At 75.1% G+C, this 56,231-nt stretch carries 54 protein-coding genes and 1 pseudogene (1 of these 55 running past the window's edge); 42 read left to right on the top strand and 13 right to left on the bottom strand.

The annotated features are described in order from the left end of the window. Positions 1-68, top strand: partial view of an SDR family oxidoreductase gene (locus ACI79I_RS10685; protein ID WP_456992309.1) — the end only. Its footprint begins 736 nt before the window's first position; the window shows 68 of its 804 coding nt (coding positions 737-804); its start codon lies beyond the left edge, outside the window; the stop codon is at positions 66-68. Here the strand turns inward: ACI79I_RS10685 and ACI79I_RS10680 are convergent. Further along, a complete protein-coding gene (locus ACI79I_RS10680; protein ID WP_456992308.1) occupies positions 65-646 on the bottom strand; it encodes a class I SAM-dependent methyltransferase in 582 nt (193 codons plus the stop codon). The genes ACI79I_RS10685 and ACI79I_RS10680 overlap by 4 nt on opposite strands. Positions 647-771: 125 nt before the next feature. On the opposite strand from ACI79I_RS10680, the gene ACI79I_RS10675 reads away from it, so the two are divergent. Then, the gene (locus ACI79I_RS10675) at positions 772-1,728 is read left to right on the top strand and encodes an NADPH:quinone oxidoreductase family protein (RefSeq protein WP_456992307.1); all 957 of its coding nucleotides are present in this window, start codon (positions 772-774) and stop codon (positions 1,726-1,728) included. Between the two features lie 7 nt (positions 1,729-1,735). Here the strand turns inward: ACI79I_RS10675 and ACI79I_RS10670 are convergent, their stop codons facing one another. Then, positions 1,736-1,942: a DUF5703 family protein gene (locus ACI79I_RS10670; RefSeq protein ID WP_456946280.1), complete on the bottom strand. Its 207-nt coding sequence runs from the start codon at positions 1,940-1,942 to the stop codon at positions 1,736-1,738. Positions 1,943-2,079: 137 nt separating this feature from the next. Here ACI79I_RS10670 and ACI79I_RS10665 point away from each other — a divergent pair, with 137 nt between their 5' ends. Further along, positions 2,080-2,346, top strand: coding sequence for a hypothetical protein (locus ACI79I_RS10665; RefSeq protein WP_456992306.1), 267 nt, complete (start codon positions 2,080-2,082; stop codon positions 2,344-2,346). A 432-nt stretch (positions 2,347-2,778) separates the two neighbouring features. Beyond that, on the top strand, positions 2,779-3,561 hold the full coding sequence (locus tag ACI79I_RS10660; protein WP_456992305.1) for a DUF2470 domain-containing protein: 783 nt from the start codon (positions 2,779-2,781) through the stop codon (positions 3,559-3,561). A gap of 70 nt (positions 3,562-3,631) precedes the next feature. Here the strand turns inward: ACI79I_RS10660 and ACI79I_RS10655 are convergent, their stop codons facing one another. Together ACI79I_RS10655 and ACI79I_RS10650 are read right to left on the bottom strand one after the other, a co-directional pair. Further along, positions 3,632-5,590: an AAA family ATPase gene (locus ACI79I_RS10655; protein WP_456992304.1), complete on the bottom strand. Its 1,959-nt coding sequence runs from the start codon at positions 5,588-5,590 to the stop codon at positions 3,632-3,634. Next, on the bottom strand, positions 5,587-6,558 hold the full coding sequence (locus ACI79I_RS10650; protein ID WP_456992303.1) for an aldo/keto reductase: 972 nt from the start codon (positions 6,556-6,558) through the stop codon (positions 5,587-5,589). Before ACI79I_RS10650 ends, ACI79I_RS10655 begins: the two co-directional genes overlap by 4 nt. Positions 6,559-6,722: 164 nt before the next feature. On the opposite strand from ACI79I_RS10650, the gene ACI79I_RS10645 reads away from it, so the two are divergent. The 5 genes from ACI79I_RS10645 to ACI79I_RS10625 all read left to right on the top strand — a co-directional run bounded on the left by ACI79I_RS10645 (position 6,723) and on the right by ACI79I_RS10625 (position 10,192). Next, the gene (locus tag ACI79I_RS10645) at positions 6,723-7,556 is read left to right on the top strand and encodes an undecaprenyl-diphosphate phosphatase (RefSeq protein ID WP_456946275.1); all 834 of its coding nucleotides are present in this window, start codon (positions 6,723-6,725) and stop codon (positions 7,554-7,556) included. Between the two features lie 79 nt (positions 7,557-7,635). Continuing rightward, entirely contained in the window at positions 7,636-8,337 is a 702-nt protein-coding gene (locus tag ACI79I_RS10640) for a histidine phosphatase family protein (RefSeq protein ID WP_456992302.1), read from the top strand. Between the two features lie 50 nt (positions 8,338-8,387). Then, complete coding sequence (locus ACI79I_RS10635) at positions 8,388-8,939, top strand: DUF3090 family protein (protein WP_456946273.1); 552 nt, start codon at positions 8,388-8,390, stop codon at positions 8,937-8,939. Between the two features lie 19 nt (positions 8,940-8,958). Beyond that, positions 8,959-9,714, top strand: a complete 756-nt coding sequence (locus ACI79I_RS10630; protein ID WP_456992301.1) for an SCO1664 family protein — start codon at positions 8,959-8,961, stop codon at positions 9,712-9,714. Positions 9,715-9,805: 91 nt separating this feature from the next. After that, on the top strand, positions 9,806-10,192 hold the full coding sequence (locus ACI79I_RS10625; RefSeq protein ID WP_456946271.1) for a VOC family protein: 387 nt from the start codon (positions 9,806-9,808) through the stop codon (positions 10,190-10,192). A gap of 4 nt (positions 10,193-10,196) precedes the next feature. On the opposite strand, the gene ACI79I_RS10620 is transcribed toward ACI79I_RS10625, so the two are convergent. Continuing rightward, positions 10,197-10,913: a maleylpyruvate isomerase family mycothiol-dependent enzyme gene (locus ACI79I_RS10620; protein ID WP_456992300.1), complete on the bottom strand. Its 717-nt coding sequence runs from the start codon at positions 10,911-10,913 to the stop codon at positions 10,197-10,199. Positions 10,914-10,998: 85 nt separating this feature from the next. Between ACI79I_RS10620 and mshC the strand changes: the two genes are divergently transcribed. Beyond that, positions 10,999-12,297 (top strand): cysteine--1-D-myo-inosityl 2-amino-2-deoxy-alpha-D-glucopyranoside ligase, encoded by a 1,299-nt coding sequence (mshC, locus tag ACI79I_RS10615; protein WP_456992299.1) that lies wholly within the window; start codon positions 10,999-11,001, stop codon positions 12,295-12,297. Further along, positions 12,297-13,340 carry an HD domain-containing protein gene (locus ACI79I_RS10610; protein ID WP_456992298.1) on the top strand — a complete coding sequence of 348 codons (1,044 nt, stop codon included), beginning with the start codon at positions 12,297-12,299 and terminating at the stop codon, positions 13,338-13,340. The genes mshC and ACI79I_RS10610 overlap by 1 nt, the downstream gene beginning before the upstream one ends. Before the next feature lie 222 nt (positions 13,341-13,562). Here the strand turns inward: ACI79I_RS10610 and ACI79I_RS10605 are convergent, their stop codons facing one another. Then, positions 13,563-14,423, bottom strand: a complete 861-nt coding sequence (locus ACI79I_RS10605; RefSeq protein WP_456992297.1) for a PAC2 family protein — start codon at positions 14,421-14,423, stop codon at positions 13,563-13,565. Between the two features lie 115 nt (positions 14,424-14,538). On the opposite strand from ACI79I_RS10605, the gene metH reads away from it, so the two are divergent. Continuing rightward, a complete protein-coding gene (gene metH, locus ACI79I_RS10600) occupies positions 14,539-18,378 on the top strand; it encodes a methionine synthase (RefSeq protein WP_456992296.1) in 3,840 nt (1,279 codons plus the stop codon). 95 nt (positions 18,379-18,473) lie between these two features. Continuing rightward, the gene (locus ACI79I_RS10595; RefSeq protein WP_456992295.1) at positions 18,474-19,223 is read left to right on the top strand and encodes an HAD family hydrolase; all 750 of its coding nucleotides are present in this window, start codon (positions 18,474-18,476) and stop codon (positions 19,221-19,223) included. On the opposite strand, the gene ACI79I_RS10590 is transcribed toward ACI79I_RS10595, so the two are convergent. After that, positions 19,220-20,437 carry an amidohydrolase family protein gene (locus ACI79I_RS10590; RefSeq protein ID WP_456992294.1) on the bottom strand — a complete coding sequence of 406 codons (1,218 nt, stop codon included), beginning with the start codon at positions 20,435-20,437 and terminating at the stop codon, positions 19,220-19,222. The genes ACI79I_RS10595 and ACI79I_RS10590 overlap by 4 nt on opposite strands. Before the next feature lie 75 nt (positions 20,438-20,512). After that, positions 20,513-21,451: a RecB family exonuclease gene (locus tag ACI79I_RS10585; RefSeq protein ID WP_456992293.1), complete on the bottom strand. Its 939-nt coding sequence runs from the start codon at positions 21,449-21,451 to the stop codon at positions 20,513-20,515. An 83-nt stretch (positions 21,452-21,534) separates the two neighbouring features. Between ACI79I_RS10585 and ACI79I_RS10580 the strand changes: the two genes are divergently transcribed. The 8 genes from ACI79I_RS10580 (at position 21,535) to pafA (ending at position 30,263) form a co-directional block, all read left to right on the top strand. Next, complete coding sequence (locus ACI79I_RS10580) at positions 21,535-22,425, top strand: tRNA (adenine-N1)-methyltransferase (protein WP_456992292.1); 891 nt, start codon at positions 21,535-21,537, stop codon at positions 22,423-22,425. 140 nt (positions 22,426-22,565) lie between these two features. Next, positions 22,566-24,338, top strand: coding sequence for a proteasome ATPase (arc, locus tag ACI79I_RS10575; protein ID WP_456946261.1), 1,773 nt, complete (start codon positions 22,566-22,568; stop codon positions 24,336-24,338). 172 nt (positions 24,339-24,510) lie between these two features. Next, on the top strand, positions 24,511-26,016 hold the full coding sequence (gene dop / locus ACI79I_RS10570; protein ID WP_456992291.1) for a depupylase/deamidase Dop: 1,506 nt from the start codon (positions 24,511-24,513) through the stop codon (positions 26,014-26,016). A gap of 105 nt (positions 26,017-26,121) precedes the next feature. Continuing rightward, the gene (locus ACI79I_RS10565; RefSeq protein ID WP_456907156.1) at positions 26,122-26,331 is read left to right on the top strand and encodes a ubiquitin-like protein Pup; all 210 of its coding nucleotides are present in this window, start codon (positions 26,122-26,124) and stop codon (positions 26,329-26,331) included. A gap of 223 nt (positions 26,332-26,554) precedes the next feature. Further along, entirely contained in the window at positions 26,555-26,968 is a 414-nt protein-coding gene (locus ACI79I_RS10560; RefSeq protein WP_456992290.1) for an endonuclease domain-containing protein, read from the top strand. A 118-nt stretch (positions 26,969-27,086) separates the two neighbouring features. Next, complete coding sequence (gene prcB, locus ACI79I_RS10555) at positions 27,087-27,929, top strand: proteasome subunit beta (protein ID WP_456992289.1); 843 nt, start codon at positions 27,087-27,089, stop codon at positions 27,927-27,929. Between the two features lie 5 nt (positions 27,930-27,934). After that, positions 27,935-28,813: a proteasome subunit alpha gene (prcA, locus tag ACI79I_RS10550; RefSeq protein ID WP_456992288.1), complete on the top strand. Its 879-nt coding sequence runs from the start codon at positions 27,935-27,937 to the stop codon at positions 28,811-28,813. Between the two features lie 91 nt (positions 28,814-28,904). Next, on the top strand, positions 28,905-30,263 hold the full coding sequence (gene pafA / locus ACI79I_RS10545; protein WP_456946254.1) for a Pup--protein ligase: 1,359 nt from the start codon (positions 28,905-28,907) through the stop codon (positions 30,261-30,263). 49 nt (positions 30,264-30,312) lie between these two features. On the opposite strand, the gene ACI79I_RS10540 is transcribed toward pafA, so the two are convergent. Beyond that, positions 30,313-31,416, bottom strand: a complete 1,104-nt coding sequence (locus ACI79I_RS10540; RefSeq protein WP_456992287.1) for a DUF3866 family protein — start codon at positions 31,414-31,416, stop codon at positions 30,313-30,315. A gap of 83 nt (positions 31,417-31,499) precedes the next feature. On the opposite strand from ACI79I_RS10540, the gene ACI79I_RS10535 reads away from it, so the two are divergent. The 10 genes and pseudogenes from ACI79I_RS10535 to ACI79I_RS10490 all read left to right on the top strand — a co-directional run bounded on the left by ACI79I_RS10535 (position 31,500) and on the right by ACI79I_RS10490 (position 40,577). Then, complete coding sequence (locus tag ACI79I_RS10535; protein WP_456992286.1) at positions 31,500-32,480, top strand: helix-turn-helix transcriptional regulator; 981 nt, start codon at positions 31,500-31,502, stop codon at positions 32,478-32,480. A gap of 10 nt (positions 32,481-32,490) precedes the next feature. Continuing rightward, positions 32,491-33,489 (top strand): helix-turn-helix transcriptional regulator, encoded by a 999-nt coding sequence (locus tag ACI79I_RS10530; RefSeq protein WP_456992284.1) that lies wholly within the window; start codon positions 32,491-32,493, stop codon positions 33,487-33,489. A 10-nt stretch (positions 33,490-33,499) separates the two neighbouring features. Further along, positions 33,500-33,697, top strand: a complete 198-nt coding sequence (locus ACI79I_RS10525) for a hypothetical protein (RefSeq protein ID WP_456992283.1) — start codon at positions 33,500-33,502, stop codon at positions 33,695-33,697. A 91-nt stretch (positions 33,698-33,788) separates the two neighbouring features. Next, the gene (gene tatA / locus ACI79I_RS10520) at positions 33,789-34,109 is read left to right on the top strand and encodes a Sec-independent protein translocase subunit TatA (protein WP_456992282.1); all 321 of its coding nucleotides are present in this window, start codon (positions 33,789-33,791) and stop codon (positions 34,107-34,109) included. Positions 34,110-34,197: 88 nt separating this feature from the next. Then, positions 34,198-35,100, top strand: coding sequence for a twin-arginine translocase subunit TatC (tatC, locus tag ACI79I_RS10515; RefSeq protein WP_456992281.1), 903 nt, complete (start codon positions 34,198-34,200; stop codon positions 35,098-35,100). A gap of 74 nt (positions 35,101-35,174) precedes the next feature. Next, positions 35,175-36,043 (top strand): annotated as a pseudogene (locus ACI79I_RS10510) (diacylglycerol kinase family protein). A 75-nt stretch (positions 36,044-36,118) separates the two neighbouring features. Further along, positions 36,119-38,965 (top strand): DEAD/DEAH box helicase, encoded by a 2,847-nt coding sequence (locus tag ACI79I_RS10505; protein ID WP_456992280.1) that lies wholly within the window; start codon positions 36,119-36,121, stop codon positions 38,963-38,965. A gap of 148 nt (positions 38,966-39,113) precedes the next feature. After that, on the top strand, positions 39,114-39,812 hold the full coding sequence (locus ACI79I_RS10500) for a DUF4333 domain-containing protein (protein ID WP_456992279.1): 699 nt from the start codon (positions 39,114-39,116) through the stop codon (positions 39,810-39,812). Between the two features lie 82 nt (positions 39,813-39,894). Then, complete coding sequence (locus tag ACI79I_RS10495; protein WP_456992278.1) at positions 39,895-40,191, top strand: ArsR/SmtB family transcription factor; 297 nt, start codon at positions 39,895-39,897, stop codon at positions 40,189-40,191. Continuing rightward, positions 40,188-40,577: a VOC family protein gene (locus ACI79I_RS10490; RefSeq protein WP_456992277.1), complete on the top strand. Its 390-nt coding sequence runs from the start codon at positions 40,188-40,190 to the stop codon at positions 40,575-40,577. Before ACI79I_RS10495 ends, ACI79I_RS10490 begins: the two co-directional genes overlap by 4 nt. Positions 40,578-40,594: 17 nt before the next feature. On the opposite strand, the gene ACI79I_RS10485 is transcribed toward ACI79I_RS10490, so the two are convergent. Further along, positions 40,595-41,512 (bottom strand): 5'-3' exonuclease, encoded by a 918-nt coding sequence (locus ACI79I_RS10485; RefSeq protein ID WP_456992406.1) that lies wholly within the window; start codon positions 41,510-41,512, stop codon positions 40,595-40,597. A 66-nt stretch (positions 41,513-41,578) separates the two neighbouring features. Here ACI79I_RS10485 and ACI79I_RS10480 point away from each other — a divergent pair, with 66 nt between their 5' ends. Genes ACI79I_RS10480 through ACI79I_RS10470 form a run of 3 tightly spaced genes read left to right on the top strand, consistent with a single transcriptional unit; the run spans position 41,579 to position 44,857 of the window. Further along, on the top strand, positions 41,579-42,724 hold the full coding sequence (locus tag ACI79I_RS10480) for a M24 family metallopeptidase (protein ID WP_456992276.1): 1,146 nt from the start codon (positions 41,579-41,581) through the stop codon (positions 42,722-42,724). Beyond that, on the top strand, positions 42,699-43,196 hold the full coding sequence (locus ACI79I_RS10475) for an Lrp/AsnC family transcriptional regulator (protein WP_456992275.1): 498 nt from the start codon (positions 42,699-42,701) through the stop codon (positions 43,194-43,196). Before ACI79I_RS10480 ends, ACI79I_RS10475 begins: the two co-directional genes overlap by 26 nt. Positions 43,197-43,246: 50 nt before the next feature. Next, positions 43,247-44,857, top strand: a complete 1,611-nt coding sequence (locus ACI79I_RS10470) for an Rv2578c family radical SAM protein (protein WP_456992274.1) — start codon at positions 43,247-43,249, stop codon at positions 44,855-44,857. A gap of 6 nt (positions 44,858-44,863) precedes the next feature. Here ACI79I_RS10470 and ACI79I_RS10465 read toward each other — a convergent pair whose 3' ends face one another. Beyond that, complete coding sequence (locus tag ACI79I_RS10465) at positions 44,864-45,709, bottom strand: hypothetical protein (RefSeq protein WP_456992273.1); 846 nt, start codon at positions 45,707-45,709, stop codon at positions 44,864-44,866. 247 nt (positions 45,710-45,956) lie between these two features. Here ACI79I_RS10465 and ACI79I_RS10460 point away from each other — a divergent pair, with 247 nt between their 5' ends. Genes ACI79I_RS10460 through ACI79I_RS10450 form a run of 3 tightly spaced genes read left to right on the top strand, consistent with a single transcriptional unit; the run spans position 45,957 to position 48,464 of the window. Further along, positions 45,957-47,144 (top strand): glutamate--cysteine ligase, encoded by a 1,188-nt coding sequence (locus ACI79I_RS10460; RefSeq protein ID WP_456992272.1) that lies wholly within the window; start codon positions 45,957-45,959, stop codon positions 47,142-47,144. Positions 47,145-47,176: 32 nt separating this feature from the next. Further along, entirely contained in the window at positions 47,177-47,542 is a 366-nt protein-coding gene (locus ACI79I_RS10455; RefSeq protein ID WP_456992271.1) for a VOC family protein, read from the top strand. Positions 47,543-47,591: 49 nt separating this feature from the next. Next, the gene (locus ACI79I_RS10450; protein ID WP_456992270.1) at positions 47,592-48,464 is read left to right on the top strand and encodes a lysophospholipid acyltransferase family protein; all 873 of its coding nucleotides are present in this window, start codon (positions 47,592-47,594) and stop codon (positions 48,462-48,464) included. A gap of 24 nt (positions 48,465-48,488) precedes the next feature. Here the strand turns inward: ACI79I_RS10450 and ACI79I_RS10445 are convergent, their stop codons facing one another. After that, complete coding sequence (locus tag ACI79I_RS10445) at positions 48,489-49,016, bottom strand: GNAT family N-acetyltransferase (protein ID WP_456992269.1); 528 nt, start codon at positions 49,014-49,016, stop codon at positions 48,489-48,491. Between the two features lie 146 nt (positions 49,017-49,162). Next, the gene (locus ACI79I_RS10440; RefSeq protein WP_456992268.1) at positions 49,163-50,563 is read right to left on the bottom strand and encodes a KamA family radical SAM protein; all 1,401 of its coding nucleotides are present in this window, start codon (positions 50,561-50,563) and stop codon (positions 49,163-49,165) included. Positions 50,564-50,695: 132 nt separating this feature from the next. On the opposite strand from ACI79I_RS10440, the gene kdd reads away from it, so the two are divergent. The 5 genes from kdd (at position 50,696) to kal (ending at position 56,012) form a co-directional block, all read left to right on the top strand. After that, on the top strand, positions 50,696-51,712 hold the full coding sequence (gene kdd / locus ACI79I_RS10435; RefSeq protein WP_456992267.1) for an L-erythro-3,5-diaminohexanoate dehydrogenase: 1,017 nt from the start codon (positions 50,696-50,698) through the stop codon (positions 51,710-51,712). Beyond that, positions 51,709-53,214: an amidohydrolase gene (locus ACI79I_RS10430; protein WP_456992266.1), complete on the top strand. Its 1,506-nt coding sequence runs from the start codon at positions 51,709-51,711 to the stop codon at positions 53,212-53,214. The genes kdd and ACI79I_RS10430 overlap by 4 nt, the downstream gene beginning before the upstream one ends. Further along, a complete protein-coding gene (gene kamD / locus ACI79I_RS10425) occupies positions 53,211-54,800 on the top strand; it encodes a lysine 5,6-aminomutase subunit alpha (protein ID WP_456992264.1) in 1,590 nt (529 codons plus the stop codon). Before ACI79I_RS10430 ends, kamD begins: the two co-directional genes overlap by 4 nt. Positions 54,801-54,891: 91 nt before the next feature. Then, positions 54,892-55,620, top strand: a complete 729-nt coding sequence (gene kamE / locus ACI79I_RS10420; protein ID WP_456992263.1) for a lysine 5,6-aminomutase subunit beta — start codon at positions 54,892-54,894, stop codon at positions 55,618-55,620. Further along, positions 55,617-56,012 (top strand): 3-aminobutyryl-CoA ammonia lyase, encoded by a 396-nt coding sequence (gene kal / locus ACI79I_RS10415; RefSeq protein ID WP_456992262.1) that lies wholly within the window; start codon positions 55,617-55,619, stop codon positions 56,010-56,012. Before kamE ends, kal begins: the two co-directional genes overlap by 4 nt. The last annotated feature ends 219 nt before the right edge of the window (positions 56,013-56,231 follow it).

Raw genomic sequence — 56,231 nt, 5'->3', positions numbered from 1 at the left:
GCGCGAAGACGGCGAGCGGGCAGACCGCCGTCGTCCCGGAGGCCCTGCGCCCGCCGTCGATGCGCTAGCGCGCGCCGTCGGCGGGCTGGAGCCGGCAGGCGAACAGGAAGGCCGGCGGCACGTTCCAGGGCGAGAGCCGCTGGCGCACCGAGGGGAAGCGGCGGCGCAGCTCGCCGAGCATGAGCGGCGAGTACTGGATGACCAGCACCGTGCCGCCCGGCGCCAGCACCGCCGGGAGCAGGTCGAGGACGCGCGTCCGCAGCGGCGGCGCCATCGAGGTGTAGGGCAGGGCCGAGACCACCACGTCGGCCCGCTTGCCGCCGAGGTGGACGTCGAGCTCCTCCGCCGAGTCGCACACGACCTGCAGCCGCGGGTCGTCGAAGCGCTCCTCGAGCAGCCGGGCCAGGTCGGGGTCGATCTCGAAGGAGACCAGCCGGGCGTCGGGGCCCAGCCGGGCGAGGATCTCCCCGGTCTGGACGCCGGTGCCCGCACCCAGCTCGACCACCAGGTCGGCGCCCGGCACGTCGCCGAGGTCGAGCATGTCCCGGACCGCGGCGCGGGACGTCGGCAGGACGGCGCCCACCTGCCGCGGGTGGGCCACGAAGGCCCTGAGGAACCGCAGCCGGTCGGTGAGGTGCTCGATCATGGGTCCTCCCGGTCGGCCCGGAGGCGGGCCACGGGGAGGACCCTGTCACGGCCCACGGCACCCGGCACGCCGAACCGGTCGAGGCCGGTGACCGCGGTCACGGTCGGTCTGGCAAGGTCGCCGGTATGCGTGCATGGCGGGTCCACGAACTCGGCGAACCCTCGGAGGTCCTGAGCCTCGACGAGGTCGACCGGCCCACCCCCGGGGAGGGCCAGACGCTGGTGCGGGTGCGGGCGGCCGCGCTGAACTTCCCGGACGTCCTGGTGGTCCAGGGCAGGTACCAGGAGCGGCCGCAGCTGCCCTTCACCCCCGGCGTCGAGCTGTGCGGGGAGGTCGTCGAGACCGGCCAGCGGGTGCTCGGCTCGCCCTCCGGCGGGTTCGGCGCGTTCCAGGAGTACGCGCTGATGGACGCCGGCAACGTCTGGCCGGTGCCCGAGGGGATGACCGACGAGAAGGCCGCCGCGCTCTACCTGACCTACCAGACCGGTCACGTCGGCCTGCACCGCCGGGCCGGCCTGCAGCCGGGGGAGTGGCTGCTGGTCCACGCCGGCGCCGGCGGGGTCGGCTCGGCCGCGATCCAGCTGGGCAAGGCCGCCGGTGCGCGGGTGATCGCGACGGCCGGCGGCGCCCGCAAGGTGGAGGTCTGCCGGGAGCTGGGTGCCGACCACGTCGTCGACTACACCGCCGAGGACTTCGTCCCGGTGGTCAAGGAGGTCACCGGGGGGCACGGCGCCGACGTCGTCTACGACCCGGTCGGCGGGGACGTGTTCGACCGGTCCCGCCGGTGCATCGCCTTCGAGGGCCGGCTGGTCGTCGTGGGCTTCACCAGCGGGCGCATCCCCGAGGCCCCGGCCAACCACGCGCTGGTCAAGAACTACAGCATCGTCGGCCTGCACTGGGGCCTGTACCGGACCAAGGAGCCGTCGCTGATCGCCAGCACCCACGACGCGCTGACCCGGCTGGTCGAGGCCGGCGCGATCGACCCGCTGGTCAGCGAGGTGCTGCCGCTCGACCAGGCCCCGCAGGCGCTGGCCAAGCTGGCCGACCGCAGCACCGTCGGCAAGGTCGTGCTCGTGCCGTGAGCACGCCTCAGATGTGCGGTTTGGGCAGGTAGGACAACCGCGCTCGTCGGCGCATGATGGCCTTCCGCGTGCCGTCGGCGTGCAGCTGGAGCCGGGCGAGTTCCCAGCCCCCCGTGTCCGCCTGCAGGCTCAGCATGGTCGCCGCCGCGGACCGGGACGTGCCCGGTGGGATCCGCAGCGGCGCGAACTCGTACTCCCCGGCGACCGCCTCCACCCGGCCGATTGTGCCCCGCCGGACGCCTCCTGGTCACGTGCTCGTCATCTCCGGGCCTCGGACCCGGACTGCCGGGCCCCGGGGCGGACGGCAGGATGGGCACCGACCGCAGGTCCCGACGTGACGGAGGACGAGCCGTGAGCGAACCCGGCACCGACGTGCCCGACGCCGACCGCGCGGAGCAGGAGGCGCTGCTGGACCCGCCCGCCGTGTCCGTCGCCGGGGACGCGACGCCGCCCGGTGAGGACGTCCCCGAGGCCGACGCCCTCGAGCAGCAGCTGGCGGCCCGGCCCGGCGAGGCCGGCAGCCCGCTGCGCCCGGTGGGGGACCGGGAGGCGAACGACGCCGACGTGCTCGAGCAGGAGTCCGACGTCCCGGTCGACGACGACGAGGCCCCGCTCTGAGCTGACGTCAGCTCGCCCGGCGGCCCGCCGGGGCCAGGGGCGGCGGCAGGGGCTCGGGCGGGGGCACCGGCTCCGGCGGCGGCACCGGGGTGGGCCCCGGCTCCGGCAGCGGGGGCGGCGCCGGCTCGGGCCCCGGTGGAGGCGGCCCCGGCAGCGGCGGCGGGATGGGCGCCGGGCCGGGCACGGGCGGGGTGGTCAGGCCCCGCTGAGCGCTCGCGGACACGGTCCCCATCGCAGCCGGGACCGGCTCGCGGGCGACAGGGCCGGAGGTCGCTGCGCGCTCGGGGACCGGTCGACGCGGCTGCCGGCGCCGGGCACGACGTCGCCGCGGGGCGCGCGGTCGGTGCCGGGTGGTGGGCCGTCACCTTCCCCTCGGCGTCCGGGATTGGTTAGGCTTCCCTTACTTGTGTCGGAGATCGCAGAGGGAGCGCCATGACGACGAGTCCCGGCCGGGATCCCGCCCCGCCCGCCGTGCTGATCGACGCGGCCGAGCGGGCCCGCACGGTCGCCTGCCGGTCCGCCGCCGCCCTCTGCGTCCGCGGCCTGTCGCCCGGGCGGCCGCTGGCGCACGCCACGACCGCCTTCGGCCAGGTGCTCGTCCTCGTGCCGGCCGACGGCGAGGTGGCCACCGCCCTGGAGGAGGAGACCGACCGCTCCACCGTGCTCATGGTCAGCGACCGGGCGCCGGTGCCCCTGCGGGACTCGCTGCGGGCCCAGCTGTGGCTCTCCGGCTGGCTGACGGCGGTGCGCCCGGCCGACCAGCGGACCGCGGCGCTGGCCTTCGCCGAGGTGCGCCCGGACGGGCACCTGCTCGACGTCGGGAGCGGGGCGCTGCTGCTGCGCCTGGACCTCGCCGAGGTGGTGCTGCGGGAGGGGGAGCACTGCACCGAGGTCAGCCCGCCGGAGTTCGCCGCCGCCCGCCCCGACCCGCTGGTCGACGTCGAGGAGGGGATGCTGCGGCACCTCGACCGTGACCACCCGGAGGTGATGGCGCTGCTGCGCAGCCGCATCCCCGCCGGGGAGCTCGGCCCGCGCGACGTCGTCCGGCCGCTGGGCGTCGACCGCCTGGGGTACCGGCTGCGCATCGAGCGCCCGACCAGCTCCCGCGACCTGCGCATCCGGTTCCCGCGGCCGCTGACCTGCCCGGGGCAGCTGCAGGCGGCCACCCGCCAGCTGCTCTGCGCCGCGCGCGCCGACCTGGCCGCCCGCGGCTGAGCGCCGGTGTCGGGAGCGACGCCCCCCGTCCTGCGCCTCCGGACGGCGGTGTCGCTCCCGACACCGCGACTCAGCCGGCGTTGTCGGCCAGCAGCTGCGCGAGCCGGGTGCGCCGCGGCCGGACGTCGACCTGGCTCACCGCGCGGGCCAGCGCCGCCCCGCTGGCGTGCACGATCGACAGGTGCCGCTGCGCGCGGGTGAGCGCGGTGTAGACCAGCGGTCGCGACAGCATCCCGCCGGCCTCGGGCGGGAGGACGACGACCACGCCGGGCCACTCCGAGCCCTGCGCGCGGTGCACCGTGATCGCCCAGCCGTGCCGCAGGTCGCTCATGGCCGACCCGCTGACCGTCACCGGCCCGGAGGCGAAGTCGACGTCGAGGGTGCCGTCGCCGGTGCCGGTGACCACGCCGACCTCGCCGTTGGCGAACCCGATCGGCTCCAGGTCCAGGTGGTTGGCGGTGGCCACCACGCGGTCGCCGACGTCGAAGCCCCACACCGTGCCGTCGCCCGGGTTCAGCTTCTCCTTGAGCGCCTTGTTCAGCTCGATGGTGCCCGCCGGGCCGCGGTGCACGGGGGTCACCACCTGCACGGTGGCCGGGTCGATGCCCAGGGCCCGCGGGATGGAGTCGGTGACCAGTTGGACCACCCGCTTGGCCGCCTCGGCGCTCCCGGTGGCCGGCACGACGACCACCTCGCGGTCGGGGGAGTCCACCGGCGGCAGCGCCCCGCCCCGGACGGCGTTGGCCAGCCGCGCGATCGCCCCGCCCTCGGCCTGCCGGTAGAGGGTGGTGAGCTCGGTGACCGGCACGACGCCGGAGTCGATGAGGTCGCCGAGCACGTGCCCGGGGCCGATCGAGGGCAGCTGCGCGGGGTCGCCGACCAGCAGCAGGTGGGTGCCGTCCTGGCAGGCCTCCAGCAGCGCCGCGGTCAGCTCGACGTCGAGCATCGAGGCCTCGTCGACCACGACCACGTCGGCGTCCAGCGGCCACTCCTCGTTGCGGGCGAACCCGCCGGAGGTGCCCTGCGCGCCGAGCAGGCGGTGCACGGTGACCGCCGGGTGGTCGGTGAGCTCCTCCAGCCGCTTGGCCGCCCGGCCGGTGGGCGCGGCGAGCGCCACCTCGGAGCCCTTCGAGCGCAGCAGGGTCACGATCGCCGCCACCGTGCGGCTCTTGCCGGTGCCCGGCCCGCCGGTCAGCAGCGAGACCCCGGCGCCGAGGACCTGGGCGACGGCCGCCTTCTGCGCCTCGTCCAGGCCCTTGGCCACCGACCGGACGGCGGCCGGGTCGGCGATCCGCTCGGCGGTGGCGGCCAGCCGGGCCACGTTCTCGGCGACCGCCTCCTCGGCCATGCCGTAGCGGGCCAGGGACAGCACCCGCAGCGCCGGGTCCGGCTCGGGCAGCTCGTCGTCCGGACCCAGGGCGTCCTCGTCGAACTCCGGCTCCGGCGGCTCGTGGTCGAGCACGTCGCCGGACTCCACCGCGGCCACGATCGCCGCCGCCGGGTCGGCGATCTGCTCGGCGCGCAGGGCGGCGACCACCAGGTCGACGGGCAGCACGGTGTGCCCGTCGCGGGTCGCCGTCCGCAGGGTCATCGCGACGATCGCCCGGCCGCGCCGGCTGTCCTGCCGGTCGGCTCCGGGGAGGACGGCGATGGCCAGCCGGTCGGCGTCGGTGAGGGTCACCCCGGGCAGGCCCAGCAGCGCCCACGGGTCGTCGCGCAGCCGCCGGGCCGCGTCGGTGCCGAGGGCGTCGGCGGCGGTGGCGGCCAGCCGCGCGTCGAGCCCGGCGCCGACCAGCAGCTCGACCACCTCGTACGTGGGCGCCGCGGCCAGGAAGCTGGAGAACAGCCGCTCGGCGCGCTGCCGGCCGACGCGGGGCAGCTTCAGCAGCCGGTCGGCGGTGACGTCGTCGGGCGAGGTGATCCCCGCCGCGGGCAGCTCGGCCGCCGTCCGCTTGCCCAGGCCCGGCCACAGGCCCGCGGTGCAGAAGGCGGTGAAGACGGGGTCGGTGGCGAGGGCCGGGCGGGTCATCGGCGCTCCGGGTAGCCGAAGTAGGGCGCCGAGACGTCCTCGAGCGCCGTGCGGATCGCCGCGGGCAGCCGGACGGCCTCGGCGTCCAGGGAGGCCTGCAGCTGCTGGGCGGTGCGCGCGCCCACGACGGGCGCGGTCACGCCGGGGCGGTCGCGCACCCACGCGAGGGCGACCGCGAGCGGGGAGGTGCCCAGCCCGTCGGCGGCGGTGATCACGGCCTCCACGATCCGGTCGGACGTCGGGGTGCGCAGCTCGTCGATGAAGCCCTGCCACTGCGGGGAGGCGGCGCGGGACTCCGACGGCGTGCTGTGCCGGTACTTGCCGGTGAGCAGCCCGCGCCCCAGCGGCGACCAGGCCAGGACGCCGAGGCCGAGCGCCTCCGCCGCCGGCACGACCTCGCGCTCCACGCCGCGCTGCAGCAGCGAGTACTCGACCTGGGTGCTGACGACCGGCACCCGGCCCGGCCAGGCGCGCTGCCAGGTGGCCGCCTGCGCGGTCTGCCAGCCGGTGAAGTTGCTGATCCCCACGTAGCGCACCCGCCCGGAGGTGACCGCGGTGTCGCAGGCGGCGAGGGTCTCCTCGAGCGGCGCGGTGTCGTCCCAGGCGTGCAGCTGCCACAGGTCGACGTGGTCGACGCCCAGCCGTTCCAGCGACGCGTCCAGCGCGGCCAGCAGGTGCCCGCGCGAGGCGCCGCGGCCCATCGGCCCGGGCGAGGTGCGGCCCACGGCCTTGGTGGCGATCAGCACGTCGGAGCGGGGGACGACGTCGGAGAGCAGCCGGCCCAGGGTGCGCTCGCTGTCCCCGTCGCAGTAGACGTCCGCGGTGTCGACCAGCGTGCCGCCGGCGTCGACGAAGGCCGTCAGCTGCATCGCGGCCTCGTCCTCGTCGGTGTCCCGCCCCCAGGTCATGGTGCCCAGCGCGAGGCGGGAGACGACCAGACCGCTGCGGCCCAGCGCGCGTTGTTCCACGGAGGGCCAACCTACCGGCGAGCCCCCGGCCGGGCCGGGGAGCGGCGGCCGCGGAGCGGCGCGCCGGGATCGGGCCCGGCCCGCCTAGGCTGGCCTCCCGTGCTCCGAGGAACCGATCCCGCCCGCCGCCGCACCGCCCGACCCGGACGGGGGCCGGCCGCGCGATGAGCTGGCTCGAGGCCGTCGTCCTGGGCCTGGTGCAGGGCCTGACCGAGTTCCTGCCGATCTCCTCCAGCGCGCACCTGCGCGTGGTGGGGGAGGCCTTCGGCTGGGGTGACCCCGGCGCGGCGTTCACCGCCATCACCCAGATCGGCACCGAGGCGGCGGTGCTGCTCTACTTCCGGCGCGACATCGGGCGGATCATCCGCACCTGGGTCCTGTCGCTGGGGGACCGCCGGCTGCGCTCGGACCCCGACGCGCGCATGGGCTGGCTGATCATCGTGGGCAGCGTGCCGATCGTCGTCCTCGGGCTGCTGCTGCAGGACCGCATCGAGACCACCTTCCGCAGCCTGTGGATCGTCGCCACCGCCCTGATCGCCTTCTCGCTGGTCCTGTACTGGGCCGACCGGGTGGGCTCGAAGAAGCGGGAGCTGGACCAGCTGACCGTGGGTCACGGCATCGCCTTCGGCTTCGCCCAGGCGATGGCACTGGTCCCCGGCGTCTCCCGCTCCGGCGGCACGATCACGATGGGGCTGTTCCTCGGCTACTCGCGCTCGGCCGCGGCCCGCTACTCGTTCCTGCTGGCCGTGCCGGCGGTGCTCGGGTCGGGCGTCTTCCAGGCCTACGAGGCGCTCACCGGCGGCACGGAGGGCGAGCAGGTCGCGTGGGGCCCGACGGTCCTGGCCACGGTGCTGGCCTTCGGCGTGGGCTGGACGGTCATCGCCTGGCTGCTGCGCTACCTCGACCGCGGCAGCTTCACCCCGTTCGTCGCCTACCGGGTGGTGCTCGGCGCGCTCATCCTGGTCCTGCTCGGCACCGGCGTGATCGCGGCCCAGTAGGAGGAACCGTCCTCCTCACCGTTCGCGAGCTCGCGGCGGGCCCCTGCGCGGGGGCCTGCCAGGCATAGGGTCGGCGGTCGTGACCACCGTGATCCTCCTGCGGCACGGCCGGACGACGGCCAACGCCGGCGGCGTCCTGGCCGGCTGGACCCCGGGCGTGCAGCTCGACGAGACCGGGCAGGCGCAGGCGAAGGCGGTGGGAGAGCGGCTGGCGCCGGTGCCGCTGGCCGCGGTGGTGAGCAGCCCGCTGGAGCGCTGCCGGCAGACCGCCGAGGCCGTCCTGGACGGGCGGTCGCTGGAGCTGCGGACCGACGACCGGCTCGGCGAGGCCCGCTACGGCGACTGGACCGGCCGGCCGCTCAAGGAGCTGGTCAAGGAGCCGCTGTGGAAGGTGGTCCAGGCCCACCCGTCGGCCGCGGTCTTCCCCGGCGACGAGGGGGAGGGGCTGGCGCAGACCCAGGCGCGGGCGGTCGCCGCCGTGCGGGCGTGGAACGCCACCCTCGGGCCCGACGCGGTGTGGCTGGCCTGCAGCCACGGTGACGTGATCAAGGCCGTCCTCGCCGACGCGCTGGGCCTGCACCTGGACCAGTTCCAGCGGATCGTCGTCGACCCCGCCTCCGTCTCGGTGGTCACCTACACCGAGACCCGTCCCTTCGTCGTCCGCATGAACGACACCGGTGGGGACGTCGCCGCGCTGGTGCCGCCGAAGAAGAAGGGCCGGCGGCGGAAGAAGGCCGACTCCGACGCCGTCGTCGGCGGGGGCGCGGGCGCGACGGTGTGACCTGGGCGTCTCGGCGCGACCGGTCGGCGCCTCCGCGTAACCTGGGTCCCGTGTCGCGCCAGGTCCACCTCTTCGACCGCCCGTCCCGGTTCGTCGCAGGCACGGTCGGGCAGCCCGGCGAGCGCACCTTCTACCTGCAGGCCTCCGACGCCTCGGGCCGGGTGGTCAGCGTGGCGCTGGAGAAGACGCAGGTGCAGGTGCTGGCCGACCGGATGAACGAGCTGCTCGACGAGATCGCCACGCGCCCCGGCGTCGTCGTCCCGCCCGACGCGGAGGTCGACGACCTCGAGCCGCTCACCGCGCCGGTCGACGAGGAGTTCCGGGTCGCCGCCATGGGCCTGGCCTGGGACGGCGAGGCGCAGGCCGTCGTCGTCGAGGCCGTGGCCGCCGGCGACGAGCCGGTGGACGAGGACGCGATCCTCTCCGACAGCGAGGACGGCCCCGACGCGCTGCGGGTGACGATCACCCCCGCGGCCGCCCGCGCCTTCGTCGTCCGCGCGCGCCGGGTGGTGGCCGCCGGCCGGCCCGCCTGCCCGCTGTGCTCGCTGCCCCTGGACCCCAGCGGGCACGTCTGCCCGCGGCAGAACGGCTACCGCCGCTGAGCCCCGCACCCCGTCCCCGATGACCGAGCGCCCCGCAGACCCGGCGTCGGACCTGCGCCCGCCGGCGGACGACGGCGAGGCCCGCCGCCTGCTGCTCGACGGCGAGATCGACCTCGAGGGCCGGATGCTCGACGCCAGCAACGTCACCCTCGTCGGCACCATCCGCACCGACGAGCTCGAGGCCGAGTGCGTCTACAAGCCCGTGGCGGGGGAGCGGCCGCTGTGGGACTTCCCCGACGGCACGCTGGCCGGCCGCGAGGTCGCCGCCGCGCTGGTGTCGGAGGCCACCGGCTGGCGGGTCGTGCCGCCCACGGTGCTCCGGGACGGCCCGTTCGGGCCCGGCATGGTGCAGCTGTGGGTCGACGGTGACCCCGACGTGGACCTGGCCGCCTTCGTGCGCTCCGACCACCCGGGGCTGCGGCGGATGGCGGTGTTCGACGCGGTCGTGAACAACGCCGACCGCAAGGGCGGGCACATCATCCCGACCCCCGACGGCCACGTGTACGGCGTCGACCACGGCATCTGCTTCTCCGTCGACCCGAAGCTGCGGACGCTGCTGTGGCGCTGGGCCGGCAAGCCGCTGCCCGCCGAGGCCCTCGAGGTGCTCGAACGGCTGACCGGTGACCTGCTGGGCGACCTGGGGGAGCGGCTGCACGAGCACCTCACCCGCCGGGAGGTGCGCCGCACCCAGCAGCGGGTGGCCGACCTGCTGCGCACCGGCCGGCACCCGCAGCCCAGCGGCGACTGGCCCGCCCTGCCCTGGCCGCCGTTCTGAGAGCCCCCGCGAGATCTGCACAGTGGTGGCCGTCAGGCCGCTGATGGCCACCACTGTGCAGATCTCGCGTCGGTCGGGCGACAGTGGGCACATGCCGCACCGTTCGCGCCTGGCGATCCTGCTGCTCGACCTGCCGCCGGAGCACCACGTGGCGGGGCTGGACTTCTGGTCGGCGGCCACCGGTCACCCGGTGACGCCCGACCCCTCCGACGACGACTGGAACTCCCTCGGCTCCTTCGGCGACGGCTTCCACCTGGAGGTGCAGCGGACCGGGGAGGGCACGCCGCCGCGGTGGCACGTCGACGTGGAGACCGACGACATCCCGGCCGAGGTGGCCCGGCTGGAGGGCCTCGGCGCCCGCCGGCTGGCCGACATGGGCTCGTTCTGGCAGATGACCGACCCCGCCGGGCTCGTGTTCTGCGTCGTCGGCATCCAGACCGGCGAGGCCTTCGAGCGGTACGCCACCACCTGGCCCTGAGCGGTCACTCGAGCTCGACCAGGTCGATCATGGCGGCCGCCTGGAGCCCGTCGCCGTCCACGGTGAGGACCTCCAGCGGCAGCCGGCGCCACACGGCGAGCAGCAGGTCGCCCGCGGTGCCGGTGAGCGCGGCGATGGGGAACGGGCGGCTGCCGGCGAAGAGGGTGCGCTCGGCGTCGGCGTCCACCGCGTGGAAGACCACGGGGTGGGCGGTGTCGGGCGGTCCGTCCGGGAACACGGCGGGGACCATGACGTCCAGCCACTCGTCGAGCCCGTCGAGGCCCACGTCGGCCGGGATGGGACGGATGTCGCCGAGCACCTCCTCGACGTCGGCGGTGTGCACGACCGCCTCCATGGCCTGGCGGCGGAGCACGAAGGCGACGTCCTGCCGCGGAGCCCACGTCCACACCCGCTCGGCCGGGTCGGCGCCGGCCAGGACCGTCTCCAGCTCGGCCGACTGCGCCAGGCCGTAGCCCAGCAGCTCTTCGTCGGGACGGCGCACCGGCTCGGCGTAGCCGGTGGGGTCGACGGCCCGGGTGCGCACCACCCACGCCCAGAAGTGCTGCACCTCGGCCAGGTGCCAGACCAGGTCGGCCAGCGTCCAGCCGGGACACCCGGCCACCGGCGCGGCCCAGCCCCGGGCGAGGACCGCCTCCGCGGCGGCGTCGGCGAAGCGCGCGTTCGCCTTCTGCAGGACCGGTAGGTACTGGTCGAGTTCCATGATCCACCTCCTGCGTGGGCCGGTGCCGACACCGACAGCATGAGGGTCGCCGGGCGCGGTCGGTAGCCGCATCTAGGCTCGGGGCGTGCTCGCCTGGCCTGCTCCGCTCCTGCCGACCCTCCCGGGCACTGGTCCCGTGCTCGAGCTGTACGACACCGCCCGCGGCGAGGTCGTCGCCACCTCCCCGGGGGACACCGCCCGGATGTACGTCTGCGGGATCACCCCGTACGACGCCACCCACCTGGGCCACGCGGCCACCTACCTGGCCTTCGACCTGGTCAACCGGGTGTGGCGGGACGCCGGGCACGCGGTCCACTACGTGCAGAACGTCACCGACATCGACGACCCGCTGCTCGAGCGCGCCGAGCGCGACGGCGAGGACTGGGTCGTCCTCGGGATGCGGGAGACGGCGCTGTTCCGGGAGGACATGACCGCGCTCCGGGTGCTGCCGCCCGAGGACTACGTGGGCGCGGTCGAGTCGATCCCGCGGATCGTGGCCCACATCGAGGACCTGCTCGACGAGGGCCTGGCCTACGTGCTCGACGACGGCACCGGCGACGTCTACCACGACGTCGCGCAGGCGCCGGGCTTCGGCGGGGAGTCCCGCTACGACGAGGCCACCATGCTGCGTTTCTTCGCCGAACGGGGCGGCGACCCCGACCGCGCGGGCAAGCGCAACCGGCTCGACCCCCTGCTCTGGCGGGGCGAGCGGCCGGGGGAGCCGGCCTGGCCCGGCCCGCGTGGCACCGCCGGCCGGCCCGGCTGGCACATCGAGTGCGCCACGATCGCGCTGGAGACCATCGGCATGGGCTTCGACGTCCAGGGCGGGGGCAGCGACCTGGTCTTCCCGCACCACGAGTACTCCGCCGTCCACGCCGAGGCGCTGACCGCCACGGCGACCGGGGTGAAGGGGCCCTTCGCCCGGGCCTACGTGCACGCGGCGATGATCGGCCTGGACGGCGAGAAGATGAGCAAGAGCCGGGGCAACCTGGTGTTCGTCTCCAAGCTGCGCGGTGAGGGCGTCGACCCGATGGCGATCCGCCTGGCGCTGCTGTCGGGGCACTACCGCACCGACCGCGCCTGGACGCCGGACCTGCTGCGGGAGGCCGAGCAGCGGCTGGCCACCTGGCGCCGGGCCGTGGCCCGCGACGCCGGCGCGCCCGCCGCGCCGGTGCTGCAGGGCCTCCGCGAGCGGCTGTCCGACGACCTCGACAGCCCGGGGGCGATCGCGCTGGTCGACGCCTGGGCGGCGCGGACGCTGGCCGCCGCGGACGGCGACGAGCTGGAGGAGGGCGCCCCGTCGATCGTGTGCGACGCGGTCGACGCGCTGCTCGGTGTCGCGCTGGACTCGTGCGCCGCGGGTACGGCCCTGCAGGACCGCTGATGGAACGGGGGCCCTTCCGGCTGGTGGACCGGGCCGCGCGGGAGGCCGCCGAGGAGGACCTCGCGCCCGCCGCCACCCGGTCGGCGGCGACCCGCGGCCGGGCGCTGGCCGAGCCCGAGGACCCCCTGCGGACGGCGTTCGAGCGGGACCGCGACCGGATCCTGCACGCCAAGGCCTTCCGCCGGCTCAAGCACAAGACGCAGGTCTTCCTCAACCCCGACGGCGACCACTTCGTCACCCGGCTGACCCACACCCTCCAGGTCACCCAGGTGGCCCGCTCGCTGGCCCGCGCCCTGGGCCTCAACGAGACCCTGGCCGAGGCGATCGCGCTGGCTCACGACCTCGGCCACTCGCCGTTCGGGCACATCGGAGAGGACGCCCTGGAGCCCTACGTCCCGGGCGGCTGGCACCACGCCGCCCAGGGGGTGCGGATCGTCGAGGTGCTCGAGCGGCTCAACCTCACCTGGGAGGTCCGCGACGGCATCCGCGCGCACAGCTGGAAGATCGACCCGCCTCCGGAGACCCGCGAGGCCGAGTGCGTCCGCTACGCCGACCGGATCGGCTACCTGTCCCACGACGCGCTGGACGCCGTCCGGGCCGGGGTGCTGCGGGTGGCCGACCTGCCGGCCCGCGCCCGCGCCGCGTTCGGCGACCCGGGCAGCGAGATGGTCGGCGCCATGATCGACGCCGTCGTCGAGGGGTCGCTGTCGGCGGAGAACACCGCCGGCGCCGTCGTGATGGCGCCCGAGCAGCTGGCGGCGATGCACGAGCTGCGGACGTTCATGTTCGAGCGGGTCTACGCCTCCGAGACCGCCGCGGGGCAGAAACAACTGGCGATCGACGTCACCCGCCGGCTGGTCGACCACCACCTGGCCCACCCGGAGCTGATACCGGCGTCCTACCGCGACACCGAGGCCGACCCCACCACGCAGGTGGTGGACTACGTGTCCGGGATGACCGACCGGTTCGCCCTGGCCATGCACGACCGCCTCTTCGACGCCGACGCCACGTCGGCGATGCGCCCGCTGCTCCGCCTGCCGTAGACCGCTCCGCCCGCGCCCGGCAACCGCCGTGCGCGGGCCACGCCGCTCCGTCACTCAACCGTTATCCCCAACATAGGCACGCCGAGAGGCGCCAGCCGACTGCGGTACCGAGGGGAGGGGAGGGCAGCGACGCGGGGAGCCACCGACGGCGGCGCAGCGCAAGGGCCCCGTCGCCCCCCACCTCTCGCCCGCTCGAGGCGGGACCCTGCGACGGGGCCGGGATCAGGTCGTGCCGCCGCGGCGGCGCAGATACCTCTCGAACTCGCGGGCGATGGCGTCGCCGCTGGCGTTGGACAGGTCGCTCTCGGTGGCCCGCTCCTCGAGGGAGCGCACGTACTCGACGACCTCGGCGTCCTCGTTGGCCATCTCGTCGACGGTCTTCACCCAGTCCTCGGCCTGCTGCGGGAGGACGCCGAGCGGCACGGCGAGCTCGAGGACCTCCTCGACCCGCTGGAGCAGCGCCACGGTGGCCCGGGGGGAGGGCGGCTGGGAGACGTAGTGCGGCACGGCCGCCCAGAAGCTGATCGCGGGCAGCCCGGCCTGCACGCAGGCGTCCTGGAAGACGCCGAGGATGCCGGTGGGGCCCTCGTAGCGGGAGGTCTCCAGGCCCCACCGCTCGGCGGACTCGGCGTCGTAGGCCGACCCGCTCACCGGCGTGGGCCGGGTGTGCGGCGTGTCGGCCAGCAGCGCGCCGAGGCCGACGACGGTCTGCGCGCCGAGCTCCCGGCACAGCTCGATGAGCTCCTCGCAGAAGCCGCGCCAGCGCATGTTGGGCTCGATGCCCCGGATGAGGACGACGTCGCGGTCCGAGCCCGGCGGTCGCGCGACGGAGATGCGGGTGGTGGGCCACTCGATCCGCCGGCTCACCCCTCCGATGAGCGAGACGGTGGGCCGGTTGACCTGGAAGTCGTAGTAGTCCTCGGGATCGAGCGCGGCGAGCGGGGTGGCGTCCCAGATGAGCTCGAGGTGTTCCAGCGCCCCGGTGGCGGCGTCCCCGGCGTCGTTCCAGCCCTCGAAGGCGACGACCACCACGGGGTCGCTCAGCCGGGGCAGGTCCTCAGGGGTGGACTTCGGGTCGATCACCCCTGGAAGCCTACGTCGCAGGGGAGGACACGCCGCGTGTGCGCCGACCCGTGCGTGTGGCCGCCGTCCCCCGGAGGAGCGACTCACCGCGGGACGGGGCGGCTACCCTGACTCGGTGCCGTCCCGCAACACGTCTTCCGCCCCTCCGAAGGGGACGACGGTCGCCGACGAGGAGGCCCCGGTCCTCCGCCCCGACGCCACGGCGGCGCTCACGGCCCTGCTCCGGGAGCGCATCCTGGTGCTCGACGGGGCCATGGGGACGGCGATCCAGCGCGACCGGCCCGACGAGGCCGGCTACCGCGGCGAGCGCTTCGCCGACTGGCCCACCGACGTGCAGGGCAACAACGACCTGCTCTGCCTGACGCAGCCCGAGCTGGTCGCCGGCATCCACCGCGAGTACCTCGAGGCCGGCGCGGACCTCGTCGAGACGAACACGTTCAACGCCAACCGGATCTCGCTGCGCGACTACGGCATGGGCGACCTCGCCCGCGAGATCAACGTCGCCGCCGCCCGGCTCGCCCGCCGGGAGTGCGACGCGATGACCCGGCGCACCCCCGGCCGGCCGCGCTTCGTCGTCGGCGCGCTGGGCCCGACCAGCCGCACGGCGTCCATCTCGCCCGACGTCAACGACCCCGGCGCCCGCAACGTCACCTACGACGAGCTGGTCGAGGCCTACCTCGAGCAGGCCGGCGGCCTGGTCGACGGCGGCTGCGACGTGCTGATCGTCGAGACGATCTTCGACACGCTCAACGCCAAGGCGGCGGTCTTCGCGCTGGAGACCCTGTTCGAGCAGCGGGGGCGCCGTTGGCCGGTGATGATCTCCGGGACGATCACCGACGCCTCCGGGCGGACCCTGTCGGGGCAGGTGACCGAGGCGTTCTGGCACTCCGTGCGGCACGTCGACCCGCTGCTGGTCGGCCTCAACTGCGCGCTGGGCGCCCGGGAGATGCGGCCCTACCTCGCCGAGATCGCGCGGGTCGCCGACACGTTCGTCTCCTGCTATCCCAACGCCGGCCTGCCCAACGCCTTCGGCGAGTACGACGAGTCGCCGGAGGAGACCGCCGCGCTGGTCGGGGAGTTCGCCGCCAGCGGCCTGGTCAACCTCGTGGGCGGCTGCTGCGGCACCACCCCCGAGCACATCGCCGTCCTGGCCGCGGCGGTCGAGGGCACCACCCCCCGCACCCCGCCGCAGGTGGCCCCGGCGCTGCGGCTGTCGGGCCTCGAGCCGCTCACCGTCACCGGCGAGAGCCTGTTCGTCAACGTCGGCGAGCGCACCAACATCACCGGCTCGGCCCGCTTCCGGAACCTGATCAAGGCCGGCGACTACACCACCGCGCTGGCCGTCGCCCGCCAGCAGGTCGAGGCCGGCGCCCAGGTCATCGACGTCAACATGGACGAGGGGATGATCGACGGCGTCGAGGCGATGGACCGCTTCACGAAGCTGATCGCCGCCGAGCCGGACATCTCCCGCGTCCCGATCATGATCGACTCCTCGAAGTGGGAGGTCATCGAGGCCGGGCTGAAGAACGTCCAGGGCAAGGCGATCGTCAACTCCATCTCCCTGAAGGCGGGGGAGGAGGACTTCGTCCGGCAGGCCCGGCTGTGCCGCAAGTACGGCGCGGCGGTGGTGGTGATGGCCTTCGACGAGGCCGGCCAGGCCGACAGCCTCGAGCGGCGCACCCAGGTCTGCCGGCGCGCCTACGACGTCCTCACCGAGCGGGTCGGGTTCCCCGCCGAGGACGTCATCTTCGACCCCAACGTCTTCGCCGTCGCCACGGGCATCGAGGAGCACGCCGGCTACGGGCGCGACTTCATCGAGGCGACCCGCTGGATCAAGCAGCACCTGCCCGGGGCCCTGGTCTCCGGCGGGATCTCCAACGTCTCGTTCTCCTTCCGCGGCAACAACCGCGTGCGGGAGGCGATCCACGCCGTCTTCCTGTACCACGCGATCGCGGCCGGCCTGGACATGGGCATCGTCAACGCCGGCGCCCTGGAGGTCTACGACGAGGTCCCGGCGCAGCTGCGGGAGCGCATCGAGGACGTCGTCCTCAACCGGCGGCCGGACGCGACCGAGCGGCTGCTGGAGATCGCGGGCGACTACGCGGGGGACGGCGCGGCCCGCGAGGTCGCCACCGACGAGTGGCGGTCCCTGCCGGTGGGGGAGCGGATCACCCACGCGCTGGTGAAGGGCATCGACGAGTTCGTCGAGGCCGACACCGAGGAGCTGCGGGCGCAGATCAGCGCGCGCGGCGGCCGGCCCATCGAGGTCATCGAGGGCCCGCTGATGGCGGGCATGAACGTGGTCGGCGACCTGTTCGGCGCCGGCAAGATGTTCCTGCCGCAGGTGGTGAAGTCCGCGCGGGTCATGAAGAAGGCCGTCGCCTACCTGATCCCGTTCATCGAGGCGGAGAAGCAGCCCGGGGACGCCGAGCGCAGCAACGGCAAGGTCGTCATGGCCACCGTCAAGGGCGACGTCCACGACATCGGCAAGAACATCGTCGGCGTCGTCCTGCAGTGCAACAACTACGACGTCGTCGACCTCGGCGTCATGGTCCCCGCGCAGCGGGTGCTCGACGCGGCCAAGGAGGAGGGCGCCGACATCATCGGCCTCTCCGGGCTCATCACGCCCTCCCTCGACGAGATGGCCCACCTGGCGGCCGAGATGGAGCGCCAGGGCTTCGACGTCCCCCTGCTGATCGGCGGGGCGACCACCTCCCGGGCGCACACCGCGGTCAAGGTCGCGCCGCGCTACCACGGCCCGGTCATCTGGGTGAAGGACGCCTCGCGGTCGGTGCCCGTGGTCGCGGCCCTGCTGTCGGACGAGCAGCGCCCGCGGTTGCTGGCCGAGACCGAGAGCGACTACGCGGCCCTGCGCGAGCGGCACGCCGCCCGGCAGGACACCCGGTCGATGCTGCCGCTGGCCACCGCCCGCGCGGCGGCGCCCGAGTTCGACTGGAGCGGCTACCACCCCCCGCGGCCGCGGATGCTGCTGCAGCAGGCCCGGGACGCCGGCCCGGAGCACCGGCACGGCGTGGCCACCCAGTTCGTGCGGACGATGGCCGACCAGCCGATCGAGGAGCTGCGCCGCTACATCGACTGGCAGCCGTTCTTCAACGCCTGGGAGATGCGCGGCCGGTTCCCCGACATCCTGCACAACCCGGCGACCGGCGAGGCCGCCCGGCGGCTCTACGAGGACGCGCAGGCGATGCTCGACCGGATCGTCCGGGAGCGGTGGCTGCGGGCCACCGGGGTGTTCGGCCTGTTCCCGGCCAACCGGGTGGACGGCGAGGACATCGCGGTCTACACCGACGAGTCCCGCCGCGTCGTGCGGGCGACCCTGCACCAGCTGCGGCAGCAGACCGAGGGCCGGGACGGCGCACCGCGCAAGTCGCTGGCCGACTTCGTCGCCCCCGCCGACAGCGGCCTGCCCGACTTCGTCGGCGCCTTCGCCGTGACCGCCGGCATCGGCCTGGCCGAGCGGGTGGCGGAGTTCAAGAAGGCCAACGACGACTACAGCGCAATCCTGCTCGAGGCGCTGGCCGACCGGCTCGCCGAGGCCTTCGCCGAGCGGCTGCACCAGCGGGTGCGCACGGAGTTCTGGGGCTACGCGGCCGACGAGCGGCTCGGCAACGACGCGCTGATCGCCGAGAGGTACACCGGCATCCGGCCGGCGCCGGGGTACCCGGCCTGTCCCGAGCACACCGAGAAGCGGACCATCTGGGAGCTGCTGGACGTCGAGGCCGCCACCGGCATCCAGCTGACCGAGAGCATGGCCATGTGGCCGGGTGCGGCGGTCAGCGGCCTGTACTTCTCGCACCCGCAGTCGCGGTACTTCGTGCTCGGGCGCATCGGCCGCGACCAGGTCGAGGACTACGCGCGGCGCAAGGGCTGGACGGTCGCCGAGGCGGAGCGCTGGCTCGCGCCCAACCTGGGCTACGGCACCGACGACGACTGAGGACGCGCCGCGGGGCCGAGGGTGCGGCCACCATCACGCCGGGCGGGGTGCCCGAGCCCCGGCCCGGCGCCGGTGCGCGCCGTACCGTGGTGACAGTGCGCACCCCTGAGCCCCGATCCCTGAGCGACGCGGCCCTCCCCCTCGCCGGCCCGGTGCAGGCGGTGCTGTTCGACATGGACGGCACCCTCGTGGAGACCGAGCAGTACTGGGGCGAGGCGATGTTCGCCCTGGCACGTGAGCTGGGCGGCCGCATGTCCGACGCGGCGCGCGAGCGGACCGTCGGCACCAGCATGCGGGTGGCGATGGACATCCTGTACGCCGACCTGGGCGTGGTGCGCAGCGAGGAGCAGTTCCGGGCCGACTGCCGGTGGATCGAGGACCGGGTGGCCGGGCTGCTGGGCGGGGCGATCCACTGGCGGCCCGGAGCCCGGGAACTCATCGCGGAGGTGCGCTCGGCCGCGACGCCGACCGCGCTGGTGACCACCACGCCGCGCCGGCTGGCCGACATCGTGCTGGAGTCGATCAGCCGCGCGTTCCCCGACGTGCCGCCGTTCGACGTCACCGTCTGCGGCGACGAGGTCCCCGCGCGCAAGCCCGACCCGGCGCCCTACCTGCAGGCCATGGCCGCTCTGGGCGTGGCCCCGGACGGCTGCGTGGTGCTGGAGGACTCCGTCGCCGGCGCCACCGCCGGCCTGGCCGCGGGCGCCGCGGTGCTCGGCGTGCCGTCGCTGCAGCCGCTGCCTCCGGCGCCCGGCCTGGTGCTGCGGGACACGCTGGAGGGCGTGGGGCTGGCCGACCTCGCGGACGTCCTGGCCGCGCGGGAGGCCGACCGGCTCGGGGTCTAGGACCCGACCGCGCCGTCGGGTGGCACTGCGCCGTCCAGCGGCACCTCGCGGCCGCGGGAGAGGACCAGCCGGAGGCGCTGCAGGCCGGTGACGTCGCGGGTCAGGTCCCCGTCGGCCAGCAGCAGGTCGGCGTCCAGGCCGGGCGCCAGCCGCCCGGTCCGGTTGGCCAGCCCGCAGGCGCGGGCCGCCCGCCCGGTGGCCGCCGCCAGCGCCTCGGTCACCGGCACGCCGCACTCGCCCACCAGGTCGGCCACCGCCATCGGGACCAGCCCGTGCGCCTTCGGCGGCGAGATCCCGGCGTCGGTGCCGGCCAGCAGGGCGACCCCGGCCCGCTGCAGCGCCGCCACGTTCCCCAGCTGAGCCTCGACGCTGGCCCCGGTGGCGGCCATCCGCGCCCGGACGTGCGGCGGTGGCTCGACGCCGGGCCGCCACCCGAGCGTGGGGCACACGAGGGTGCCCGCCGCGGCCAGGCCGGCGGCGAGCCCGGGGGGCGTCCGGACGCCGTCCGCGGTCAGGCAGCTGCAGTGCTCGATGCCGTCGACCCCGGCGGTCAGGGCCTGCTCCACGGCCGTCAGCGCGTGGGCGTGGGCGGTGACCGGGAGCCCGTGGCGATGGGCCTCGTCGACCACCGCGCGCAGCTCGGCCGGCGAGAACTGGGCGGCGGTGAGGTCGGTCCCCGGGGTCAGGAGCCCGCCGCTGGCCATCACCTTGACCACGCCGGCGCCCCGCTCGGCGCGCTCCCGCACGGCCCGGCGCAGCGCGTCCACGCCGGCGGCCTCGCCACCCATGGACCAGCAGTGCCCGCCGGGGGAGGTGATCGGTGGCCCGGCCGCGACGATCGTCGGCCCGCCGTCGCCGCGCCCGGCGCGCTCGAGGACGGCCCACCGGTGGTCGCCGAGGTCCCGGACGGCGGTGACCCCGGCGCGCAGGTGCTGCCGGCCGGCCTCGGAGATGACCCCGTCGAGCTCATCGGCGGACAGCTCCGGGAGCTGGTCGAGGGCCCGCGGGCTGCTGTCCCCGCACAGGTGCACGTGGGTGTCGACCAGGCCGGGGAGCAGCGTGGTGTCCGCCAGCTCGGTGACCGGGCAGCCGGCCGGTGCGGGCGCCGACCCGGCCTCGACGGCGACGATCGTGCCGCCCTCGACGAGGACCAGCGCGCCGCCCGGCAGCACCCGTTCGCCGTCGAAGGCCCGCGCGGCCCGGTATCCCCGCACGGGGTCACTGTCGACCCCGGGCACCGTCAGCGGAAGGGGCTCGCGGCCCCGTCCCCGGGGCGGCCGGGCTCCCCCTCAGTCCCGCTCGACGATCGGCAGGGACGCCCAGCCGGCCGCGGCCGCCGCCTCCGCCGGGAACGGCGGGGGAGTGCCACCGAACGACGGGCACAGCGCCTGGTGGTCGCACCAGCCGCACAACCGCGTGCGGTTGGGCCGGAAGTCGCCGGTGGCCACCGCCCGCTCGATCGCCGCCCAGATCGCCTGCAGGGTGCGCTCGAAGCGCACCAGCTCGCCCTCCTCGGGCGCGTAGGTCAGCGCGTCGCCGTCGCCCAGGTAGAGCAGCTTGAGCTGGCTGGCCACCACGCCGCGGGTGCGCCACAGCACCAGGGCGTAGAACTTCATCTGGAACAGCGCCTTGGCCTCGAACGCCTCGCGGGGCATGGACCCGGTCTTGTAGTCGACCACCCGCAGCGCCCCGTTGGGCGCGACGTCGAGCCGGTCGACGTAGCCGCGCAGCAGCAACCCGTCGGGGAGGGTGACCTCGACCAGCTGCTCGCGCCCCTGCGGCTCGATGCGCGACGGGTCCTCCAGCGAGAAGTAGGTCTCCACCAGCGTGCCGGCCGAGGCCAGCCACGCCTCCAGGGACTGCCCGACCGGCGCGTCGTCGGCGGCGCCACCCTCGGAGAAGAGCTCCGTCACCTCGGGGTCGGCCCGCAGCTCCTCCCACGCCGGCCCGACCAGCTCGCGAGCGGCCTCGAGCGTCCGCTGGCGCGCGGGCAGGTCGTAGAGCTTCTCCAGCACCGCGTGGACCAGCGTGCCCCGCACGGCGGCCAGGCTCTTGCGCTCGGGGAGCCGGTCGATCGTGCGGAACCGGTAGAGCAGGGGACAGGTCTTGAAGTCCGCCGCCCGGCTCGGGGAGAGCGAGGGCCGGCGCGGGGTCGCCGTCGGGTCGACGGGCGAGTCCGGGGAAGAGGCAGCACCGTCGGTCGGCTGCCCGGTGACCATCGCCGTCATGGGTTCGAGGCTAGGTCGGCCCACCGACAGTTCCGAGTGCGCGCGCCGAGAGGCGCGCCACGCACTCCGTAGGCTGGCCGCCCGTGGACGACCAGCAGCACACCGACGACCCGACCGCCGACCAGCCGCAGCCCCGCCGCGGGGAGCCGGTCCCCGGGGCCTTCGTCGCCGGGGACCGGGTCCAGCTCACCGACCCCAAGGGCCGGCTGCACACCGTCGTCCTGGAGCCGGGCAAGCAGTTCCACACCCACCGGGGCGCGATCGCGCACGACGACCTCATCGGCGCCCCGGAGGGCTCCGTCGTCCACTCCACCGCCAACACCGGCTACCTGGCCTTCCGGCCGCTGCTGGCCGACTTCGTGCTCTCCATGCCGCGCGGCGCGCAGGTCATCTACCCCAAGGACGCCGCCCAGATCGTCGGCTTCGGCGACATCGGCCCGGGCATGCGGGTGCTGGAGGCCGGGGCCGGGTCGGGCGCGCTGAGCTGCTCGCTGCTGCGCGCGGTGGGGGAGCGGGGGAGCCTCACCAGCTACGAGAGGCGGGAGGACTTCGCCGACGTCGCCCGGGCCAACGTCCGGGCCTTCTTCGGGGAGGTGCCGCCGAACTGGTCGCTGCGGCTGGGCGACCTGGGCGACCACCAGGCCGAGGAGGTGGTGGACCGCGTCGTCCTGGACATGCTGGAGCCCTGGGCGGTGTTGCCGACCGTGGCGGCCGCGCTGCGGCCCGGCGGGGTCCTGGTCGGCTACGTCGCGACGACGACCCAGCTGTCGACCTACGTCGAGGCGCTCCGGGCGCAGGGGGTCTGGACCGAGCCGCACGCGTGGGAGTCCCTGCTGCGCCCGTGGCACGCCGTCGGGCTGGCGGTGCGCCCGGAGCACCGGATGGTCGCCCACACGGCCTTCCTGGTGACGGCGCGGCGGCTCGCGGAGGGCGTCGTGGCCCCGCTGCGGCAGCGGCGGGCGCAGAAGGGCTGACCGCTCCAGGGGCGCCCGGGGCGGATCGACACCGAGCCGTTCCCTCCCCGTGACCGGAGCCCCAGCGAGCCCCCGGCACGCTGTCCCCGGGCGTGTATAGATTTGCCTCCTGGCTCTCCCGATGTGTGCGGAGGTGCGCGATGGGCCTGGGTCCCGACGAGTTCCGAGCGCGACGTGAACGTGACGTCTCTGCTCTGCTCAGCCAGATCTCCTACCTCGAGGAGGAGATCGGTCTCCTGCGTCGCAAGGTCGCCGACAGCCCCCGCCAGGTGCGGGCGCTGGAGGAGCGGATCGCCGAGGCGGAGGGCCGTGCGGCGTTCCTCTCCGAGCGCAACGACAAGCTCGCTGCCACGCTGCGCGAGGCGCGCGAGCAGCTGGTGACGCTCAAGGAGGAGGTGGACCGGCTCGGCCAGCCCCCGTCGGGCTACGGCGTCTTCCTGACCCGCCACGAGGACGGCACGGTCGACGTCTTCACCGGCGGCCGCAAGCTGCGCGTGTCGGTCTCCCCGGCGGTGGACGTCGAGGCACTGCAGCACGGCCAGGAGGTCATGCTCAACGAGGCGATGAACGTCGTCGAGGCGTGCGGCTTCGAGCGCGCCGGCGACATCGTCATGCTCAAGGAGCTCCTGGAGCCGATCGACGGCGTGACGCCGCGCGCGCTGGTGATCGGCCACACCGACGAGGAGCGGGTCGTCTACCTGGCCGACTCGCTGACCGGTCAGCCGCTGCGCAGCGGTGACTCCCTGCTGCTGGAGACCCGCTCGGGCTACGTCTACGAGCGGATCCCCAAGAGCGAGGTCGAGGAGCTCATCCTCGAGGAGGTCCCCGACATCGACTACGGCGACATCGGCGGCCTCGCCCGGCAGATCGAGCAGATCCGGGACGCCGTCGAGCTGCCGTTCCTGCACGCCGACCTGTTCCGCGAGTACGAGCTGCGCCCGCCCAAGGGCATCCTGCTCTACGGCCCGCCCGGCTGCGGCAAGACGCTGATCGCCAAGGCGGTCGCCAACTCGCTGGCCAAGAAGGTGGCGGCGGTCCGCGGCGAGAACGCGGCCAAGTCCTACTTCCTCAACATCAAGGGCCCCGAGCTGCTCAACAAGTACGTCGGGGAGACCGAGCGGCACATCCGGCTGGTGTTCCAGCGGGCCCGGGAGAAGGCCAGCGAGGGCACGCCGGTCATCGTCTTCTTCGACGAGATGGACTCGATCTTCCGCACCCGCGGGTCCGGGGTGTCCTCCGACGTGGAGAGCACGATCGTCCCGCAGCTGCTCAGCGAGATCGACGGCGTCGAGGGCCTGGAGAACGTCATCGTCATCGGCGCCTCGAACCGCGAGGACATGATCGACCCGGCGATCCTGCGGCCCGGCCGGCTGGACGTGAAGATCAAGATCGAGCGGCCGGACGCGGAGGCCGCCCGCGACATCTTCAGCAAGTACCTGACCACCTCGCTGCCGATCCACCCCGACGACCTCGCCGAGCACGGCGGCAGCCGCGAGGCCACGATCGCCGGGATGATCCAGCGCACCGTCGAGCGGATGTACACGGAGAGCGAGGAGAACCGCTTCCTCGAGGTGACCTACGCCAACGGGGACAAGGAGGTCCTGTACTTCAAGGACTTCAACTCCGGCGCGATGCTGCAGAACATCGTCGACCGCGCCAAGAAGATGGCCATCAAGGAGCGGCTGGAGGCCGGGCCCGGCGGCGGGCTGCGGGTCGGCCACCTGATGGCGGCGTGCCTCGACGAGTTCAAGGAGAACGAGGACCTGCCCAACACCACCAACCCCGACGACTGGGCGCGGATCTCGGGCAAGAAGGGCGAGCGGATCGTGTACATCCGCACGCTCATCAGCGGCAAGGGCACCGAGTCCGGGCGCGCGATCGACACCGCGACCAACACCGGCCAGTACCTGTAGGAGGACCCTGCTGCCCCCCGCGCCTCGCACGCTCGGCGCGGGTCCCTGCAGCAGGGCCGCTCCAGCACGTCACCAGGCCCGGTCCCCGTTCCGGCGGGGGCCGGGCCGCGGCCGTCCGTGGCGCGGGGGGCGGCCCCGGACGCCCGTCGGCGGGGCGGCCTAGGGTTGGCGCATGAGCGTGCGGCGGGTCATGGGCACCGAGGTCGAGTACGGCATCTCGGTGCCCGGGCAGCCGACGGCGAACCCGACCACCCTGTCCAGCCAGGTGGTGAACGCCTGGGCGGTGGCCGAGGCGCCGACGCCGCGCCGGCCGCGGTGGGACTTCGAGGAGGAGTCCCCGCTGCGCGACGCCCGCGGGTTCGACCTGTCGCCGGCCCAGGCCCTCGACCACAACGACCTCGACGAGGACTCCGGGATGGCCAACGTCATCCTGACCAACGGCGCGCGGCTCTACGTCGACCACGCCCACCCGGAGTACTCGACGCCGGAGGTCACCAACCCGCGCGACGTCGTGCTCTGGGACAAGGCGGGGGAGCAGGTGATGGCCGAGGCGGCCCGGCGGGCCGCGCGCGTCCCCGGCACCCAGCCGATCCAGCTGTACAAGAACAACACCGACGGCAAGGGCGCCTCGTACGGCGCCCACGAGAACTACCTGATGGACCGGCGGACGCCGTTCCTCGACATCATCCGCGGGCTGATCCCGTTCTTCGTCACCCGCCAGGTGTTCGCCGGTTCCGGCCGGGTGGGCATCGGCACCGAGGGCCGCACCCAGGGCTTCCAGCTCTCGCAGCGGGCCGACTTCTTCGAGGTCGAGGTGGGCCTCGAGACGACGCTCAAGCGGCCGATCATCAACACCCGCGACGAGCCGCACGCCGACGCCGACAAGTACCGCCGGCTGCACGTGATCATCGGCGACGCCAACCTCGCCGAGCTGTCGACCTACCTGAAGGTGGGGACGACGTCGCTGGTGCTGGCCATGATCGAGGCGCGGACGCTGACCCAGGACCTCTCCCTCGAGGAGCCGGTGGAGGCGCTGCAGGCGGTCAGCCACGACCCGTCGCTGACCCAGCAGGTGCGGCTGCGCGACGGACGGCGGATGACCGCGCTGGAGGTCCAGCAGGCCTACCTGGAGATGGCGCAGCGGCACGTCGACCGCCGCGAGGACGGCGACGAGCAGACCGCCGACGTGCTGCGCCGGTGGGCCGAGGTGCTCGAGGACCTCGCCGCCGACCCGATGCGCTGCGCCGACCGGCTGGACTGGCCGGCCAAGCTGCGGCTGCTGGAGGGCTACCGCACCCGCGACGGGCTGAGCTGGGGCGACTCCCGGCTGCACCTGGTCGACCTGCAGTACTCCGACGTGCGGCCGGAGAAGGGGCTCTACCACCGGCTGGTGGCCCGCGGCTCGATGCAGCGGATGCTCAGCGAGGAGGAGGTGACGCGGGCGATGGTGCGCCCGCCCACCGACACCCGCGCCTTCTTCCGGGGCGAGTGCCTGCGCCGCTACCCGGCCCAGGTGGCGGCCGCCTCGTGGGACTCGGTGGTGTTCGACCTCGGGCGGGAGAACCTGGTGCGGATCCCGACCATGGAACCCCTGCGCGGGACCCGTGACCACGTGGGTGCGCTGTTCGAGTCGACGTCCTCGGCGCAGGAGCTGGTCGACACGATCACCGGCGGCTGAGCCCTCCCGCGTCGTCCCCGGCGCCTGCCCGTCGACACCCGTTCGTCACCCCTCGCGGGTAACTTCTGCTCACGGCACCTGCCACACAGCGACCTGGAGGCACCCATGGCCACGAGGGACACCGGCGGTCAGCAGCGCACCACGCGCACCCGCGAGGAGACCGAGGAGGTCGAGGCCTCGGTCGACACCGAGGTCGCCGAGCGCCACAAGGAGATGACCGAGGACGTCGACTCGATCCTGGACGAGATCGACGAGGTGCTCGAGGAGAACGCCGAGGAGTTCGTTCGGTCCTACGTGCAGAAGGGCGGAGAGTGACCACTTCCTAACTGTGTGTCACGGACGTGGCGGTCAAGAGGTGCCTGCGGTGCGGCGAGACGAAGCCCATCGGCGCCTTCGGTCGTAACCGTTCCCTGTCCGACGGATCGTCGTTCTACTGCCTGGACTGCAATCGGGAGCGCAGCAACCGCTGGTACCGGGACAGGCGCCGCGTACCGGGCAAGGACGTTCGTGACCACTCCTGGGTGCCTGAGGGCTCTCGGTGGCGTCCGAGGTGCAGGCAGGCGGTCCCGTCGAGGACTACGTCAAGAGCGCCCGTACGCCTTCCGGTTTCGGCAGTAGGTGCACGGCCTGCCACAACGAGGCCAACGACAACGCCTACTGGTTGCGCACGTACGGCGTCTCCAGGGCCGACGTCGCCCGGTTGCGGGCGTTGCACGGGGACCGGCGCGCGATCTGTGGCGACCAGGAACCGCAGCACCTGGACCACGACCACGAGTCGGGCGTGACGCGGCAGCTCCTCTGTCAGCGGTGCAGCCACGGACTCGGCTCGTCCCGGGACGACCCGTCACTCCTCCAGGCCGCCGCCTGCTGCATCCGAGGACACCGCGAGGCACAGGCACTGAGGCGGCTCCAGGAGACCTTCGTCGTCCGACCCGGCGGCACCGACGGCTGACGTCGGGGACCGCCGGTAGGGTCGCGGTGACGCCGCACGGGCGGCCTGCTGACAGGTCGTCGATGGGATCGCGGAGCAGCGGGGAACGCCGTCAGCGTGCGGCGGGAGAGGCGGATGGGTGAACGAGTCGTCAGCTGGTCGGAGCGGGTTCCCGCCCGCCTACCTGGACCGGGTGGGCTCCTCGTTCACCGACTTCCTCGCGGTCACCGCGCCCGACCTGCTGCCCGGTCGCCGTCCGGTGCCCCAGATCCCGGTCGGTGACATCACCCCGCACGGGACGACGATCGTCGCGGTGACCTACGCCGGCGGCGTCCTCATGGGCGGCGACCGGCGCGCCACCATGGGCAACCTGATCTCCAGCCGGGACATCGAGAAGGTCTACCCGGCCGACGCCTGGTCGGTCATCGGCATCGCCGGGGCCGCCGGCATCGCCATCGAGATGGTGAAGCTCTACCAGGTCGAGCTCGAGCACTACGAGAAGATCGAGGGCCTCACGCTGTCCCTCGACGGCAAGGCGAACCGGCTGGCGCAGATGATCCGCGGCAACCTGGGCGCCGCGCTGCAGGGCCTGGCCGTCGTCCCGCTGTTCGCGGGCTTCGACCTCGACGCCGCGCCCGACACCACCCCGGGGCGCATCTTCAGCTACGACGTCACCGGCGGGAACTACGAGGAGCGCGGCTACGCAGGGGTGGGCTCGGGCTCGCTGTTCGCCCGCAACTCGCTGAAGAAGACCTGGCGGCCGGGGCTCGACGAGGACGCCGCCACGCGCTCCCTCGTCGAGGCGCTGTACGACGCCGCCGACGACGACTCGGCCACCGGTGGCCCCGACCCGGTGCGCCGGCTGTACCCGATCGTCTACCGGGTCGACGCCGAGGGCGCGATCCGGCTCACCGACGACGAGGTCGCCGCCGTCGCGAAGACCATCACCGATGAGCGGGCCGCCGCCGAGGGGCAGGGCTGAGCGCCATGACCATGCCGTACTACGCCTCGCCCGAGCAGCTGATGCGCGACCGCTCGGAGTACGCCCGCAAGGGCATCTCCCGCGGTCGCAGCGTCGCCGTGGTGACCTACGCCGATGGTGTGCTGTTCATCGCCGAGAACCCCAGCTCCACGCTGCACAAGGTCGGCGAGCTCTACGACCGCATCGGCTTCGCCGCCGTCGGCCGGTACAGCGAGTTCGAGAGCCTGCGGGTCGCCGGCGTGCGGCTGGCCGACGTCCGCGGCTACTCCTACAACCGGCGCGACGTCACCGGCCGGGTGATCGCCAACGCCTACGCGCAGACCCTCGGCGAGATCTTCACCCAGCAGATGAAGCCCTACGAGGTCGAGCTCTGCGTCGCCGAGGTGGGCGACACCCCGGAGTCCGACCAGCTGTTCCGGCTGACCTTCGACGGCTCGGTCGTCGACGAGCCGGACTTCGTGGTCATGGGCGGGCAGGCCGAGGCCGTCAGCGCGAACCTGCGGGAGCACTACCTGCCCGGCATGACCCTCGCCGAGGCGCTCAAGGTCGGCGTCCAGGCCCTGTCGGCGGTCAGCCCGGCCACCAGCGGCGGCAACGGCAGCGGTCCGTCGCTGCTGACCGCCGAGCAGCTCGAGGTCGCCGTCCTCGACCGCCGCCGGCCCAAGCGCGCCTTCCGCCGGGTGGTCGGCTCCGCGCTGCGCACGCTCCTGGACCGCGGGGACAGCGCGGCGGCCGAGACCGCCGCCGAGACCGTGGAGGAGCCGCACACCGCCGCGCACACGCCGAGCACCCCGGCCCCCGGCGCGCCGGCCGGCCTCGGCGAGCCGAGCAGCCCCGACACCGGCGGCACCGCGGGCAGCGGGGGACAGTCGCCCACGACCTGAGCCCACACCTCGCGTGCTCGGGGGACGAGCGGGCGGAGCAGCCGCGCGCGGCGACCGGGCCAGTGTCGGCGTCGGCGCCTAGAGTCGGATCGTGGAACGACGGATCTTCGGCATCGAGACCGAGTACGGCGTCACGTGCACCTTCCGCGGGCAGCGTCGGCTGTCCCCGGACGAGGTGGCGCGCTACCTGTTCCGCCGCGTGGTGTCGTGGGGGCGCAGCTCCAACGTGTTCCTCCGCAACGGCTCCCGGCTCTACCTCGACGTCGGCAGCCACCCCGAGTACGCCACCGCCGAGTGCGACGACCTCACCGAGCTGGTCGTCCACGACAAGGCCGGCGAGCGGATCCTCGAGGGCCTGCTGGTCGACGCCGAGCAGCGGCTGGCCGAGGAGGGCGTCACCGGCGACATCTACCTGTTCAAGAACAACACCGACTCGGCCGGCAACAGCTACGGCTGCCACGAGAACTACCTGGTCGGCCGGCACGGGGAGTTCAGCCGGCTGGCCGACGTCCTGATCCCGTTCCTGGTCAGCCGGCAGATCGTCGTCGGCGCCGGCAAGGTGCTGCAGACCCCGCGCGGCGCGATCTACTGCGTCAGCCAGCGTGCCGAGCACATCTGGGAGGGGGTCTCCTCGGCCACCACCCGCTCCCGGCCGATCATCAACACCCGCGACGAGCCGCACGCCGACGCCGAGCGCTACCGGCGGCTGCACGTCATCGTCGGCGACTCCAACATGAACGAGACGACGACGCTGCTCAAGGTCGCCGTCACCGACCTGGTGCTGCGGATGATCGAGGCCGGCGTCCCGATCAAGGACATGGCGCTGGAGAACCCCATCCGCGCCATCCGCGAGATCAGCCACGACATGACCGGACGGCGCAAGGTCCGGCTGGCCAACGGCAAGGAGATGTCGGCGCTGGAGATCCAGTCCGAGTACCACAGCCGCGCCGCGGAGTTCGTCGACCGCGAGGGCTTCGGCCCGGTGCACCGGCAGATGCTCGAGCTGTGGGGCCGGGTGCTCAAGGCCGTCGACTCCGGCGACCTGAGCCTGATCGACCGCGAGATCGACTGGGCCACCAAGTACACGATGATCGAGCGCTACCGGGCCAAGCGGGACCTCCCGCTGTCGCACCCGCGGATCGCGCAGATGGACCTCGCCTACCACGACATCAGCCGCCGGCGGGGCCTGTACTACCTGCTCGAGCGCAACAACGCCGTCGACCGGGTGGCCCACGAGCCGCGGGTGTTCGAGGCCAAGAACGTGCCGCCGCAGACCACCCGCGCCCGGCTGCGCGGCGAGTTCATCCGGCGGGCCCAGGAGAAGCGGCGGGACTTCACCGTCGACTGGGTGCACCTCAAGCTCAACGACCAGGCCCAGCGCACCGTGCTGTGCAAGGACCCGTTCAAGGCCGTCGACGAGCGCGTGGACAAGCTCATCGCGTCGATGTGAGCCGCGGGTGGAGTGCCACGGGCGCGCGAACCGCGCCGTGGCACTCCACTCACTCGGGCAGCGGCACCTGCAGCGCGGCGTACCGGCCCGCGGCGGCCGCGGCGAGGAAGTAGGCGCGCTCCTCGGGCCACCCGCGGCCCATCGTCGACAGCGGCACGGGGGAGAGCCCCAGGGCGTCCTCCAGGCCCTCGACGTCCATCCACACCACCGGGTTGCGCTCCGGCTGACCGGCGAGGTCCTCCTCGACCTGGCCCCCGAGCTCGGACCCGAGGCCTCGCGGCGCCACCAGCGTCACCCCGGCCAGGGCCACCCGCCCGAACGCGGTGAGCGAGTGGTGGGAGACCCCGCGGTGACGGGGCCGCAGGTCGGCGTCGGAGATGCGCAGCGCACCGACGGGGAGGCCCCCGAGCACCGACACCGCGTTGCAGGCCTCACCGGCGGCGACCCCGGAGAACCCCCACGGCGTGCCGGTGCCCAGGTTGCCCGGCCCCTGGGTCACGATCGCCACGTCGGCGCCGAGCACGTGCCGGGCCGCGAGCAGCCCGGTGTGCAGGGTGACCGCCTCGACGTCGCCACCGAAGGCCTGGCCCACCGTGACCACCCCGGCCAGTGACGGCGACAGCGCCGAGACCGTCCGGGAGAACCCGGCGACCAGCGCCCCGCCGTCGGTCATGACGTAGGCGACCTTGAGGTCCGGGTCGGTGGCCAGGACCCCGATCAGCACCGCCGGCAGCGCCGAGTGCAGGTCGGCGACGACCACCGGCATGCCGCCGAGGTCCTCGGCCTCGGCGATGGTCGCGTGGTGCTCGGTCTCCTGCTCGTCGACGCCCTGCACCGTGACCTGCAGCGGCGTGTAGCGGGCCTTGACCAGGTGCCCGGGGCCGACCGGGTCGGGCGGCAGCCGGTCGGGGACGGCGACGACCAGGGCGTACCCGCCGGTCCCCAGCCGCTGCGCCCACGCGGTGGTGTTGAGCAGCACCGTGTCCCCGACCTCGGGGACCCCGACCAGCGACGGGTGGGCCAGCGCCCGCACCTCGCCGTCGTCGGGGACCTGCACGGTCAGCTCCAGGGCGTCCCGCCAGGACCGGCCCAGCGCGCTCACCGTCCCGCGTCGCCACCGGATCCGCTGCTGCGTCGAAGTCGCTTCCCCCACGCGGGCAGGCTAGCCAGACCGCTCGCCGGTCGCCCTGCTGGTCGCCCCACCCCGCCGCCCCGCCGAACAACTAGCCTGGGCGCGTGGCGGCGAAGCGGGCGGAACGGCTGGTGAACCTGGTCATCGCCCTGCTCGGGACCAGGCAGTACGTGACCGCGGCGAAGATCCGGGCCACGGTGCCCGGCTACGAGCCCGACGACGGGACCGCGCGGGCCGACGAGGCGTTCAAGCGGATGTTCGAGCGGGACAAGGCCGAGCTGCGCGAGATGGGCGTGCCGCTGGAGACCGGTCGCACCAGCGCCTTCGACACCGAGGACGGCTACCGCATCGCGCGCGCCGACTACGAGCTGCCCGAGATCACCCTGACCGGCGAGGAGGCCGCCGCGGTGGGCCTGGCGCTGCGGCTGTGGGAGTCCGCGCAGCTGGCCGGTGCGGCGCAGAGCGCGCTGGTCAAGCTCAAGGCCGCCGGGGTGGACGTCGACACCGGCCGGGCGCTGCCGCTGCGGCCGCGGCTGGACTCCGACGAGCCGGCCTTCGAGCCCTGCTACGCCGCGGCCCGCGACCGCCGGGCGCTGGAGTTCGACTACCGCCGCCCCGACGAGGACACACCGGCCCGCCGGCACGTGCAGCCCTGGGGCGTGGTGGCCTGGCACGGCCGCTGGTACCTCGGCGGCCTGGACCTCGACCGGCGGGCGCCGCGGGTGTTCCGGCTCTCCCGGGTCGTGGGCACGCCGCGCGCGGTCGGTCCGGCCGGCGCCTTCGAGCCGCCCGACGACGTCGACCTCGCGGCGATGGTCGCCGGTCAGTTCGGCGGGGAGGAGCAGCTGGTGCTGGTCCGCGCCCGGCCCGGCGCGGCGATCGGCCTGCGCCGGCACGCGGTGCCCCTCGGCCCGGCCCGGGGCGACGTCGGCGAGGACTGGGACCTGCTGCAGCTGCGCACCACCGAGCCGATGCGGCTGGCCGACCAGCTGGCCGCCTACGGGGCCGACGTGGTGGTGGAGGCGCCGGCCGAGGTGCGGCGGGCCGTCGTCGAGCGGCTGACCCGGCTGGCGGCGATGGCATGAGGACGGCGGCATGACCAGCGCTCCCGCCACGACCGAGCGGATGACGCGGCTGCTGTCGCTCGTCCCGTACCTCACCGCCCGCCCCGAGGGCGTGCCGCTGGCCGAGGTCGCCCGTGACTTCGGCGTCCCCGAGCGGCAGCTGCGCCGCGACCTCGAGCTGCTGTGGATGTGCGGGCTGCCCGGCTACGGCCCCGGTGACCTCATCGACCTGGCCTTCGAGGGCGACCGGGTGCGGGTCACCTTCACCGCGGGGATGGTCCGCCCGCTGCGGCTGACCACCGACGAGGCGGTCGCCCTGGTGGTCGCCCTGAAGACGCTGCTCGAGCTGCCCGGCCTGGCCGAGCAGGAGGCGGTCAGCCGGGCGCTGGCCAAGGTGTCGGCGGCCGCGGGGCACGCCGGCGAGCGGGTCACCCCGGTGGCGCTGTCGGTCGACGCCCGGGAGCAGGCCCTGGCCGTCGTCCGGGAGGGGCTCGAGCGCAAGCGCGCCCTCCACCTGCACTACTACGTGCCCACCCGCGACGAGCGGACCGAGCGCACGGTCGACCCGCTGCGGCTGCTGCTGGTCGACGGCCGCTGGTACCTCGAGGCCTGGTCGCGCGAGGTCGCCGGGGTCCGGCTGTTCCGGCTGGACCGGATCGACGACGTCCGGGTCCTCGACGAGCCCGCCGCGCCGCCGCCGGGGGTGCACCTGCGGGACGTCGACGCGGGCCTGTACCAGCCCGAGCCCGGGTCGCCGGTGGTGCGGCTGCGGCTGGCCCGCACCGCCCGCTGGGTGGCCGAGTACTACCCGGTCGAGGACGTGCGGGAGGTCGACGACCCGCCCGGCGGGCTGGCCGTCGCCGTGCGCACCGCGGACGTGGCCTGGGCGCGCCGGCTCGTGGCCACCCTCGGCGGTGCCGCCACGGTCGACGAGCCGGCCGAGCTGGCCGCCGAGGTCGCCGCCGACGCCCGCGCCGCGCTCGCCCACTATCCATCCGACGGACAGCTCCCGGACAGGTCCGGGGACTAGGGTCGCGGGCGTGCTGCTGCTCGTCGTCTGGATCGCCGTCGCCGTCCTGGCCCTCGTCGTCCTCGGCGCGCTGGCCCACGGCCTGTTCGGCGCTCTCTCGCGGCTGCGCCGCGAGGTCGCGGCGCTGGAGCGGGACCTGCGGCCGGTCCTCGCCGACGCGCAGGCCACCGCGGCGCGCGCCGCGGAGGTCGGCGGCACCGGCCGCTGACCGGCCGGACGCGACCCCCCGCTTCGGGGGACCACGCAGCAGGGTTCGCCACGTAGCATCGTGGACGCCACCGCATCCCCAGGAGGACGTCATGGCCGGACTCGGCCCGTTGGAGATCGGCCTGATCATCCTGGCCATCCTGCTGCTCTTCGGCTACAAGAAGCTGCCGGACGCCTCGCGCTCGCTGGGCCGGTCCCTGCGCATCTTCAAGGGCGAGATGAAGGGCATGAAGGACGACGACGTCCGCACCAAGGACGCCGCCAAGACCACCCCCGTGCGCGGCGAGGTGCTGCCCCCGGCCGGCCCCGACGCCACCGCCCTCGAGGCCGAGGCGCGGGCCGCGGAGGCCCGGGCCGCCGAGCTGCGGGCCCGCGCCGCCCAGCAGAGCGGCTCGGCCGACAGCACCCGCTGACCCGACCTCCGGCACCACGATGAGCGAGCAGGGCCCCTCCCGGTCCCGCGTGCGGCGCCGCCGTCGCCCGCGGGACCCCCAGGCGACCATGTCGCTCATCGCGCACCTCACCGAGCTGCGCAACCGGGTCGCCAAGGCGCTGCTGGCGCTGCTGGTCGCCGCCGGGTTCGCCTTCTGGTGGTACTCCCACGGCCTCGGTGAGTTCATCCGCGCGCCGTACTGCGGACTCCCCGGCGAGCTGCGCTTCGGGCAGGGGGCCGACGACACCTGCGGCCTGCTGATCACCGACGTCTTCGGCGGCGTGTTCATCCGGCTCAAGGTGAGCCTGCTGGCCGGCGCGGTGCTGTCGGCGCCGGTGTGGCTCTACCAGCTGTGGGCGTTCATCACCCCGGGTCTCAAGCGCAACGAGAAGCGGTACGGGGTCACCTTCGTCACGGTCTCGACGGCGCTGTTCGCCCTGGGCGCGGTGCTGGCCTACATCTCGCTGTCGGCGGGCCTGGAGCTGCTGCTCAGCCTGGCCGGCGACGGCGTCGTGGTGGCGCTGACCGCGCAGGACTACATCGGGTTCGTGCTCTCCCTGCTGGTCGCCTTCGGGGTCAGCTTCGAGGTGCCGCTGGTCGCCGTCGCCCTCAACCTGGTCGGCGTCCTCAGCTACGAGGTGCTGCGCAAGAGCCGGCGCTGGATCTTCTTCCTCACCGTCGTCTTCGCCGCGTTCATCACCCCCACGCAGGACCCGTTCACGATGCTCCTGATGGCCGGCCCGATGATCGTGCTGTTCGAGCTGGCCATCCAGATCGCCCGCTTCGTCGACCGGCGGCGGGCCAAGCGGGCGGCGGTCGAGCACTTCCACGACCTCGGCGACGACGAGGCCTCCCCGCTGGACGCGACCCCCTCGCAGCTGGACGCCACGCCGACGCCCGACGACGAGCTGCGCCGGGAGGACGACGTCCCCGCGCCGGCCGACGGCCCGGCCGCCCGCACCCGCGGCTGAGCGAGGTCCCCCTGCCCGGGACGGGTCCCGTCCCGGATCCCCGTGGAGCGGCCGGCACGCAGGTCGCCGTCCTGGTGAGCCCCGCGGCCGGCCGGGGCCGGGCCCGCGCGGCGGCCGGGGCCGTGCTCGGCGAGCTGCGCGCGGCCGGACTGCGGCCGTCCGTGCTGCCGGCGACCACCCGGGCCGCGGCCGAGGAGCAGGCCGCCGCGGCGGTCGCCGAGGGCGCCGCCGCGGTCGTGGCCGTCGGCGGGGACGGCGCCGCGCACGCGGGCCTGCAGGCGGTCGCGGGCACCGCCGTCCCGCTGGCGGTGGTGCCGGCCGGGACCGGCAACGACCTCGCCCTGGCCCTCGGCACCCCCCGCGACCCGGTCGCCGCCGCGCGGGCCGCCGCCGAGGACCTGCGCGCCGGGCGGGTGCGCACCGTCGACGCCGGCCGCACCGGCGCGCGCTGGTGGGCCACCGTGCTGTGCTGCGGGTTCGACTCGGCGGTCACCGACCGGGCCAACCGGCTGCGGTGGCCGCGGGGTCCGCGCCGCTACGACGTGGCCATCCTCGCCGAGCTGGCCCGGCTGCGGCCGCGCGCGCTGACCCTCACCCTCGACGGCACCGCGCGCACGCTGCCGGTCACCCTGGTCGCCATCGGCAACACGCCCTGGTACGGCGGGGGATGCGGGTGTGCCCGGCCGCCGACCCCGCCGACGGGCGCTTCGACGTCACCGTCGTCGGCCCGGTCGACCGCCGGGAGCTGGTGGCCACCCGGCCCCGGCTGACCGCCGGCACCCACGTCGAGCACCCGGCGGTGACCGTGCACCGGGCCGCCCGGGTGGAGCTGGCGGGGGAGGGGCTGACCACCTGCGCCGACGGTGAGCCGGTCGCCCCGCTGCCGGCGGCCAGCGTGTGCGTGCCCGGGGCGCTGCGGGTGGTGGGTACCGGCCGGGCCTGACCGCGCGGTGATCGGGTTCCCGACCACCGCCGGGGCGGCCGAGCCGATGCCGTTCCGTCGGCCTAACGTGGAGCCATGTCCAGCCCCGCTGAGCGGTACGCGGCTGCCCGGCGGCGCAGCGCCCACCCCACGCTGGCCGACTTCACCGCCGACCTGGGGTTCTCCCTCGACCCGTTCCAGGTGGAGGCGTGCGAGGCACTCGACCAGGGCGCGGGCGTGCTGGTCTGCGCGCCGACCGGTGCGGGCAAGACCGTCGTCGGGGAGTTCGCCGTCCACAAGGCGCTGGCCGAGGGGCGCAAGGCCTACTACACGACGCCGATCAAGGCGCTGTCCAACCAGAAGTACAACGACCTGGTCGAGCGCTACGGCGAGGCGAAGGTCGGCCTGCTCACCGGTGACAACGCCATCAACGGCGACGCCCCGGTGGTCGTGATGACCACCGAGGTGCTGCGCAACATGCTCTACGCGGAGTCCCCGGCGATCGACGGCCTCGGCTACGTCGTCATGGACGAGGTGCACTACCTGGCCGACCGCTTCCGCGGCGCGGTCTGGGAGGAGGTGATCATCCACCTCCCGCAGTCGGTGACCCTGGTGTCGTTGTCGGCGACGGTGAGCAACGCCGAGGAGTTCGCCGACTGGCTGGTCACCGTGCGCGGCCACACGAAGGTCGTGGTCAGCGAGGTCCGGCCGATCCCGCTGTGGCAGCACATGCTGGTCGGCAACCGGGTGTTCGACCTGTTCAGCCTGCGCCCGGCCGCACACGCCGCCGAGCAGGGGGAGACCCCGCGCGGGCAGTCGACCCGCGAGCGGGGCGCCAGCGTCGTCGACCCCGAACTGGTCCGCTACGTGCGCGAGCACGAGCGGCGGCTGGACACCTGGGGTGGCGGCAACGGCGGCTCCCGCCGGGACCGGGACTGGCACAAGCCCCGCTACCGGCCGCCGGCCCGCCCCGACGTGATCGAGCGGCTCGACCGCGCCGGCCTGCTGCCGGCGATCACCTTCGTCTTCAGCCGCAACGGCTGCGACGCCGCCGTCGACCAGTGCCTGCGGGCCGGGCTGCGGCTCACCGACGAGCGGGAGCGGTCGGAGATCGCGCAGGTCATCGACGAGCGCACCGGCTCGCTGCCGGAGGAGGACCTGCACGTCCTCGGCTTCTGGGAGTGGCGCGAGGGCCTGCTGGCGGGCCTGGCCGCCCACCACGCCGGCCTGGTCCCGGCGTTCAAGGAGACCGTCGAGGAGTGCTTCGTCCGCGGCCTGGTCAAGGCCGTCTTCGCCACCGAGACCCTCGCGCTCGGCATCAACATGCCCGCGCGCACCGTCGTCCTCGAGCGGCTGGTCAAGTGGAACGGCGAGGCCCACGTCGACGTCACGCCGGGGGAGTACACCCAGCTCACCGGCCGCGCCGGTCGCCGCGGCATCGACGTCGAGGGCCACGCCGTCGTCGTCTGGGCCCCGGGCATGGACCCCTCGGTGGTCGCGGGGCTGGCCAGCACCCGCACCTACCCGCTGAGGTCCTCGTTCCGGCCCAGCTACAACATGGCCGTCAACCTGGTCGGCTCCTTCGGCCGGGCCCGGGCCCGCGAGCTGCTGGCCTCCTCCTTCGCCCAGTTCCAGGCCGACCGCTCGGTGGTCGGCCTGGCCCGGGCGGCGGCCCGCCACGAGCGGGACGCCGAGCGGTGGGCGGCGGAGATGCACAGCGAGGGGGGCGACGTCGGCGAGTACGCCGCGCTGCGCCAGCAGATCGCCGACCGGGAGAAGGAGCTCTCCCGCGACTCCCAGGCCAAGCGCCGGATGGAGGCCAGCGACGCGCTGGCCGCGCTGCGGCCCGGCGACGTCATCCGGGTCCCGTCGGGGCGGCGCCAGGGCCTGGCCGTGGTCCTGGACCCCGGCGTCACCGACCTCGCCGAGCCGCGCCCGCTGGTGCTCACCGAGGACAAGTGGGCCGGGCGGCTGGGCACCGTCGACTTCCCGACCCCGGTCACCGCGCTGGCCCGCGTCCGGGTGCCGAAGAACTTCAACCACCGCAGCCCGCACGCGCGCCGGGACCTCGCCGCGACGCTGCGTCACGCCCGCGTGGAGAACGACCTCGGCGCGCGGCGGGTCAAGCAGCGCTCCGCGGCCGCCGACGACCCGGTGCTGCACGACCTGCGCCGCGCGCTGCGCCACCACCCCGTGCACTCCCTGCCCGACCGCGAGGAGCGGGTGCGGGCGGCCGAGCGCTGGCTGCGCGCCGTGCGGGAGGCCGAGGCCACCCACCGCAAGATGGCCGAGCGCACCGGCTCGCTGACCCGGCAGTTCGACCGCACCTGCGACGTCCTCGAGGAGCTGGGGTACCTGGTACCGGAGGTGGTCCCGCTGGTCCCGGCCGACACCGACGCGGTCCCGGCGGTGGACGACGTCCCGCGGGTCACCGACGACGGCAGGCGGCTGGCCCGCATCTGGTCGGAGGCCGACCTGCTGGTCGCTGAGTGCGTGCGCGCCGGGGTGTGGCGCGGCCTCACCCCGGCGGAGCTGGCGGCCGCGGTCTCCACGCTGGTGTTCGAGGCGCGGCGGGACACCCCCGGGCAGCCCGCGATCCCGGCCGGCAAGGTCGCCGCGGCCATCGGTGAGATGCGCCAGATTCGGTCGCGGCTGCAGGACGTCGAGCTCGACCACGGCGTGCCGGCCACCCGGGACCTCGACCTCGGCTTCGCCTGGGCGGCCTACCGGTGGGCCGACGGGCAGAGCCTCGACCGCGTGCTCGCCGGCGCGGAGCAGGCCGGCACCGAGCTCTCCGGCGGGGACTTCGTGCGCTGGGCCCGCCAGCTGATCGACCTGCTCGACCAGCTGGCCAAGAGCGCCGAGGACCCGGTGGCCGCCACCGCGCGCCGGGCGGTGGAGCGGGTCCGGCGCGGGGTGGTCGCGGTGGCGGTGGGCGGCTGAGGAGGGACCCCGCCGCCCCTCACCGCCCGCGGGCTCGCGGCGGGGCCCTGCGGCGAGGCCCCTACGCGGCGGCGCGCCGTGGTGCACAATCTCCCCGCCCCGGGACCCGCTGTCCCGCCCGACCGGCGACCTGAGAGCAGGAGCGACGATGACCAACCCACCGCAGGGTGGCCAGCCGGGGCAGTACGGCCAGCCCGGCCCTCACGGGCCGCAGCAGCCGGGTCCGTACGGCCCGCCCGGCGGGTACGGCCCGCCCCCGCCCGGCGGCCAGCAGCCCCCGCCGTCCGGTCAGCCGGGGCAGCCGTGGGGCCAGCCGTGGGGTCAGCCGCCGCCCGGGCAGTACGGCCCGCCCGCCGGGAGCCCGCTCCCCGGCGGCCAACCGTACGGTCAGCCCGGCTACGGCCCGCCCGGCTACGGGCAGCCCGCTTCGGGGGCACCGCAGCACGGGCCCCCGCCTTACGGGCAGCAGCCCTACGGCCAGCAGCCCTACGGCCCGCCCGGCCAGCCGTACGGGCCGCCGACCGAGCCCGCCGGTCAGCCGAGGAGGTCCCGGACCGGCCTGGTCAGCGGCCTGGTCGCCCTCGCCGTCCTGCTGGTCCTCGCCGTGGTCCTCTCCCGGCTGCTCGGTGACCGGGTGCTGGACCGCTCGGCCGTCGAGCGCGACGTCGCCGAGCAGTTCGAGGCGAACTACGGCGTGGGGGTGGAGCTGACCTGCCCGCAGGAGATGGTCGTCGAGAACGACGCCGTCTACCGGTGCACCGGGGTCACGGCCGACGGCGAGGAGGTCACCGTCGAGGTCCGCATCACCGACCCCGAGGACGCCGAGTACGAGTGGGCCGACGTCTGACCTGCCGACCCCGGCCGGCACGGCCGCGACCGGCGCGGCCGCCGCTTGACAGGCAAGTAGTCGCTTGCCTATAACGGTGCCCGTGGACGCCGAGGCCGACCTGTTCCGGGCCCTCGGCGACGCCACGCGACGCACCATCCTCGACGAGCTGACCGACCAGGACGGTCAGACCCTGTTCGAGATCTGCGGGCGGCTGACCATGAAGCACGGCCTGGCCTCCTCGCGCCAGGCGATCTCCCAGCACCTCGCGGTGCTCGAGCAGGCCGGCCTCGTGCACACCCGGCGACAGGGCCGGTACAAGTTCCACCACCTCGACACCAGCCCGCTGCGGTCGATCGTCGAGCGGTGGCCCATCGACCGAGAGGGACCGACCCCGTGATCCGCATCAACCTCACCAGCGTCTTCGTCGACGACCAGGCCAAGGCGCTGGCCTTCTACACCGAGAAGCTGGGGTTCACCAAGAAGACCGACGTGCCCGCCGGCGAGGCCCGCTGGCTCACCGTCGTCTCTCCCGCCGACCCCGACGGCGTCGAGCTGCTGCTCGAGCCCGACGGCCACCCGGCGGCGCGCCCGTTCAAGGACGCGCTGGTCGCCGACGGCATCCCGTTCACCCAGTTCGCCGTCGACGACGTGTACGCCGAGGTCGAGCGGCTCAAGGGGCTGGGCGTCGAGTTCACCCAGGACGCGACCGACCTGGGCCCGGTGGTCACCGCCGTCTTCGACGACACCTGCGGCAACCTGATCCAGCTCGCCACCCTGAAGTAGACGGCCCCGACCGCGGGTCAGCCGAGGACGTCGGCCGGCCAGCCCAGCGCGGCTCCCAGCCGCTTCACCGACGAGCCGATCCCGTGGGCCTCGGCGAGGGTCGCCAGCGCCTCGGGGTCGGCCGGGCGCCGCGGCAGCGCGTCCCGCACGGGGGGCAGGTCGATGTCCCGGGCCACCGCCACGACGACCGGGGCGGCGTCGAGGTAGGCCGACCCGGCGTGCAGCCGCTTGAGGACCGCGGCGGTGAGCGGCGCCTTGGGGACGACGGTCCGCGCGGCCGCAGCCCGGATGCCCGCCAGGTCGCCGAACTCGCAGATCAGCGCCGCCGCGGTCTTGGCGCCGATGCCGGCCACGCCGGGCAGTCCGTCGCTGGGGTCGCCCCGCAGGACGGCGAAGTCGGCGTAGGCCCGGCCGGGGATGCCGTACTTCGCGGTCACCGCCGCCTCGTCGACGCACTCGATGTCGCTGATCCCGCGGGCGGTGTAGAGCACCCGCACCCCCCGGGCGTCGTCCACCAGCTGGAACAGGTCCCGGTCGCCGGTGACCACGTCCACCGGGCCGGTCGCGCGGGTGGCCAGCGTGCCGATGACGTCGTCGGCCTCGTAACCGGGCGCCCCGACCCGCGCGATGCCGGCCGCGGCCAGCACCTCGACCAGCACCGGCACCTGCGGCCCCAGCTCGTCGGGGGTCTCCTCCCCGCCGTCCGCGGCCAGCCGGTGGGCCTTGTAGGAGGGCAGCGCGTCGGTGCGGAACGCCGGCCGCCAGTCGTCGTCCCAGCAGGCCACCAGACCCTCGGGCGCGTGGGCGGTGACCAGCCGGGCGGTCATGTCCAGGAAGCCGCGGACGGCGTTCACCGGGCGCCCGTCCGGGCTGGTCACGCTGGTCGGCACCCCGTAGAAGGCCCGGAAGTAGAGGCTGGCCGCGTCGAGCAGCATGGTCGTCACGACCCGGCACGGTAACCGTCAGGAACGACGCCGGGACTCGTGGATAGTCTCCCGACCGTGCCCACCTCGAACCCGCCCGGGCCGCTGGTGACCGTCGACCGCGTGCGGACCGCCCGCGACGCCGCCGACGAGCTCGGCATCGACCTGCTGGTGCTCACCCCCGGCTCGGACCTGCGCTACCTGTGCGGCTACCACGCCCACGCGATGGAGCGGCTGACCGCCCTCGTGGTGCCCCGGTCCGACGAGCCGTTCCTCGTCGTCCCCCGGCTGGAGGCGCCCATGGTCGACGCCAGCCCGGCCGGGGGCCTGGGCCTGGAGGTGCTGGCCTGGGACGAGACCGACGACCCCTTCGCCCTGCTGGCGCGCACCGCCACCGCCCGGCTCGGCGCGTCGCCCACGCGCGTCGCCGTCGGCGCGCGCACCTGGGCCGAGCACGCCCTCGGCGTCCAGCGGGCCCTGCCCGGCGCGGTCCTCGAGCTGGCCGGCCCCGTCGTCGACCGGCTGCGCATGGTGAAGACGCCGGCCGAGGTGGCCGAGCTCGCCGCGGCCGGTGCCGCGATCGACCGGGTGCACGCGCGGGTGGGGGAGTGGCTGCGGGTCGGCCGCACCGAGGCGGAGGTGGGTGCCGACATCGCCGCGGCGATCCTGGCGGAGGGGCACGTGGGCGTCGACTTCACCATCGTGGGGTCGGGGCCCAACGGCGCCAGCCCGCACCACGAGCTCTCCGACCGGGTGGTGCGCGAGGGCGACCTGGTCGTGGTGGACATCGGCGGGGAGACCGCCACGGGGTACCGGTCGGACTGCACCCGTACCTACGCGGTCGGCCGTGCTCCCGACGCCGAGGTCGCCGAGTGGTACGGGGTCCTCCAGCAGGCCCAGGCCGCCGCGACCGCCGCCGTCCGCCCGGGGGTGACCGCCGAGCAGGTCGACGCCGCCGCCCGCGACGTCATCGCCGCCGCCGGCTGGGGGGAGCACTTCATCCACCGGACCGGGCACGGGATCGGCCTGGACACCCACGAGGCGCCCTACATCGTCGCCGGCAACGACCTGCCGCTGGTCCCGGGCATGGCGTTCTCCGTGGAGCCGGGGATCTACCTCGCCGGCCGGGCCGGTGCCCGGATCGAGGACATCGTCGTGTGCACCGACGACGGCGTCGCCACCCTCAACGACGGTCCCCGTGAGCTCGTCACCGTCGCCGGCTGAGACCGGCGGCGCGTCCGCCGGCCCGCCCAGCCAGTCCACCGACGTCGACCGTGCGCTGCTGGCCGCCCTCGCCCGGGACGGGCGGGCGAGCTACACCGAGCTGGCCGAGCGGGTGGGGCTCTCGGTGTCCGCGGTGCACCAGCGGGTGCGCCGCCTCGAACAGCGCGGGCTGATCACCGGCTACCACGCCAAGCTCGACGCGAAGTCGCTCGGCATGGGGCTCACCGCCTTCGTGTCCATCACCCCGATCGACGTGGCCCAGCCCGACGACGCGCCCAGCCGGCTGGCCCACCTGACCGAGATCGAGGCCTGCCACTCGGTGGCGGGGGTGGAGAGCTACATCCTCAAGGTCCGGGTGCCCTCCCCGGACGGCCTGGAGACGCTGCTGCAGAAGATCCGGCTGGCGGCGAACGTGACCACGCGGACCACCGTGGTGCTCTCCACGTTCTACGAGGACCGCCCGCCGCTGTAGGGCCCGCGCGCCCGCTGGACAGGACTTCGAACGCGTGTTCGGATGGGGTCATGCGGTGGGACGCCCAGCGGCTCGATGCCCAGGAGCCGGGCGCGCTGCCCGGGATGCCCACGACGCGGGGCCTGCTGCGCAGCGTGCAGGTGCCCGAGTTCCCGGGGGTGACCTTCCACGAGGTCCGCAGCAAGAGCGCGCTCAACCAGGTGCCCGGCCCGTCGACCATGCCGTTCCGCTGGACGATCAACCCCTACCGCGGGTGCTCCCACGCGTGCGTGTACTGCCTGGCCGGCGACACGCTCGTGCTCATGGCCGACGGCAGCCGGCTGCCCATCGCCGACCTGCGGGTGGGCGACCGGGTCATCGGGACGGAGCCGCGGAACGGCGTCCGTCGGTTCGTGGCGACGGAGGTCCTGGCGCACTGGCCGACGGCGGAGCCGGCGCACCGGGTGCGGCTGGCCGACGGCACCGAGCTGGTCGCCAGCGGCGACCACCGCTTCCTCACCGCACGCGGGTGGCGGCACGTCGCCGCGGGCGCGGACCGGCGGCCGTCGCTCACCACCGACGACCAGCTGCAGGGCCCCGGGCGCGCCCTCGACCCGGTCGGCGCCGCGGCGCAGCACGCCGGCGCGGGGCGGTCGTCGGCGTCCCGCCTGGTGGGCGCGGTGGTCCCGACGGGTCCGGAGCTGCGCGTCACGGCGGTCGAGGACCTGGGCGCCGAGCTGCCGATGTACGACATCACCACGGGCACCGGCGACTTCGTCGCGAACGGCGTCGTCAGCCACAACTGCTTCGCCCGGGGCACCCACCAGTGGCTCGAGCTGGACACCGGGCAGGACTTCGACACCCAGGTGGTGGTCAAGGCCAACCTGGTCGAGGTGCTGCGCCGCGAGCTGGCCCGGCCCTCCTGGCGCCGGGAGCACGTGGCGCTGGGCACCAACACCGACCCCTACCAGCGCGCCGAGGGCCGCTACCGGCTCATGCCCGGCGTGATCGCCGCCCTGGCCGGTTCGGGGACGCCGTTCTCCATCCTGACGAAGGGCACCCTGCTGCGGCGGGACCTCCCGCTGCTCGCCGCCGCGGCCCGGGACGTCCCGATCGGCCTGGGGGTGTCGATGGCCATCTGGGACGACGAGCTGCACGCCTCGCTGGAACCGGGGGTGCCCAGCCCGCGTGCCCGGCTGGAGCTGGTGCGGGCGGTCGCCGACGCGGGCCTGTCCTGCGGCGTGTTCCTCGCGCCGGTGCTGCCCGGGCTCACCGACCGGCTCTCGGACCTGGACGCGGCGTTGCGGGCGATCGCCGAGGCCGGGGCGTCGGGGGTCACCGTCGTCCCGCTGCACCTGCGCCCCGGGGCCCGGGAGTGGTTCTCGGCGTGGCTGGCGCGGGAGCACCCGCAGCTGGTGCCGCGCTACCAGCAGCTCTACCGGCGCGGGGCGTCGGTGGACCCGGAGTACCGCCGCTGGCTGGCAGGGCGGGTCGCGCCGCTGCTGGCCCGGTACGGGCTGGACCGGCAGGCCGGGGGAGCGGCGCGCGGGGTGGACGGCGAGCCCGGCGGCATCCCCGGGGACGCGGACAGCGACTTCCCGGCCGGCAGCCTGCCGGGGACCGCGGCGCCGCGGCCGGCGGCCGCGACCCGTGCCGCTCCCGAGCAGCTCGCGCTGATCTGACGCCGGTCAGCCGGCCATCCGGGCGGCCCGGGAAACGCTGCGCAGCGCGCGGACCGCGCCGCGCGGGCTCACTGGGGCGGCGCCGGCGGCCAGCGCCAGCCGCCGGTAGGAGTCGTAGGAGAGGGTGAGGTACGCGGCGGCCAGCTCCTCGGCCGCGGCCCGCCGCGACGGCGGCGCGGTCAGCCGCAGGGCGTGCGCGGTGCGGACCGCGTGCTTGGCGAAGGTCACCTGCAGCGCCTGGGTGGACAGCTGCCCGCCCACCGCTGAGGCCAGCCCGGGGCCGCGGCGCAGCGCGGGCAGCACCCAGGGGCTGTCGGCGAGGGCGGGGAAGCGGGACCGACGGGCCTCCCAGGCGTGCCAGGCGGTGAGCGCGCCGGGCACCGACCACTCGCCGTCCTCGGTGCGCACCACCAGCCGCCGCGCCGTCGGGTGCACCTGCTCGCGGCGCAGGGCACGGAACTGGCCGACCGTGGCCGGCCAGTGCAGGGCCAGGGCGCACCAGGCGACGGTGCGCAGGTGCTCGGGGTCCTCGCTGCGGATCTCGGTGAGGGGCCGCAGCTCCAGGACGGGCGGCTCGGGTTCGGGCGTGGGCACCGACGGCAGCGCGATCCCGCCGTAGCGGGCGACCTTGCTGTACAGGGCCACGGTGGCCGGCTTCCAGCCCCGCGCCGCCGTGATCGGGTCCAGCCCCTCCTCCGCCAGCTGGTCGGGCCCGAGGCCGAGCTCGAGCGCCGCCTCGGACAGCCGGCGCCACTGCACCTCGTAGCCCTCGGGCGGGGTCAGCCGGCGCCAGGCCCGCACCGGGGGAGGGGCCGGCATCTCCGGCAGCGGCGGCTGCCATGCACCACTCATGTCCGAATTCTACCGTTATCCCGAACAAAAATGCGCCTCCGATTCGTCGGCTCCTGCCAGCCGGGACGGGGCGGCGCCTCCGGCGCCGGAGCAGCAATCGCGGGAGGCCAGGTCCGGGGTGCACGGGGAGGAGGAGCCCCGGCAGGGGACTCCAGTATCTGGATGAGCTCTTGGGCATAACGGAGGAGTTGCCGGCTTCGCGGCCTCTCGGCGCGCGCGACGGACGACCGGTGGTGATCATGGTCGGGTGCGCACCGTGGGCGTGGAGGAAGAGCTGCTCGTCGTCGACCCGGCGGGGCGGCCGGTGCCCCTGGGCCCCGCCGCGCTCGAGGTCGCCGCCCGCCGTGGCGAGGGCGAGACCGTGGCCGAGCACGACCGGGCCGACCGGGCCGACCGGGAAGGCGACGACCAGCCCCGCGATGATGCCCCACCCGACGCCACGGGCGGCGGCGACCCGCGGGGACAGCTGGTGCCCGAACTGAAGGCACAGCAGCTGGAGTTCGCCACGCGCGTGTGCGCCGAGCTGGCCGACGTCACCACCGACCTGCGGTACTGGCGCGGCCGGGCCGACGCCGCCGCGCGCGCGGTCGGGGCGCGGGTGGCGGCGCTGGCCAGCTCCCCGGTCGACGTCGAGCCGGTGACCACGCCGGGGCAGCGCTACGGGGAGATGACCGACACCTTCGGGCTGACCGCCGTCGAGCAGCTGACCTGCGGCTGCCACGTGCACGTCTCGGTCGACGGCGACGAGGAGGGCGTCGCCGTCCTCAACCGGATCCGCGGCTGGCTACCGGTGCTGACCGCGCTGAGCGCCAACTCGCCGTTCTGGCTGGGCCGCGACAGCGGCCACGCCAGCTACCGCTCCCAGGCCTGGAACCGCTGGCCCTCCTCGGGACCCAACGAGCTGTTCGCCGACGCCGCCGACTACCACCGGCTCATCGAGCGGCTCGTCGCGACCGAGACGATCGTCGACACCGGGATGGTGTACTTCGACGCCCGGCTGTCCGAGCGCTGGCCGACGGTCGAGGTGCGCATCGCCGACGTCCCGCTCCGGGTCGAGGACACCGTCACCCTGGCCGGGCTGGTGCGGGGCCTGGTGGAGACCGCCGCCCGGGAGTGGCGGGCCGGTGTCCCCGTGCCCGCGGTCCGCAGCGAGCTGATCCGGGTCGCCGCGTGGCGGGCGGGCCGCTCGGGGCTGGGCGAGGACCTCGTGCACCCGGTCACCGGGCGCCCGGCACCCGCCGCGGACGTGCTGCGGGCCCTGGTCGACCACGTCCGGCCCGCTCTCGCCGCGGCCGGCGACCTCGGCCGGGTGGAGGCCGGCGTCGCCACCCTGCTGTCCCGCGGCACCGGGGCGGACCTGCAGCGCCGGGTGTACCGGGAGACCGGCGACCTGACCGCCGTGGTGCGCGCCGCCGTCGAGGTCACCTCCGCCTGACGGCCGACCGGGGACCGTGCCACCGTGTGCGCATGGCGATGGACGAGCTCCTCGCGGGGATCGCGGTCGCCGACTCCCCGCGAGCCCGCGAGTGGTTCGGCCGCCTGCTCGGCCAGGACGCCGACGTCGTCGCGCACGACCGGGAGGTCCTGTGGCGCGTCGCCGAGACCGGGTGGCTCCACGTCGTCGAGGACCACCGGCGCGCCGGGCACGGTCTCGTTGCGATCGAGGTGCCGGCCCGGGAGGAGGCGCCGGACGACCTGCGGGGGCGGGGCACCGCCAGCGGCCCCGTCACGCCGGAGGGCGACGGCGCGCGCAAGGCGGGCGGAACCGACCCCGACGGCAACGGGATCGCCTCCATCGACGGGATCGCCTCCATCGACGTCGCCGGCGGCTGACCGCCGCCTCCCGGCCGGTCGTCAGGAACGCCCGTTATCGTCCCGCTGCATGGACACCGTCCGCTGGCGCGACGTCGTCCGCCCCGACCTCTTCGGTCCGCACCCCGACCGACGGGACCGGGCCTACCGCTGGGTGATCCGGCTGGCCCTGCTCGTCTTCCGGTTGCTGCGGCTGCGCTTCGACGTGCGCGGCGCCGGGCACGTCCCGACCTCCGGCGGGGCGATCGTCTGCAGCAACCACGTGAGCTTCCTGGACTTCACGTTCCTCGGCCTGGCCGCCCTCCCGCAGCGCCGGCTGGTCCGCTTCATGGCCAAGGCGTCGGTCTTCTCCTCCCGGCTGTCCGGGCCGTTCATGCGGGCCATGCACCACATCCCGGTCGACCGCCGGGCCGGCGCGGCCGCCTTCGAGTCCGCCGTGCGGGCGCTCAAGGACGGGGAGGTCGTCGGGATCTTCCCCGAGGCCACGATCAGCAGCAGCTTCCGGGTGAAGGACCTCAAGGCCGGCGTCGCCCGGATGGCCATCGACGCCGGCGTGCCGGTCCTGCCCGCCGCGGTGTGGGGCGGCCAGCGGATCGCCACCAAGCACCGCCCCGTGAACCTGCAGCGCCACGTCGCGGTCACCGTCGTCCTCGGCGAACCGCTCGTGCCCGACCCGGGGGAGCGGCCCCAGGAGCTGCTGCGCCGGATCCGAACGGCCATGGAGGAGCTGGTCGACCAGGCGCAGCGCGGCTATCCCCAGCAGCCGGCCGGCCCCGACGACCGGTGGTGGCTGCCCGCCCACCTCGGTGGCACCGCGCCCACGCCGGAGGAGGCCGAGGCGCTCGACCACCACGACGTCCGCGGGACCCGCACGAGGCTGCCCCGCCCGCACCCCACCGCCCGCGTGAGGGCCCTGTTCGCGCGGCGGCGCCGCCCCCGCTGAACTCGTGGGATGCGCCTCCGGCCGTCACTCGACGACCACCGGCGCCATCAGCCGGAACACCTCCAGCTCGACGTCGTACCAGCGGCGCATCCGGCCCAGCGGCTCCATGCCCAGCCGGCGGCAGACCGCCAGCGACGGCGCGTTGCCCGGCCGCACGACCGCGTAGACCTCCGGCAGCCCGGCGGCGAAGGCGCGGTCGATGACCGCCCGCGCCGCCTCGGTGGCGTAGCCGTGCCCCCAGCTGTCGGGGTGCAGGTGCCAGCCCACCTCCACCTCGCCGACGCCGCCGGGCAGCGGCTTGAGCAGCACGGTGCCGGCCACCGCCCCGGTCCCGGCCACCTCGGCCGCCCACACCCCGAACCGCTGGTCGGCGCAGACCGCCGCCCAGCGCGCCACGAGCTCGACCGGGGTCAGGGACGGCGTCCCGCCCAACCACCGGGTCACCTCGTCGCGGCCGTAGAGGTCGGTCAGCCGGGCGAGGTCGTCGCGGCTGGTGGTCCACCGCCGCAGCCGCAGGCGCCGGGTGCGCAGCTCCCCACCGGCGGCCTCCATCCGCCCTGCCTACCCCCGGGGACGGTCACCAGCCACCCGGCGCCGTGATCGGGGGACCTGGTCGTCGAGCGCCCCCTCCCCACACCGCAGACGGTGGGGGAGGACGCCGCGGGATCGGGTGGCGAGGCCCTCGCCCCGCCCTCTCCTCAGTCGGCCAGGGACGCCACCCGGGAGGCCGCCGCGGCCACGTCGGCGGCGACCGGGTCGACGTCCCGGGCCCGCCACCAGGCCTGCCCGCTCTCCGGGAGGGTGGCGATGGGGTCGTAGTAGGTGTACCGGCGGTCGAGGGCGTCCTCGTCGGTCCGCTCGATGCCGGTGCGGTAGTTCTTCGTCCAGTAGCTGATGCCGCGCTCGCGGTCGTACTCGGCGACCTGGTGCACCCAGCGCTTGCCGACGTAGGGCACGTCGCAGACGATCCGCGGCGTCGCGAAGCCGGGCAGGTACCCCATGACGTCGTGCTGCAGGGTCTGCGCCTCGGCCAGCGACACCCGCCAGTGCTCCGCGCTGGGGACCATGTCGCACATGTAGAAGTAGTAGGGCGTGATGCCGGCGCCGTCGAGCAGCGCGAAGCACAGGTCCAGCAGGGCCGGTGCGGTGGCGTTCACGCCGCGCAGCAGCACCCCCTGGTTGCGGACGTCGCGGACCCCGGCGTCCAGCACCGCCCGCGCCGCCTCGGCCACCAGCGGGGTGACCTGCTGCGCGGCGTTGACGTGGGTGTGCACGGCCAGCGACACGCCCCGCTCCCGCGCCCGCCGGGCCAGGCGGCCCATCCCCTCGACCACGTCGTCCTGCAGCCAGTGCTGCGGCAGGCCCATGAGCGCCTTGGACGCCAGCCGGACGTCCCGGATCGACTCGATCTCCAGCAGCCCGGACACGAACGCCTCGAGGGTCCGGAACGGCAGGTTGGCGACGTCCCCGCCGGAGACCACGACGTCCCGCACGCCGGGGGTGGCCCGCAGGTACTCGAGCATCGCCGCGTGCCGGTCTCCCGGCTTGAGCGCGAACCGCAGCTTGGCCACCGCGGGCGTGGAGTTGCCCACGAGGTCCATCCGCGTGCAGTGCCCGCAGTACTGCGGACAGGTCGGCAGCAGCTCGGCGAGCACCTTGGTCGGGTAGCGGTGGGTCAGCCCCTCGACCGCCCACATCTCGTGCTCGTGCAGCGAGTCGCGCGCCGCATAGGGGTGGCTGGCCGCCGCGCCGGGCAGCCGGTCGGAGGCCACCGGGAGCATGTAGCGCCGCACCGGGTCGGCGAGGACCGCCGCGGTGGTGGGGACGGCGTCCGGGACGATCGTGTTGAGCATCTGCGGCGGCAGCAGCAGCGACATCGTCGCCCGCCCGGCCTGGTCGGCCGCCACGTCGGCGTAGAAGCCCTCGTCGAGCAGGTCGCCGTACACGCCGCGCAGCTGCCGCACGTTCTTCACGCAGTGCGCCCGCTGCCACTGGGCGCTGCGCCACTCGGCCTCGGTGACCTCGGCGAAGCCGGGCAGCCGCCGCCAGTCGGGCTCGGCCAACGGCCGGGCGGCGTACTCGTAGGGCTGTTCCAGCACGGCGGGCACCTCTTCCGGGTGGCGGTCCTCGCGACATCGACGACTCTAGCGGGAGGATGTTCGGGCTGATGGACAGCACGCGATAGGTTTTCCTCCCTCGATCGGGTGAGACGGGAGTTTCGAGTGGGAACGGTGGAACGCGCCCTCGGGGTGCACCGGGTGCTGGAGCCGCCCGGGGTGCTGCCCCAGGCCGCCGCGCGCCTGGACCCCGACCCGGCAATCGGCCCCGACGAGGTCCGCATCGCGGTACAGCGGCTGAACCTCGACGCGGCGTCCTTCCGGCAGCTGACCGAGGCCTGCGGCGGGGACGGCGCGGCCGTCCGGGCGGCGGTGCTGGAGATCGTCGCCGCCCGCGGCAAGGTGCAGAACCCGGTCACCGGCTCGGGCGGGATGCTCATCGGGGTCGTCGACGCGGTGGGGGAGGAGTCCCCGCTCGGGCTCACGGTGGGCCAGCGGGTGGCCACGCTGGTCTCGCTGACCCTCACGCCGCTGGCGATCACCGACGGTCTGGCCGGCTGGGACGGGCGCTCCGAGCAGGTCCCGGCGGCGGGGACGGCGATCCTGTTCGCCCGCTCCATCGCCGCCGTCCTGCCCGACGACCTGCCCGACGCGGTCTCCCTCGCCCTGCTGGACGTGTGCGGGGCGCCGGCGGCCGCCGCCCGGGTGGTGCGGCGGGACGCGGCGCGGTCGGTCGCCGTCCTGGGCGCGGCGGGCAAGTCCGGCTGCCTGAGCCTGGCCGCCGCGCGGGCCGCGGGCGCCACCGAGCTCACCGGCCTGGTGCGCGACGAGCGCGAGGCCGCGGCCCTGACCGCCGCCGGCCTGGCCGACCGCGTCGTGGTCGCCGACGCCACCGACCCGCTCGCCGTCGCCACGGCCGTCGGCACCCCGGCGGAGGTCACCGTGGTCTGCGTCGACGTGCCCGGCGCCGAGCACGGCGCGGTCCTCGCGACGGCCGACGGCGGCACCGTGGTCTTCTTCTCCATGGCGACGTCGTTCGCGCGGGCGGCGCTCGGGGCGGAGGGGATGGCGGCGGACGTGACCATGCTGATCGGGAACGGCTACACGCCGGGGCACGCGACCCTGGCGCTGGACCTCTACCGGTCCACCCCGGGCGTCCGGGCACTCATCGACCCCCGGGTGCACGCATGAGCCTGCTGCTCACCGACGTGACCGTCGGGGACCGGCCCGGGCGGGCGGTGCGGGTGGAGGACGGCCGGATCGCCTGGCTCGGCGACGGCGCCGACGCCGCGCCCGCCGACCGGGTCGTCGCGGGGGAGGGGGCGCTGCTCACGCCCGCCTTCGTCGACGCCCACGTGCACGCAACCGCGACCGGGCTGGCGCTCACCGGGCTCGACCTCCACTCGAGCCTGAGCCTGCGGGACGCCGTCGCGTCGCTGGGCGCGCACGCGGCCACCGCGCCCGGCGGGATCCTCTTGGGCACGGGCTGGGACGAGACGTCGTGGCCGGAGGGCCGGGGCCTCACCCGGCACGACCTGGACGCCGTGGTCGGGGACCGGCCGGCGTACCTGGCGCGGGTCGACGTCCACTCGGCCACGGTGTCCACCGGCCTGCTCGACCGGGTGCCGGGGATCGCGCAGCTGCCCGGGTTCGCACCCGACGGCCGGCTGCGCCTCGACGCCCACCACGCCGCCCGCCAGGCCGCCTACGGCGCCGTGGACGCCGGCCAGCGGCGGGTCGCCCAGCGGGCCACGCTCGCGGCCGCCGCGGCGCTGGGCATCGGCAGCATCCACGAGATGGCCGGCCCCGAGGTGTCGAGCGCGGCGGACCTGGCCGACCTGCTGGCGCTGGCCGCCGAGGCGCCCGGCCCGCGGGTGCGGGGCTACTGGGGCGAGCTGGCCGAGCGCGGCGGCCTCGACGTCGTCGCCGGGCTGGCCCTGGCCGGCGCCGGGGGCGACCTGTTCTGCGACGGCGCCTTCGGCTCGCACACCGCGGCGCTCACCGCCCCCTACACCGACCGGCCCGACACCGCCGGCCACCTGCGCTTCGCCACCGCCTCCCTCGTCGACCACGTGCGCGCCTGCACCCGCGCCGGGGTGCAGGCCGGGTTCCACTGCATCGGCGACGCCGCCGTCGAGCAGGTGCTGACCGCCCTCGGCGCCGTCGTCGAGGAGCTGGGCCGGGCCGCCGTCCGGGCCTGCCGGCACCGGCTGGAGCACGTGGAGATGGCCGCCCCCTCGGCGGTGGAGCGGATGCGGGACTGGGGGATGGTCGCCAGCGTCCAGCCGGCCTTCGACGCGGCCTGGGGCGGCGCCTCGGGCATGTACGCCGAGCGGCTCGGGGACGAGCGGGCGCGGGACTGCAACCCCTTCGCCGACCTGTCCGACGCCGGGGTCGCGCTCGCCCTGGGCAGCGACGCCCCGGTGACGCCGCTGGACCCGTGGGGCGGGGTGCACGCCGCGGTCGACCACCGCACGCCGTCGTCGGGGCTGCGGCCGTTCGACGCCTTCGACGCGGCCACCCACGGCGGCTGGTACGCGGTGCGGGCCGAGCACCCCGGCGGGCCGCTGGCGGTCGGCGCGCCCGCGGACCTGGCGCTGTGGGAGACGACGCGGACCCTCTCCGCCGTCCTCGCCGAGCGGGCCCGGCCCGCCTGCCGCGCACTCCTCGTCAACGGTCGGGAGGTCCCGTGACGACCCTGCAACTGGACCCGGTGCTGGTGGCGCGGGCGCGCGAGCTCGCCGTCCGCGCGGCGGCGCCCGTGGTGGACCTGGCCCGGCGGCACACCACCGTCTCCGTGGAGCGGGCGGTGCTGCGCCTGGCCGGGCTCACCGGCACCGACCCGGTGACCGGCGAGGGCGCGGTCACCGACCGCGTGCCGTGGGTGAACCGCGTGGTGGACGCCGTCCGCGAGCAGGTGGGGCTGGAGTCCGGCGTCGCGCTGCCGGTGTGGCACGCGATCGCCTCCGGGACGGCGCCGGACCTGCCGGCGCTCGCCGAGCAGGTGGGTGCCGGGACGGCGCGGTTCCGCCTGCCCACCGGCGCCGACGCCGAGCGGGCCCGGGAGGCCGCCCGCGCCGCCGTCGCCACCGGTCTCGCCCGGGTCGACGCCAACCGCGTCCGCCGCGAGGAGCTGGTGGCCACCCTCGGCGACCCGCCCCGGCGGCCGTGGATCTACCTGATCGTGGCCACCGGCGACATCCACGAGGACATCCCGCAGGCCCAGGCCGCCGCCCGGGCCGGAGCCGACGTCATCGCCGTCATCCGCTCCACCGGCCAGTCGCTGCTGGACTACGTGCCCGAGGGCGCCACCCGCACCGGGTACGCCGGCACCTACGCCACCCAGGAGAACTTCCGGCTGATGCGGGCCGCCCTGGACGACGTCGGCGCGGAGCTGGGCCGCTACGTGCGGCTGACCAACTACGCCAGCGGCCTGTGCATGCCCGAGATCGCCGTCCTGGCCGGGCTGGAGCGGCTGGACATGATGCTCAACGACGCGATGTACGGGATCCTCTTCCGCGACATCAACCCGCAGCGCACCTTCGTCGACCAGCGCTTCAGCCGGATGGTGCACGCCCGCGCCGGCATCGTGATCAACACCGGTGAGGACAACTACCTCACCACCGCCGACGCCGTCGACGAGGCGCACACCGTCACCGTCAGCCAGCTGCTCAACGAGACCCTCGCCCACGAGGCCGGCCTCGAGGACTGGCAGCTGGGCCTGGGCCACGCCTTCGAGATCGACCCGGACCGGCGCGAGTCGTTCCGCCTCGAGCTGGCGCACGCCATGCTCGCCCGCGCGCTGTTCCCGGACGCGCCGCTGAAGTGGATGCCGCCGACCAAGCACATGACCGGCGACGTGTTCCGTGGCTACCTGCTCGACGGGTTCTTCAACCTGGCCGGGGCGCTGACCGGCCAGGGCATCCTGCTGGTCGGGATGATGACCGAGGCCGTGGTCACCCCGTGGCTCTCGGACCGCGACCTCGCGCTGCGCAACGTGCGCTACGTCCTCGATGCCGCCGGCGGCCTGGTCGAGGACTTCGCGCCGCCGAAGGGCGGGTTCATCGACCGCCGCGCGCACACCGTGCTCACCGAGGCGGTGCAGCTGCTGGAGCGGATCGCCGACGAGGGCCTGCTGCAGGCGATCGCCGACGGCACCTTCGGCATCACCAGGCGGCCGCCGGACCGCGGCAAGGGCCTCGACGGCGTCGTCCGGCTGGGCCCCGACGCGTACAACCCGGCGCTGGAGCTGCTGGAGCGGGAGCCGGCCCGTGCCTGAGGACAGCCGCGGGAGCATCGCAGCGGGCGCCGGCGAGCGAGGAGCGGATCGCGGCGCGGAGTCAGGCCGTCGGGCAGGCCCTGAGGGGATCGTGCGCCCGTACGGCGACACCACCGGCGACGGCATGGTGCAGCTGTCGTTCACCCTGCCGGTGGCCCCCGGCCCGCGGGCGGACGGCGCCGCGCTCCAGCTCGCGCAGAAGATGGGCATCGAGCCGGCGATGGTCGTGCACAGCCACGGGGTGGGGGAGGGCTTCACCTTCTTCGTCGTGTACGGCAGCGTGCGCCACCTCGTCGACCTCGACGCGGTGGCCGTGGAGGAGCGGGCCTACCCGCTGCTGTCCCCGGCGGAGGTCAACGCCGCCATCCGCTCCGGGCTGCGCCGCAAGCTGGTGGTGCTCGGCGCGTGCATCGGCACCGACGCGCACACCGTCGGCATCGACGCGATCCTCAACCTCAAGGGCTTCGCGGGGGAGAAGGGCCTGGAGTACTACCGGGAGATGGAGGTGGCCAACCTCGGCGCGCAGGTCAGCGTGCCGGAGCTGGTCGCGCGGGCGCGGGCGGTCCGCGCCGACGCCGTCCTGGTCTCCCAGGTGGTCACCCAGCGGGACGCCCACCTGCGCAACACCCGCGAGCTCGCCGCCGCCTTCCGCGAGGCGATGGGGGAGGACCGCCCGCTGGTGGTGGTCGGCGGCCCCCGGTTCGACCCGGCCATGGCCGGCGACCTCGGTGTCGACAAGGTCTTCGGCCGGGGCACCACGCCCGGCGAGGTCGCCAGCTACCTGGTGTCCGCCCTCGTCCCGAACGGAGCCCCCCAGTGACCGACGACCCCCGCCTCGGCCTCACCGTCACCCACCGCCGGTACGTGCCGTACGCGCACGCCCACTACGGCGGGAACCTGGTGGACGGCGCCTACACCCTCGGCCTGTTCGGGGACGTGGCCACCGAGGTCGCGATCGTCATGGACGGCGACGAGGGGCTGCTGGCCGGGTACACCGAGGTGCGCTTCCTCGCCCCGGTGCAGGCCGGCGACGTGCTCGAGGCGACCGCGGAGGTGGTGCGGATCGGCCGGCGCAGCCGGGAGCTGCGCTGCACCGCCCGCGTGGTGGCCCGCGCCCGCCCGGAGCGGGGCCCGTCGGCGGCCGCCGTCCTCGACCCGCCGCAGCCGGTGGTGGAGGCGACCGCGACCCTCGTCGTCCCCGGCCCGGCGTGATCAGCGGGGCGCTGTCCAGGCGCCACGCCGTAACGAAGAGGTCACAGTTCGCCACGGACCCCTCGGAGGGCGGCACGCCCGTCGGCCCACTTCTTACAGTGCCTGCAGTTCCACTCCGGGAGCACCGGCACGTGCCTCCCCGGACCAGTCGTGCGGGCCCTCCGGCCGCGCGGACGGCGCCGCCGCCCGCAGTCCGGGCCGGGAGCGCCGGCGGCTGCC

Source organism: Geodermatophilus sp. SYSU D01105 (genome assembly GCF_054050095.1).
This window is presented reverse-complemented; position numbering and strand designations above follow the sequence as displayed.

What these genes read in the sequence shown, in the direction of transcription:
- ACI79I_RS10530 (WP_456992284.1), top strand. Translation starts at nt 32,491, where the DNA reads ATGACCAGCGCTCCCGCCACGACCGAGCGGATGACGCGGCTGCTGTCG.
- ACI79I_RS10660 (WP_456992305.1), top strand. Translation starts at nt 2,779, where the DNA reads ATGACGACGAGTCCCGGCCGGGATCCCGCCCCGCCCGCCGTGCTGATC.
- ACI79I_RS10565 (WP_456907156.1), top strand. Translation starts at nt 26,122, where the DNA reads ATGGCCACGAGGGACACCGGCGGTCAGCAGCGCACCACGCGCACCCGC.
- ACI79I_RS10645 (WP_456946275.1), top strand. Translation starts at nt 6,723, where the DNA reads ATGAGCTGGCTCGAGGCCGTCGTCCTGGGCCTGGTGCAGGGCCTGACC.
- ACI79I_RS10675 (WP_456992307.1), top strand. Translation starts at nt 772, where the DNA reads ATGCGTGCATGGCGGGTCCACGAACTCGGCGAACCCTCGGAGGTCCTG.
- tatA (WP_456992282.1), top strand. Translation starts at nt 33,789, where the DNA reads ATGGCCGGACTCGGCCCGTTGGAGATCGGCCTGATCATCCTGGCCATC.
- ACI79I_RS10625 (WP_456946271.1), top strand. Translation starts at nt 9,806, where the DNA reads ATGCCGCACCGTTCGCGCCTGGCGATCCTGCTGCTCGACCTGCCGCCG.
- tatC (WP_456992281.1), top strand. Translation starts at nt 34,198, where the DNA reads ATGTCGCTCATCGCGCACCTCACCGAGCTGCGCAACCGGGTCGCCAAG.
- ACI79I_RS10455 (WP_456992271.1), top strand. Translation starts at nt 47,177, where the DNA reads ATGGCGATGGACGAGCTCCTCGCGGGGATCGCGGTCGCCGACTCCCCG.
- ACI79I_RS10585 (WP_456992293.1), bottom strand. Translation starts at nt 21,451, where the DNA reads ATGACGGCGATGGTCACCGGGCAGCCGACCGACGGTGCTGCCTCTTCC.
- ACI79I_RS10630 (WP_456992301.1), top strand. Translation starts at nt 8,959, where the DNA reads ATGACCGAGCGCCCCGCAGACCCGGCGTCGGACCTGCGCCCGCCGGCG.
- ACI79I_RS10470 (WP_456992274.1), top strand. Translation starts at nt 43,247, where the DNA reads ATGCGGTGGGACGCCCAGCGGCTCGATGCCCAGGAGCCGGGCGCGCTG.
- ACI79I_RS10505 (WP_456992280.1), top strand. Translation starts at nt 36,119, where the DNA reads ATGTCCAGCCCCGCTGAGCGGTACGCGGCTGCCCGGCGGCGCAGCGCC.
- ACI79I_RS10485 (WP_456992406.1), bottom strand. Translation starts at nt 41,512, where the DNA reads ATGCTGCTCGACGCGGCCAGCCTCTACTTCCGGGCCTTCTACGGGGTG.
- ACI79I_RS10680 (WP_456992308.1), bottom strand. Translation starts at nt 646, where the DNA reads ATGATCGAGCACCTCACCGACCGGCTGCGGTTCCTCAGGGCCTTCGTG.
- ACI79I_RS10465 (WP_456992273.1), bottom strand. Translation starts at nt 45,709, where the DNA reads ATGAGTGGTGCATGGCAGCCGCCGCTGCCGGAGATGCCGGCCCCTCCC.
- ACI79I_RS10430 (WP_456992266.1), top strand. Translation starts at nt 51,709, where the DNA reads ATGAGCCTGCTGCTCACCGACGTGACCGTCGGGGACCGGCCCGGGCGG.
- arc (WP_456946261.1), top strand. Translation starts at nt 22,566, where the DNA reads ATGGGCCTGGGTCCCGACGAGTTCCGAGCGCGACGTGAACGTGACGTC.
- ACI79I_RS10655 (WP_456992304.1), bottom strand. Translation starts at nt 5,590, where the DNA reads ATGACCCGCCCGGCCCTCGCCACCGACCCCGTCTTCACCGCCTTCTGC.
- prcA (WP_456992288.1), top strand. Translation starts at nt 27,935, where the DNA reads ATGACCATGCCGTACTACGCCTCGCCCGAGCAGCTGATGCGCGACCGC.
- ACI79I_RS10450 (WP_456992270.1), top strand. Translation starts at nt 47,592, where the DNA reads ATGGACACCGTCCGCTGGCGCGACGTCGTCCGCCCCGACCTCTTCGGT.
- dop (WP_456992291.1), top strand. Translation starts at nt 24,511, where the DNA reads ATGAGCGTGCGGCGGGTCATGGGCACCGAGGTCGAGTACGGCATCTCG.
- ACI79I_RS10620 (WP_456992300.1), bottom strand. Translation starts at nt 10,913, where the DNA reads ATGGAACTCGACCAGTACCTACCGGTCCTGCAGAAGGCGAACGCGCGC.
- ACI79I_RS10445 (WP_456992269.1), bottom strand. Translation starts at nt 49,016, where the DNA reads ATGGAGGCCGCCGGTGGGGAGCTGCGCACCCGGCGCCTGCGGCTGCGG.
- ACI79I_RS10610 (WP_456992298.1), top strand. Translation starts at nt 12,297, where the DNA reads ATGGAACGGGGGCCCTTCCGGCTGGTGGACCGGGCCGCGCGGGAGGCC.
- ACI79I_RS10500 (WP_456992279.1), top strand. Translation starts at nt 39,114, where the DNA reads ATGACCAACCCACCGCAGGGTGGCCAGCCGGGGCAGTACGGCCAGCCC.